Here is a 56,350-nt window from a genome sequence, read left to right as displayed (position 1 = left end):
GGTTCCGGCGCAGAAGCTGTTCTTCGGCCACAGCGACGTCGGCGACCTGACGCCCCTGTTCTCCGGCTATTTCGACACCGAGATCGGCGGCAAGCGCGAAGTCGGCAGCTACCGCCACATCGCCGCCGACATCGGCGTCGCGCCCTCGCACATCCTCTTCCTCTCCGACATCGTCGAGGAACTGGACGCAGCCCGCGAGGCGGGCCTGCGCACCGCGCTGCTCGATCGCCGCGGTGATTACCCGAACTCGCGGGAGGCCGCGACGAACGGCCACCCGCGCGTGGAGAGCTTCGCCGAGATCACGCCGTAACGGCGTCCCGCGCCGGGTAGTCGGTGTAGCCCTTCGGGCCCGGCGTGTAGAGCGTCGAGAAATCCACCTCGGCCAGCGGTGCGTTGGCGCTCAGTCGCTCGACAAGATCCGGGTTGCTGATGAAGGGCCGGCCGAACACGATCACGTCGCCACGGCCCGCGGCGATGGCTTCGGCGGCGGACACCGCGTCGAAGCCGCCGTTGAGGAACAGCGGGCCGCGGAAGTTGCGCCGCGCCGCCGCACCGACGGCCTGCTCTTCCGGCAGCGACTGGTCGCCGTGGCGGATCTCGAGGAAGCCGATGCCGCGCGCATCCAGCTCGCGCGCCACGTACTCGACCAGTGCCACCGGCTGGCCGTCGCGGATGTCGTTGTAGGCGACCAGCGGCGAGATGCGCACCGAGACGCGGCCGGCGCCGATCTCGGCCGATACCGCATCGACGATTTCCAGCAGCAGGCGAGCGCGGTTCTCAATGGAGCCGCCGTAGCCGTCAGTGCGGTCGTTGACGCTGTCGCGCAGGAACTGGTCGACCAGGTAGCCGTGCGCGCCGTGGATCTGCACGCCGTCGAAGCCGGCGCGGATCGCGCGCTTGGCCCCCTCCACGAACAGGTCGACGATGCCCGGGAGCTCGGTCACGTCGAGGCGGCGCGGCACTTCGTAGGGCTTCGGCCCCTCGGGCGTGTGGATGGTGTCGCCCTGGATGGCGCGGTCGCTGCTGGACACCGGCTGGCGGCCTCCGTCGAGCAGGGAGTGGGCGGCGCGGCCCGGATGCCAGATCTGGAGTTGGATGCGGCCGCCCTTCGCATGCACGGCGTCGGTCACGCGCTTCCAACCGTCCACGCAGGCCTCGTCGAAGATGCCCGGCTCGCCGGTGAAGGCGCTGGCGTCGGAAGAGACCATCGTCGCCTCGGCAATCAGCAGGCCGGCGCTGGCCCGCTGCGCGTAGTACTCGGCCATCAGGGCATTGGGGATGTGCGTGCGGCCGGCACGGGCGCGGGTCAGCGGCGCCATGGCGATGCGATTCGGCAGGGCAAGGGTGCCGGCGGTGGTCGGGGTGAACAGGGGGCTCATGGAGGTTCCACGGGTTGGGGATGCCGAGGTGCGGGCGGCGAGGCCGGCTCCCAAGCGCTGGCGAGCCGCCGCGGACGGAACGCAGCGTTTCGCCGCCGGCTGCCACCACTTTTCACACGGCCGTGCACCGGGCCGGAAGGCGGCCCCGATAAACTGTGAGGGAACGCACACTCGGATCACGGACGTCCCCGGTGACACGCATCGTCTCCACCCTGCCCTTCCACAAGTCCCTGCGCTGGTCGTCCAGCGTCGAGACCGTTTCGGCGTCGTCAGGGAGCCGCCCTGGTGTTTGGCGCCGGGTCTGGGCGCGGGCGGGCGTCCCCGACCCCTCGGTGATCACGCGGCTCCTCCGCCGCGCTGCGGCAGCCGACGCGGTGCTGATCAATGGCGGCGAACGGGCCGACCTGGTTTACCTGGCCCTCGCGGCCCTGTGCCCGTGGATCACCGCACCGCACCTGATCGTCGACGCGCACTGGCAGCCGGGCCGGACCGCCCTGCACCGCTGGGCGCAACGCCTGCCCCTGTGGCTGGGCCGTCGCCTGCTCGCCGAAGTCCAACCCCATTCGCGCGAAGAGATCCCGCTCTACGTGTCGGTGTTCGGGCTGCCGGAAGCCGTAGTGAAGCCGCTGCCGTGGTCGACCTCGCTCACGGGCTACGACCTGCAGCGGCAGGCTGAACCCGGCGAGGCCATCGTCACCGGCGGACACAGCTACCGCGATTACCGCACCCTGCTCGACGCGATGCGCGGCGAGCCCTGGACCCTGCGCATCGGCCTGCCGCCCTCGCCGGTGACGGCGCAGGTCAAGGCTTGGGCCGCCGACCTGCCGAACGTCGAGGTCGTCAGCGACTGGACCTTCCGGACCTACTGGCAGGCGGTGGCCGACAGCCGGGTGTTCGCCATGGCGATCACGCCCGGGCTGCAGCGCTGCACCGCGGACCAGACGATCTGCAACGCGATGGCCCTCGGCGCCATCGTCGTGGCAACCGATGCGATGTCGTCGCGGATCTACATCGAACACGGGCGCACGGGCTTCCTCGTGCCAGAAGGCGATGCGGCCGCCTGGCGGCGCACCTTGGCCGACGTCCATGCCCTGCCCCCCGAGAAGGCACGCGCGATCCGCTCGGCGGCCCAGCACGAGGCCACGACGCGGTTCAGCGAGGACGCCCGCATCGAGGAAACCCTCCGTCGCGCACGCGTGGCCGCGGCGGAATGGGCCGATCGCGGGCGCGCGCCAGGCCGGCACGACGCCTGGCAGTGGGCGAAGGCCGGCTTCGTTCTGCTGCTGGCCGCCAAAGCCAGCCTGCTGCCGATCCTGCTCTGAGCCCCGCGCCGAGCCTGCCTCAGGGCTCGACGTTGGCCAACCGATAGCGCGTGCTGCGGCGCAGCTCACCACGCCAGCGGTCGAAGACGCGCACCTCGACCTCGTGCTCGCCGGCCGGCAGGTCGGTCCGTAGCGCGCCACGCCACAGGTGCTGCGAGAGAATGGCTTCCGGCGCGCGGTCATAGCCCCGCAGGACATCGCTGCGGTCATCGTCGGCATTGATGGCCCGCAGTTCGGGGTCGGCGCGCTCGACGCGGCGCATCGGCTGCCATTCGCCACCGCCCACGCGGTACTCCACGCGCGTGTCGGCATCGCCCATCCAGACATTCGCGTAGACACCGAAGCCCGGCCACGCGCCACGGCGCAGCACTTTCGGCGCGTGCAACCCGAAGGGCGGATCGCCCGACTCGCCGGCCACGTGCCATCGCAGCGCGTAGCGACCCTCCGGTTGGACGGTGAGCGTGGCGTAGCCGTTGGGCGTGCCGTCGGCCATGCGCGTGTCGGGGATGCCGCGCACATCCTTCACCCCCGTCCAGAACGCGCCGCAGGCCGCGCCCACGTTGTACTCGTGCAAGGGCGTAGCGCCAGCGAACCCCGCCTCGGCGCCATGCCAGCGATGCTGCTGGATGTGCGTGTGGCTGGAGAGCACCAGCGTGTTGGCGCGCCGTTCCAGCAGGTCGAACAGCCGCTGCCGGTCCGCGTCGCGGAAGGAGTCGATGGCGGGATCCGGGTCGTCGTCGAACAGCGGGATGTGCATCGCCAGCACGAGCAGAGCGTCGCCAGGCACCGTCGGCAACCACGCCTCGAGGAAGCGGAACTGCGCCTCGCGCAATCCGCCGATATAGCGCGCGGGCACGCCGCTGCCGGGCTGGTGGATGACGTTGTCGAGCACGACGACCGCGAGGCCGGGCTCTTCCCAAGCGAAGGTGTCGGGGCCGAACACATGGCGGAAGCTTTCGAGCGAGGCCTCGTCGGTCGCCGCGCCATGGTCGCGATCGTGGTTGCCGCTGGCGTGCAGCCACGGAATGCGCGTCGCCGCGGTGGCGCGGGCCATCGCCGGCAGCAGGGCGAGGTTGCCGTGGACGATGTCGCCGAGCGAAACCCCGAGGCGCGCGCGCGGCAGGCGGGCTTCGTCCGCGACGATGTCGCGCTCGAAGTAGTCGACATCGGCCGTGTTCTTCGGCTGCGGATCACCGAACACGCGCATGTCGTAGGGCGGTGCCAGCGGCGCTTCGGCCAGCGCGATGTCCCAGCGGGTCGTCCCAGCAGGGCGCCAGAAATCCGGGAGGCCATCGTCGCGTGTCGGCAAGCGGTGGCCCGGCGGCTTCACCACGAACACCGGCCCCGAAGGACGCTCGAGGCGGAACCCTCCCGAGGCATCGCTGGTGACGATGCGTTCGCCGTCGGAGATCCGCACCCCGGCCAAGGGCGGCTCCCCGGCGTCGATCCGTCCATTCGCATCGCAGTCAAGGTGCACCCGGCCGACCAGGGCCGGCGGCGCACCGCAAGCTGCCGTCGCGGCGATGAGGCAGACGCCGGGGACAAGAAGGCGAAGGCGACGGCGTGTCGTGGAGGTCATCGTCGGTGGCATGGAGTGGCCGCAGCAGCCTATCGGGGCGTAATGCGGCCAACAAGCTTGCAGTGCCGCAGCGACGGGGCGTTCGAGCCGCTGGTCGCGCGCGCGGACGCCGCGCTCTAGTCGGCGAAGCGCGAGGGCCGCAACCGCGTCAACCGCTGACGCGGGCCTTGCCCTGGTGGCGCTTGGCCAGCACGCGCTCGACGTCGCCGAGGCCGAGGCCGCGCGCGCGAAGACCCACGAGCGTGTGGAACACGAGGTCGGCCGCCTCGTCGAGCACGGCCTTGTCGTCCTGCGCGACCAGCGCGAGGGCCGTCTCGACGCCCTCCTCGCCGACCTTCTGAGCGATCTTGCGCACGCCGGATTCGAACAGCGTCGTCGTGTAGCTGCCGGCGGGGCGATCGCGTTCACGCTGCTCGATGGTGGCTTCGAGTTCGGCGAGCACGCTGCCCGGCGCCTCGGGGAAGCAACTGCAGCGCTTCAGGTGGCAGGTGGGCCCATGCGGGATGGCCTGCACCAGCAGGGCGTCGGCATCGCAGTCGGTCTCGATGCTGCGGAACTCGAGCACGTCGCCGGACGTCTCGCCCTTCATCCACAGGCGGTTTTTGCTGCGGCTGAAGAAGGTGACCTTGCCACTGGCGACGGTGGCCTCGACCGCGGCGCGGTCCATGTAGCCGAGCATCAGCACGCGGCGCGTGCGCGCGTCCTGCACGATGGCCGGCAACAGGCCGCCCTGCTTCGCGAAGTCGAGGGCGTCGAGGTCGAAGGGCGCCGGGGCGCCGGGGGTGGGTTCAGTCACGTCGCACCTCGATGCCGGCCTCGGCGAGGCGGGCTCTGAGCTCAGGGATCGGCACGGTACCCGAATGGAAGACCGATGCGGCAAGCGCGGCATCGACGTCGGCCACGCGGAACGCATCAACGAAGTGTTCGATCGCGCCGGCACCGCCCGAAGCGACCAGCGGCACGCGGCAGATCGCGCGCACGGCGGCCAGCTGTTCGAGGTCGTAGCCGGTCTTGGCGCCGTCGCTGCCCATGCAGTTCAGGACGATCTCGCCGGCGCCACGCTGCTGCGCCTCGGCCACCCAATCCAGCGTGCGCCGGCCCAGGGCCTTGGTCTTCGAGGGGTCGCCGGTGTACTGGCGCACACGCCATTCGCCGTCCGCATCCTTCAGCGAGTCGACGCCGACGACCACGCACTGCACGCCGAAGGCGGCGGCCAGTTCGTCGATCAGACCGGGGCGCTCCAGCGCCGGCGAGTTCACCGACACCTTGTCGGCGCCCGCGTTGAGGATGGCCCGCGCATCGTCGACGGAGCGGATGCCGCCGGCCACGCAGAACGGGATGTCGATGATCGTCGCAACCCGCTCCACCCACGTGCGATCGACGCTGCGGCCTTCGGGGCTGGCGGTGATGTCGTAGAACACCAGCTCGTCCGCGCCCTCGTCGCGGTAGCGCAGGGCGAGTTCCTCGATGCCGCCCATGACCACATGGTCGCGGAAGCGCACGCCCTTGACGACCTGGCCGTCGCGGACGTCGAGACAGGGAATGAGCCGTCGCGCGAGCATCAGGCCGTCTCCTGCGGCCGGCCCTCGGCCGCATCCAACGCAGCCAAGGCATCGACCATCGTGAAGCGGCCGTCCAACAAGGCCTTGCCGAGAATGGCACCGCCAGCACCGGCCGCGCGGGCGCCGAGGACATCGTCGGGCGAGGCCACGCCGCCGGAGGCCTGCACCGCGACCTCAGGGAAACGCGTGGCGATCTCCCGGTAGAGGTCGAGGTTGAGGCCCGCGAGCATGCCGTCGCGCGCGATGTCGGTGCACAGCAGGTGGCGCAGGCCGGTGTCGGCATAGCGCTTGAGCAGGTCGAACAGCGCGAGGCCCGAGGCCTCGGTCCAACCATGCACCGGCAAGCGGAAAACGCCGGCATCGTCGGCGCGGGCATCGAGGGCGATGGTGATCCGATCGTTGCCGAAGCGCTCCAGCCAGCCGAGCACCCGGTTCGCCTGCCTGATGGCCAGCGAGCCGATGACGACCCGCGAGGCGCCCGCCCCGAGGATCGTCAGCACGTCAGCATCGTCGCGAACGCCACCGCCGGTCTGAACCTTCAGCGTCGTCTCGCGGCGGATCGCCTCGACGAGCGGGCCGAGCGTCCAACCCCCGGCCTTCGCGGCATCGAGGTCGACGAGATGCAGCCACTCGGCGCCGGCCTCGGCATAGCGCTTCGCGAGGGCGAGCGGGTCGTCCGCATAGCGGGTCTCGGCGTCGTAGTCGCCTTGGCGGAGACGCACGACGCGGCCTTCGCGGATGTCGATGGCGGGATAGAGGATGAAGGACACGATGACGCCTAAAGCGAAAGGAAGTTGCGGAGGAGGCGCGCGCCGGTCGCGGCGCTGCGCTCGGGGTGGCACTGCGCCCCCATGACGTGGCCACGGGCGGCGATGGCGGTGAAGGGCTGGCCGTGCGTGCTGGTGGCCAGCGCGTTCGCGTCGCCGCGATACGCGTAGCTGTGCACGAAGTAGGCATGGCGGCCGTCGAGCCCGGCCATCAGCGGGTGCGCGGCCGTCTCGGCGGAGGCCGCCTGCAGCCCGTTCCACCCCATGTGCGGCACGCGCACGCCGGGCGACTCCGGCAGGCGCTCGACGCGACCCGGCAGCAGGCCGAGGCAATCCACCTCGCCTTCGACCGAGTGCTCGAACAGCAGCTGCATGCCGACGCAGATGCCCATCAGCGGCTGCGTGAGCGTCGGGATGAGGCGATCGAGACCGTTCGCGCGCAGTCGCGCCATTGCCGGGCCCGCAGCGCCGACGCCGGGCAGCAGCACATGGGTCGCCGCGCGGATGCGCTGGGCGTCGCTGGTGACCGGCGCCTCCACGCCGAGCCGCGCGAACGCGGCCTGCACGGAACCGAGGTTGGCGCCGCCGGAATCCAGCAGCACCAGCCGGATGCGCGAGGCATCAAGGGCGGGCAACGCGCCGCTCACAGCACGCCCTTGGTGCTCGGCAAGGCCGTGCCTTCGCGACGGATCGCGAGGCGCAGCGCGCGGGCGACGACCTTGAAACAGGCCTCGACCATGTGGTGCGTGTTCTCGCCACGCACCTGCAGGTGCAGGTTCAGGCCGGCGGTTTCGCAGAGCGAGCGGAAGAAGTGCGGCACCAGTTCGGTGGCGAGGCCGCCCACCTCGGCGCGCTGAAACGCGCCTTCGAAGACGAAGTAGGGCCGGCCGGAGAAATCGACCACCGCGGAAGCGCGGGTCTCGTCCATCGGCAGCGCGAACGCGGCCCGAGCCTCGGCGCCGAAGCCGTCCACCCCGGCCGACGAAGGTTCACCGCCCTGCCCCTCGCCGCCATCGAAGCCGTAGCGGCCGATGCCGCGCTTGTCGCCCAGCGCCTGCTTCAATGCCTGGCCGATGGCCAGCGCGCAGTCCTCGACGGTGTGGTGCTCGTCGATGTGCAGGTCGCCGGCGCAGCGCACGGCCAACCCGAAGCCGCCGTGCTTGCCGAGCTGCTCCAGCATGTGGTCGAAGAAGCCGTGGCCGGTGGCGATGGCCGGCTCGCTCGCGCGGTCGAGGTCGACCTGCACGGTGATCTTCGTCTCCTTCGTCGCGCGCTCGACGGTGGCCGTGCGCGGCGAAGCGGTGAGCGCATGCGCGATGCCCGCCCAGTCGTAGTGGCCGTCCTTCAAGCGGAAACCACGCACACCGAGGTTGGTGGCGAATTGCATGTCCGTTTCGCGGTCACCGACCATCGCGCTGCTGGCGAGGTCGATGTCGCGATCACGCAGGTAGTGCATGACCATCCCGATGCCGGGCTTTCGAGTTGGCAGGTTCTCGCGCGCGAAGCTCTCGTCGATGAGCACTTCGCGGAAAGTGATGCCCTGCGATTCGAGGATCTGCAGCAGCAGGCGCTGCGGCCCCTCGAAGGTCTCGCGCGGGAAGCTCGGCGTGCCGAGGCCGTCCTGGTTGCTGACCATGACGAACTGGAAGCCGGCATCACGGAGCTTCTGCAGGGCGGCGATGCAGCCCTTCGTGAGGCGGAATTTCTGGAACGAATCGATCTGCTCGTCGGCGGGCTCGTCGATCAGCACGCCGTCGCGGTCGATGAACAGGATCTTCTGGGGCATGGCAGGGTCTCAGGCCGTCGCGGCGACGCGCGCAGGGAGGGCAGCAAGGGCGGCGAGCATCGCGTCGTTCTCCTCCGCGGTGCCGATGGTGATGCGCAGGGCATCCTTGAGCTGGGGCGCCGCGCGCTGGTCGCGCACGACGACGCCGGCGGCGAGCAGGGCCTGCATGGCGGCTTCGGCATCTGCGAAGCGCACCAGCAGGTAGTTGGCGTCGGAGGCGTAGACGGCGCGCACGCCGTCGAGCCCGCGCAGCGCTTCGGCCACGCGGCCGCGCTCTGCGACGATGCGGCCGGCGCGGCGCTTCGCCTCGTCGGCGGCCGAGGGCGATACGGCATCGAGTGCCAAGGCGACGGCCGGCGACGCCAGCGGGTACGGCGGGGCAATGGCAGCGAGCACGCGGATCAGCGCCGGATCGCCGATGGTGATGCCGAGCCGCGCGCCGGCGAGCGCATACGCCTTCGACAGCGTGCGCAGCACGACGAGGTTCGGGAAGCGCTCGCGTAGAGCGAGCGCGCCGGGCGCCTCGTTGTACTCGCCATAGGCTTCGTCGACCACGACGAGCGCGCGACCCGAAACGCCACGCAGCAGGCGCTCGAGTTCGGTGTTCGATACCGCGCCACCGGTGGGGTTCGACGGCGAGCAGACGTAGAGGATCTTGACCGGCGCCTTCGCGACCGACAGCTCCAACGCACGGAGTGCCGCATCGATGTCGAAACGGAAGCGATCGCCCTCGTCCACCAGCGGCACATCGACCACCGGCGCCCCCTGCACGCGCGCCGACACGGCGTACATGCCGAACACCGGCGGCGCGACCAGAACGGCCTCGCGTTCCGCGCGGCAGAGCGCGCGCGTCAGCAGGTCGATGCCTTCATCGCTGCCGCGCGTCATCAGCAGGCTGTCCTCGGGCACGCCGTAGAGCACAGCAAGGCGCGCCCGCAACGCCGCCGGCTGCGGCTCGGGGTAGCGGTTGAGGCCCTGCCCCGGATCGGCCGGCGAGGCCCATGGGCTCTCATTGGCATTGAGCCAGACGCGGCCCTTGAGGCCGGTCTTGCGCGCCGAGCCGTAGCCACCGAAATCGCGCAGGTCGGCGCGGACCAGATCGAGCACGTTCATGCCGAGGCCTCCAGCCGCTGCACGACGGCCTGCGCATGCGCTTCGAGCGACTCCGCGCGGGCCATCGTGACGGCACAGGGGCCGATCGCGCGAAGCCCTTCGCGGCTCACCTGCTGCACGCTGATGCTGCGCTGGAAGCTCGCCACCGACACACCACTCCACGCCCGCGCCGCGCCGCCGGTGGGCAGCACGTGGTTGGTGCCGGAGCAGTAGTCACCCAGCGATTCCGGCGCGTAGTCGCCAAGGAAGATCGAGCCGGCGCAGGTGATCTTCGGCAGCCAGGCGCGCGGTTCGCGCAGCTGCACGATCAGGTGCTCGGGACCGTAGGCGTTGCTGATCGCGAAGGCCTCGTCCAGCGTGGGTAAGACGATGAGGCGGGCAAAATCCAGCGCCTTCGTCGCGATCGCTTCGCGCGGCAGTCGTGCGACCTGCGCGCGCACCTCCGCCTCGACAGCCGCGACCTGCGCCGCGCTGTCGGTGACGAAGACCACTTGCGAATCGGGGCCGTGCTCGGCCTGCGCGAGCAGGTCGGCGGCAATGAAAGCCGGGTTGGCGCCGGCATCAGCGATGACCAGCACTTCCGAGGGGCCGGCCGGCATGTCGATGGCGGGGCCGTCGGGCAGCGCGGTGACCTGCGACTTCGCCAGCATCACCCAGGCGTTGCCGGGCCCGAACAGCTTGTCGCAGCGCGGAATGGATTCGGTGCCGAAGGCCATCGCGGCAATGGCCTGCGCGCCGCCGATCTTGAACACGCGGCGGACGCCGCACAGCCGAGCCGCCACCAGCACGGCCGAATCGGCGCTTCCGTCGGGCCGCGGCGGCGTGCACACCACCACTTCGCGGCAGCCGGCGATCTGCGAGGGCACGCCGAGCATCAGTGCGGTCGAAGGCAGCGGTGCCGAGCCGGCCGGCACGTACAGGCCGACGGTGTCGATGGCGCGCAGCACGCGGCCGCAGCGCACGCCCGGGGCGGTATCGATCTCGAACTCCATCGGCGCGCCAGCGCGGTGCCACGCGTCAAGGCGCGACTTCGCTTCGATCATCGCCGCGCGCAGCGCCGGATCGAGGCCCGCTTCGGCGGCGTCGAACTCGGCGGCGCCGACCTCGATCGAATCCAGTTCGACGTTGTCGAAGCGGCGGGTCAGCGCGCGCAGCGCGGTGTCGCCGTCGGCGCGCACCTGCGCGAGGATGCGCTGCACGGCGGCGATGCGCTCCTCGCTCGAATTCGAGGGCGGCCGCGCGAGCGCGGCGGCGCGCTCGTCAGCGGAAAGTCCGGCCCAGTCGAGGGTCTTCATGGTCGTCATCCAATCGTCGTGCTCAGGCCAGCATCTGCTCGACCGGCAGCACCATCAGGGCGCTGGCACCGGCCTTCTTCATGTCCTCGAGGCGCTGCCAGGTCACCGCCGTGCGGCACAGCGCCTGCACCGCGACGCGCGAGCCATCGCCGTCGAGCGTGGTCACCAGCGGCGCGTCCACGTCCGGCAGCAGCTTCAGCAGTTCGCCCAGCGCGGCGCGCTCGGCCTGCAGCATCAGCAGCTTCGCGGCCTTCACCGACAGCACGCCGTCGAGGCGACGCAGCAGCAGGTCGGCCAGCGCCTGGCGCTCGTCGTTGAATGGCTTCGAGGGGCCGGCGATGACCGCCTCGCTCTCGAGGATCACCGCCACTTCCTTCAGCTGGTTGGCCACCAGTGTGCCGCCGGTGGAGACGAGGTCGCAGATGGTCTCGGCCTTGCCCAAGCGCGGGGCGATCTCCACCGAGCCCGACAGCAGCACGGGTTCGGCATCGACGGCGTTGTCCTTCAGCCACTTCGCCAGCAGGGCCGGGTAGCTGGTGGCGCAGCGCAGGCCGGCGAGGCGCTGCGGGCCGGGCCACTCCCAGTCCTGCGGCACCGCCACCGACAGGCGGCAGCGGCCAAAACCGAGGCGGCGCACGACGCTGAAGGCCTCGCCCTCGCCCTTCGCGCGGCGCTCGTAGTCCTGCTCGGCCAGCACGTTCAGGCCAACGATGCCGAGATCGCAGACGCCTTCGGCAATCAGCCCGGGGATGTCGTCGTCGCGGACGAGGAGCAGGTCGATGGGCAGCGATTCGCCATAGCAAAACAGGCGGTCGCGGCTCTCGCGGAAGCTGAGGCCGGCGCGCGCGAGCAGGTCGCGGGCGGGGTCCGAGAGGCGGCCGGATTTCTGGATGGCAATGCGCAGGCGATCGTGCGTCCGCATGGTGCGGGCTCCGTGGGAAAGCGAATCGGTTTGGGGGATCAGGGCGTGTGTTCGTGGCCGGGCACGGCGAAGGCCGCGCCGGGCGACAGATGCCCGAGGCGTTCGGCGGCGAGGCGGTAGCCGCCCGCGCCGAGGGACAAGCAGCGGGCGACGCGGCCCACAGTGGTGACGCTCACGCCGGTGCGGTCGTGGATCTCGCGGTAGGCGCGCCCTTCGGCGAGTTCCGGCACGACCGCCCAGCGGTCGGCCATGGCCTCGAGCTCGGCGGGCGTGCAGAGGTCGATCAGGAAACGGCGGACCTCGTCGGGCGTCTCGAGGGCACGCAGGGCCTCGACCAGCCCGTCGAGGCGCGCACCCGCGCCGAGGCCGGCCGCCGAAGGGGCGGCGACGGAGACGGGGGAACGATCGAGGGCAGGACGGCGCTTCATGGGCACGCACTGTAATAGCGCGTTATTACATTGGTCAATAGCCCGGCAGCGATGCCCCCTCGGTCTTCACCCGGCGATCTCGACCGAAGGCCGGGGATGCGCGAGTCTGGGCACCTGAGCGGAGGCGCACCCGTGATCCACCGACGGCCCTTGGGCAAACCCTGGCAGGACGAACTGCAGCTCGATGACGGGCGGCGGCTGTGGATGCGGCCGATTCTCCCCGCCGATGCCGAGCCCTTGCGCGCGGGATTCGCGCTGCTCACCCCGGAGGAGGTGCGGATGCGCTTCCTGCACCCGCTGACGGAGCTGACGCCGAAGATGGCGCGGCGGCTGACCCACATCGATCCCCGGACGCAGTTCGCCCTGGTACTGGCCGAGCCGGAGGCCCCCGGGCAGGCGCTGGTGGGCGGCGTGGTGCGCGCCGCGATCGACACCGGCACCCGGCGCGCCGACTTCGCCATCCTGGTGATCCGCCATCTGGCCAACCAGGGTCTCGGCACACTGCTGATGAAGCAGATGCTGCGTTGGGCGAAGCTCAAGCGGCTCGATGCCGTGTACGGCGACGTGCTGCAGGAGAACACGCAGATGCTGCACCTCGCGCAGCAGCTCGGCTTCCGCCGCCTGCCCTCGGACGAACCGGGCCTCGTGCGGATCGAAAAGACGCTCTGAACCGCCGGCCCCTCGGGGCGCGGCGGGGCTGGATCAGTCCGCGACCTGGCGGATCTGCCGGAACAGCGCTTCCGCCGAGAGTCGCTTAGCGGCGCCGGTCGGACAGGCATCGACGCAGCGCGGGCCGCCCTTGATGCCGGTGCACATATCGCACTTCACGGCCTTCTTGACGACGTCGCCTTCGACTTCGGGCTTGCGTTCGCCCGGCGCCGCACCGATGCCGAGCAGCAGCCACAGCAAACCACCGCCGGGTTTCGGCGGCGCTTCCGGCGCCATCTGGATGACGCCGTAGGGGCAGTTGCGCTGGCAGTTGCCGCAGCCGATGCAGGCTTCGCTGATGGTGACTTCGCCGGCCGGACCACGACGGATCGCGTCGGGCGGGCAGTCCTTCATGCAGTGCGGGTTCTCGCAGTGGCGGCAGGCCACCGGCAGGTGCACGCGGGCGAAGGTGGCGCCGGCTTCGCGCTTCAGGCGCGAGGTGCCGCCATGCGACTCGGCGCAGGCGGTCTCGCAGTTGTTGCACTGGACGCACAGGCCCTCGTCGATGACGAGCAGGTCGGAGGCATCGCCCACGCCCTGCTTGAGCAGGAAGCGCGAGAGCGCGCTGCCGTCCTCGACGTCCTGCTCCGCGGCGATGTTCTGCTCGGTGCGCGCCTGCATGATCCCTTCCAGCGCCTTGCGAAGCGCCGGCGTCGACTGGATCTGCTTGCGGATGCCTTCGGCTTCGAACACCAGCACTTCGGTCAGCACCGAGGCCGTCACCGTCGCCGTGCGCGCACCGCCGTCGAGCATGGCCATTTCGCCGACGTAGTTGCCGGCGCTGACATACGCGAGAACGCGGTCTTCGCTCTTGATCCGCTTCGACACGGCCACCGAGCCGCGGCGGATCAGGTAGAGGCCGTCGGCGGCATCGCCTTCCTTGAACAGCACCTGCCCGGCGTTGAAGCGCTTCAGCGTGACGCCGCGGTCGATCATCGCGTCGATCACTTCGGTGCCGAGCAGCGGGCCGATGTAGTTGAACACCGCGTTGCGGACGAAGGCCTGGTCGATCTTGTCGCGCAGGCGCTCCGAGGCACTCATCAGCTTGAGCATCGTGCGGCGCGGCGTCTCGATCAGCACGCAGTTCAGGCCGGCCGACACCGTGGCGGTGCGACGGCGCCCGGAAAGCAGGCCCATCTCGCCGAAGAAGCGCCCGGCGCCGAGCACGACGGCACGACGGTTGCCCTCGTCGCCGTCGGTGTCGATCTGCACGTTGCCGCCGATGATCGACCAGAAGCTGTTGCTGTAGTCGTTCTTCTTGAAGACCACCGCGTCCTTCGGCAGCACGTGGACGGTGCTTTCCAGCAGCAGCTCGCGGCGCTGCAGCTTGGTGAGCGTTCCGAGCAAGGGGTGCCGCCCGATCTCGTCGACGACGGTCGAAGCCGCCACGCCGGGGCGCCACGCCTTCAGCCGGTCGCGCAACAGCGGCTCGTCGACCGGCTCGACCACGTCGCCATTGATCGTGTCGACGACCTCGTGGCCCTGGTTCATCGCCTGCTTGATCAGCGGGTAGCCGCCCAGCGCGCCGACGACGAACAGGCCCGGCACGTTCGACTCGTAGGTCTCGGACAGCACCGGGATGGCCGAGGGGTCCTCGTTCGGAAACTGCACGCCGAAGCCTTCGACCAGCTTGCGCGGCGGGATAGCGCCGGCACGGACGATGATGCGATGGCAGGGAATGCTCTGCTCGCCGACCTTGCCGTTGAACACGAAGCTCATCAGGGGCGGCTTCGCCCCCGGCGCGAGCTTCGGATCGGCCGGCGGGGGATCAACGCGCGCGGCGAAGGCCGAATGCCAGATGCGCACCTTGCCGGCGCGCTCCTGCGCCTGGATGGCGTCGCGGTTGGCGTCCTTGCAGACCGTGAACTCCTCCTGCCGGTTCATCAGGTGCACGGTGTTCTTCGCGATCAGGCCCATCGCGTTCTCGATGCCGGCGTCGCCGGCACCGACGACGATCACCGTCTCGCCCTCGTACTCGTCCGGGTCGGACAGCGTGTACTGGACGTTGGGATGCTCTTCGCCCGGCACGCCCATCTTCCGCACGTTGCCCTGCAGGCCGATGCCGAGGATGACGTTGCGCGTGGTGTAGCTGCTGCCGTCCTCGCAGCGCACCGTGAACGGCGCGGCCTTCGGGTCGCGGTCGATGCCGTTGACGCGCTTGCCGTGGAGGATGTGGATGCCCTGCGTGGCGAGTTCGTCGTTCCAGGTGCCGAGCACGGTCTCACGCTTGCCGGCCGCGAAGCTCATGCCGCTGCGCAGCGGCAGGAACCCGGGCTCGGCCATCACGTGCTTGCCCTTCTGGTACTTGAAGATCGTGTCCGACGGGTGCGGTGCGGCCTCCAGCAGCACGTAGCGGTTGCCGCGGGCGGCAGCACGCGAGGCGGCGGAGAGGCCGGCCGGCCCGGCACCGATGATGACGACGTCGTATTCGGCGGGGCGATCGTGAGCGCGCATGGCCATGGCTCAGCCCTCCGTTCCGGCGGGCGTGCGGACGGCGCCGGCCAAGGCATCGAGAGCCGCGCGGAAGCGCTCGGCCCGGTAGGTGTCTTCCCCCGCCAGCGTCTCGCGGGCGCGGGCCAGCAGCGGCCGCAGCGCGGCGGCATCCGCCAGCTGGCCGTCGGCAGCGAGCTGTTCCAGCAGCGGCGCGATGGCCATGTAGGCCTGCTCCGCGCCGGCGTAATCGCTGTACTCGCCGCTGCGGCCAATGGCGATCAGGCGCTGGAGCACCGCGCGCATCTGCGCGGCGTCGAAGGCCTGTGCACGAAGCACCGGAACCAGCGCATCGAGGCGGGCGATCAGGCGGCGCAGCGCGGCTTGGGGATCTCCCTGCCCGGCCGAAACGGCGGCATGCACGCCGCGCACCTCGTTGCGGAAGGCCGCGGCCTGATCGGGGACCACGGCTTCGGTGATGGCCCGCAGCATCAGAAGGTGGCCGTCGTTGACCCGCACGCGCCCCGGCCCGATGCCGAGACGCGGCGACCAGCGGTTCGCGCTCATCGGCTTGTGGCAGGCGTGGCAATCGAAGGCGGAGAGTTCCGGGAACAGGCCGTCGCGTCCGCGCGTCGGATGCGCCAACGTTTCGAGCATCGCCTTCGCGCCGAACAGCTGGCCCAGCGCCCAGACGCGCCCGGCGGAGAAATCGCCCTTGCGCTGGCGCCAGTCGGCATCGATGGCGTAATGCGGCGGCTGCAGGGCGGCGAAGGTGCCCACTTCGAAGCCGAGGCGCGGATGGCCGGCGCCCATGATCCGGTGCGTCACCCAACGGTCGCCGTCACCGACGTGGCAGGACGTGCACAGCCGCGCTTGGCCGACCGGATCAGAGGTCGGGTACAGGCCGTTGGCGAGGTTCTTCGCGTGCGACGCGTCGGACGACGTGTGCGACGCCACCCAGCGCTCCGCCGGGCCGTGGCAACCCTCGCAGCTGATCCCGTCCGAGAGCACGAAGCGCTCACCGCGCTGCTCGGCGGGTGGCGCATAGGCATGGCAGGCGAGGCATTCCGGTGCTTCGTGCGCCGGCGTCGACAGGCCCAGCTTCCGCGCGATCGAGACGCTCGCGGGCGTCAGCAGGGTGGCGTAGGCGCGGGTGTGGCGATCGAGCCGCGCCCAGGTGGTGTACTCGTTGTGCAGCACCACGTCGTCCCAGGCCAGCACCGAGCCGTGGCAGGTGCTGCTGGCGCAAGTGACGGTGCCGAGGCTGGTGCCGGAGGCCCGATCGGGCATCGGCTGGCGCAGCGCGTTCTCGGCGCGGATGGCGTCGTCGGACGGCGTCCATGCCACCGGCGTCGAGCTGGCGCGGGACGCGGCGAAGGCAGGGAGCACCGGCGCCATCGCGAGTAGCAGGATAACCAAAGCATCGCGCGGGATCATTGACGGGCTCCAGCGGCGGGCAAGGTGTTGCGGACCGTCCACACCGTCCCGTCCGGGTTCAGGTACAGACGCTGCATCTCTTCGAGGTTGAACGGCCGCGAGCCGAGCCGGCCGAACACGGCGATCTGCCCGCCGGTCTCGTCGACGGCGCGGTCGCGATCGAGGCCCTTCGAGAGGGCGATCGCCGGGCTGCGGGTGGCGCGGCTGGCGATCAGCGCCGGCTTCGGCTCCGGCGAGAATCCGTAGAAGTTCGGCTGGCTCTCCGGCGAGGTGAGCTGGATCACCCGCAGGCCGTTGCGGCCATCCGCCACGTAGGCGAACAGCGAGGCATTGGTCGAACCGACCACCACGTCGCGTGCATCGTTGATCGCGCCGTCCGCCGTGAAGCGCGTCAGCAGCGTGGGCGCCTCGGGCCGCGTGACATTGACGATGGCGAGCCCTTCGGCCCCGGCCGCGACGTAGGCATAGGTGCGCGCGACGTAGACGCGGCGGGCATCCTGCAGCGCCACCGACGTGGGCAGCAGGCGCGGAGCGCGAGTGTCGGTGAGGTCGACGACATGCAGGCCGCTGCCGGCGGTGACGAACAGGTAGCGGAACTGCACGGCGGTGGCGCGGGCGTCGTCCAGCGCGACGAAGGCCAGGGCCTTCGGCTTCAGCGGATCGTCGAGGTCGACCACCTGCACGCCACGCGGCGTGGTGACGTAGGCGTAGTGGCCGGCGACGACGATGTGGCGGGCGCCAGTGAGCACCCCACCCTCGTTCCACGTGGCCGCGCGCTCGAGGAAGTTGTTGCGCGGCTCGCCGTCGGCGAAGGTGTCGACCTTCACCACGATCAGGCCTTCCTCGGCATCGACCACGAAGGCGTAGTGGTAGATCGGGTGGAAGGGCTGCTCCTGGTTGGTGACCCGCATCAGCTCGCCTTCGTTCTTGAACGGGGCGATCGGCTGGTTGGTGGGCAGCGCCATGCAGGTGGCGTTCTTCGACGGCACGTGGGCGTCGTGGCCCAGCGGCGAGAACGGCGCGCGGATGATCCGCTGCGAGAAGCCCTTGTTCGGCAGCGAGGCCGCGTCATACACGCGGAAGCCGCCCTCGCCTTCCGCCACGTAGACATATTCGCCGCGCATCTGGATGCACTGCGCCGGGCCGTCGCTGTCGATGCCGTAGGCCTCGCGGAGCTGACGGTCGCGCGCTTCGTGCTGCCGGTAGAAGTCCGGATAGGCCATGCGCTGCAGGTAGCTGCCGATCACCGCCTGCGGCTCATCGAGTTCGGTGACGTTGACGCCCTCGACATGGCCCTCTTCGCCCACCAGCGCGTAGCCGCCGATGAAGTTGACGAAGTTGGTGCCCTGCAGCAGAAGCTGGGCCATGATCGCGTTGTTGTCGCCATTGCCCGAGACGTGGCAGTCCTCGCACTGCTTGGTTTCGGTGAGGCGCTCGGTGTGCGGGTAATGCGGCGCGAAGGCCTGCGAGGAGAAGCCGCTGGAGGCCACCGGCGGCTGCTGGATGTAGATGCGCTCGCGGTTGATGTTCTGCGAACTCAGCACGAGGGCCGAACTGGAGCGGATGGGCGCAATGGTGTTGCCTTTCACCGTGCCGTGCAGGCCCAGCTGGAATACGTCATCACGCACCACCTGCACGTTGTAGGTGGCGTAGTTGCGCGTCTCGCCGCCCTCGTAGTGGTTGCGCTCGGTTTTCCAGTTGGCCTGGATGGGCAGGTGGCAGCCGGAGCAACTGGTCGTCCACGACAGATGGCAGGTGTAGCACTCCATCTTGTCGTCGCCGTGGGCCAACTCGGCGTCGGAGGCATTCGCGAAAGCGGCCTCGGCGTTCCATTCGCCGTTGCGGGCCGCCGCCCCCATCTGCGTGAGCTTGGCGCGCGCCGCCTTCTCGTTGTAGTCCGCGTTGGCCGGGTTCACCGAATCGCGCGTGAGGCTCACCTTCCACTCGAGGTCCGGGTACAGCGCCGAACGCTGGTAAAGCGCGCCGTCGCGCCACTCGAATCGCGGCCGGCCGTCCTGCGTGCGCAGCAGGGAGAGGTCCATGCCGCCCGGACGCGCCGCCGGCCCGGACGTGGTGAGCGTCGGGTAGGCCCGCGCCGTGCCGTGGCAGTCGGCGCAGTCGATCTCGATGGCGGCGGCCACTTCGCCATAGATGTGGCCGTTGCCGTGCATGTCCTGCTCGAAGTGGCAGTCCACGCAGTGCATGCCCTTGTCGAGGTGGATCGATGACAGGTGCACGGCCTTGTCGAACTTCTCGGGATCGTCGTTGGCGACCTGCGCCCCTTCGGCGTCGAGCAGGTTGCCCTCGCGGTCGCGCTTGAAGACCGCGCGGAAGACCCAGCCGTGGCCGTGGTAGTCGGCGAACTGGGTGTCCTTCAGGGTCGGGTTGAGCCGCGAGATCTCGGCGAGGTACTCCGGGTCGGACCAACGACCGCGGACCGCCGCTTCTTCCGGATTGCGCAGGTTGATCTCGCGGATCTCCGCCGCCGTCGGGTAGCGCTGCTCTTCCGGCCACAGGGCCGCGGCATCGCTCTCGTAGTCCGTTTGCACGTAGCCGTAGAACGAGTTCACGTAGATGTTCGGCTGGTGCATGTGGCAGACCATGCACTGCGAAGACGGGATCGAACGCGTGAACGCGTGCTGGATCGGGCTGCCGCGCGTGCCGGCGGGGATCGTCGGATCGACGGTCGCGGTCTGGCCACGGTTGCCGTGCACGGCGTAGGGGCCGGAATGGCGCGGATCGCGGTCGTTGGCGTAGACGGTGTGGCAGGCCGTGCAGCCCGAGCTGCGGTAGTCGCCGGGGTTGTCGTTGGTGCCCAGCATCCACAGGTGCGGGTCGTTGAGCCGCGTCTTCGTCAGGTTGATCACCGGCACCGCGATGCGGCTGCCGGTGCCCGGCCCGCGGTTCGATTGGCGCAAATCGGGGCGTCCGGGCTCGTCGAGGCGCTGGATCTGGCCCAGCGAATTCGGCAGGCCGATTTCGGGGAACTGCGAGTTGATCACGCGGCCGCCGCGCTCGAACACGCGGAACACGTCGGCCGGCGGCACCGTCTCCCACGCCGGCAGCGGCGCAAGGTAGGGCAGCACCCCGCGCGCGGCGAGCGCCGGGTCGCTGGCGTCGACCGGGTTCCTCAACAGGGCCGGCGTGCCGTCGCGCGAATAGGCTTCGCCGAGGTTGTAGATCTTGTTCGGCAGGATGCCGTTGTTGTACGCCGCACCGCCCCAGAGCATCGCGGAGGTGGCCATCAGGCTGCGTTCCTGCGCCTGGATGATCGGCAGGTGGCAGGCGCCGCAGGCCTCGCGCGCGATGCGCAGGTCGCCGGGGTTCACGAAACGCACGTAGGCCGGATGCTCCTGCGTCCAGCGCGCCATGCTGTGCTTCGGGTTGCCCGGCCCGTGGCCGAAGGTGCCGACATCGGCAGGCAGCACGTGGGCCGCGTCCTTCAGCGCGGTGTAGGCCTCGCTGTCCGGCGCCTCGCTGCCGCGCCGCACGGCGGGATCGCCGCCGTGGCAGTCCGCGCAGCCCAACACCACGCCGGGGTTGGCATGCATGGTCGGCTGGTCGGTCCTCTCGTGGCAGGTGGTGCAGCCCACCGATTTCGTGTCGGCGAGCGTCTGCGGCTGCCGCGCCGGCGCCGCGGGGAACTCGTGGTAGGTGCGTTCGACCTTCTCGATGCCGGCCGAGCGCACCGTGAGCGACACCGAGCCCAGCGCCAGCGTCACGCTCAGCGAGAACAGCGCGGCGCGCAGCCGGAAAGTCGAGCGATGGACGTTGGCGTCGGTCATGGGCTCAGAAGGTCAGAAGCACGTTGACGATCCCGGAATACAGCGTGCCCTGCTCCGTTCCGTAGAAACGCTGGAGGCCATCGCCGGGCTTCAGCACCGCCAGCGAGCCGTTGACGACGATGTTCTGGATGAACAGCGGCCGCCACTGCACGCCCACCGAGGCGTCCCAACCGATCGACTTCGGCGGCGGCGCCTCGTTGCGAAGCACGCCCAGCACTTCCGTTTCAAGGAAGCGCAGGTGGTTGACGTTGGTGGTGATCCGCAGCTCCGGCGTCAGGTCGATATCGGCGCCCACGCCGGCCAGCGCGAGGCCGGGGTTCACGAAGTTGGACTGCCCCTGCTCCTTCGAGGAGCGCAGCGAGGGCAACAGGCCGTTGCGGCCGCTCAGCGCGACGCCGCCACCACCGATCAGCGGGATGGTCTGGCGGATGAAGTAGCTGGTGTCGGCACCGGCGAATTGCGGGTTCTCGAAGATCGCGTCGAAACCGGTGGCCTTGCCGTCGTAGGGGTCCTTGTCGCCGCTGGCGTACAACACGCTGCCGCGCACGCGCACCCAGCTGAAGTCGCGCGACAGCTCGCTGGCATGGAAGAAGGCACGGATGCTTTGCGAGCGCTGGGCCAGCGGATGGCGCTCGTAATCGCCCAGCGCGGCGTAGGTCGTGGTGGTGAGGTTCAGCCGCGACTTCGGGAACCACGACGTGAGATGACCATCGCCGCTGACGCCGAGGTAGGTGACGTTGTAGCGGTGCGGCCGCAGGTCGCCGAGGAAGGCCGGGCGCACCAGGAAGCCGTTGGTGTCGTAGCGGAAGCGGTCCTCGCGGTTGCGGTTGTGCAGCACCGTCGCCTGCGAGGTGAAGCCCAGCCTCGGCCAGTCCTGCCGGTACACGTTCGCCACGAAGACGTCGTCGTGGCGCAGCGGCTCGGTGATGTCGTTGAGGCCGCTGTTGGTGTCCTTTTCCATCCGGCGGAACCACGCAAGGTTGTACTGCCAGAAGTTGTTGTCGCGATTGCCAAACAGACGCACGCCGAAAGGCTGGTCGATGAAGAGGAAGCCGCGGAAATCGCTGGTGAAGGGCTGGATGCCGATGCGCAGGCTGTCGAAGTCGTAACGGTCCGACACGTTGCGCAGGTGCTTGTCGTAGAACAGCTCCTGCAGCCCGAAGAAGGTGTCCGTGCGCGTTCGGCCGGCCTCCGGATCGATGCGCAGCAGTCCGGATTCTTGCGCCACGACACGGTTGATGTTGATCACCGGGACGATGCGGTACTCGTAGTCCGGCGGCTTGAAGGTGGTGTTGCCCTTGATCGCCGAGGCGCTGAGGATGAAGGTCTGCGCGCCGATCTCGAAGCGGTTGCGACCGTAGATGTCGTTGCCCTGCCCCGGCGTGCCGATCACCTGCGCCACCGGCACCGGGAAGCGGCGCGCCTCGCCGAGCGTGTCGCTGACGAGGTTCAGCGCGAGGAACCAGTCGCTGCCCCATTCGAGGATGGGGAAGTCGCCCTTCAGCACGTTCTGGTGGTACGGGTCGTACCAGGGGAAGCGGTAGCCGAGGCCCTGCATGATCCGCCAGCGGTCCGGCACCGACACCGATTCGCGCGGCAGGTTCGGCAATGGCGCCTCGACCTGGCCGGGCTGGGGCGGCGGAAGCGTCACCAGCGGTGCGACATCGCCGCCGGGACGGACCAGCGGCTCGATGGCCGGCGCCGGCACGCCATCGGCGCCCACCACGCGCGGCGCGCCCGGCGCCCGCATCGGCTCGACGTTCCATTGGCCGTCCGGCAAGCGCTCGCGCCGCAGCCAGGCCGTGCCGCCCTCGGCCGCCATGGCGCCGCCGCGAACGCGCACTTCGATCCACTCGCCCTGGCTCGCCACGACTTCGAGCAGGCGACCGCGGGCCACGTCGAAACGCGGCTCCGCATTGGCACGCGCGGCCGCGACAAGCACGAGGCGCGGCGCCATCACCTGCACGAGGGCGACGTCGGCGCGGGCAGCGACGGGCGGCGCTTCCGAATCGGCGCGTGCCGGCATCGCCACCGACAGCGCCAGCGCGGCGGCGCAGGCGCCGGAGAGGTTCAACGGGTGCAAGCGCGCGCGGAGCCGGCGAGTCATCGGCGGTCCTCCATGCGTTCGCGACGCAGCAGTGCGGGGATCTGCGGCTGCACCGCCGTGACCGGGGCTGCTCCCGTCGTCGGCAGGTCGCCGTCGCCGCCGCAGACGTTCTGCGCATCGCTGCCGTTGAACGGCGACTGCGGGCACTGCACGTAGCGCAAGCCAAGCTGGTCGGCGCGCTTCGCCAGCGGCGCGTGGCCGAGACCGCCGCCGCGCCAGCGCCCCGCTCGGGTGATGCCAAGGAAGGCGATCATGTCGTCCTGGTCGACGCCGTCCCCGGACACGCCCACGGCACCGACCAGCACGCCGTTCCGGTAGATCGGCACGCCGCCGGGGAAGATCTGGATGCCGTTGTCGGCACCGATGGCCGCAGCGGTGCAGCGGTTGATGATCGGGCCGCCCGGCGCCAGCGACGCGGCAAGGCCCGGGAACACCAGATCGAGCTGGAGGCCGACGTTGAACGGGCTCCAGTTCGGCTTCGGGCTGGACAGCGGGCCGCGCGAACGACCGTCGATGCCATCGGGAAACAGCGGCCGCGCGATGTTGCCGATGGCGCGCGCGGTGAAGGCGGTGCCGTCGGCGAAGATCGTCGGGCGTTGGAAAAAGCCGGCGGCCGCGCGCGGATCACCATTGAAATAGAACGCCTGCTGCGCGGCGGAGTTCGCCGCCGCGATGCGCGCCGCGGCGTCGGTGCGAGAGAACAGCGCCGCTGCGCGAGCCTTCTGCAGCGAAACGTCGATGCCGAAGATCGGCGCGTCCGGCGTACGGCCGATGCCGAGCGCCACGCCTTGGGCATCGACCACCGACACCGTAACCTGCGCCGGCGAGCCGAGCGGGATGCGGATCTGCGCGCGCGCGGCGTTCGCGACGGCGAGCGATTCGTCCAGCAGGCTGAGAACGTCGGTGGCACTGAGGCCTGCCGAGGCGATGGGCGGGTAGCGGTTGCTGCCGTCCGGGTTCAGCAGACCATGCGAGCCGCCAGCGAGATTGATGTTCTCGCGCGCCACGCCGGATTCCGGCAGGCCGAAGATGCGCCCGGTGCGTGGGCCGTCGGCGGCGACGTAATAGCCGCCGACATCGACGAAGGCGCCGCCGCTGGGCACGGTGGCCGCGGTGGCCACGAGACGACCGTCGGCATCGGAGAAGCGCAGGCTCACGCCGCCGGCCGTGACGCGCTCCGCACGGATGCATTCGGGCGGCGCGAAGCCGGCCAGCGCCGAGTGCGCGATCACTTCCTCGGGATCGTTGTCGAAGTCGAAGGGGAAGAGATCGAGGCTGTAGGTGGGCGCGCTGCCGGCGATCACGCCGATGCCACCGACGACGCTGCCGCCCTTGTACAGCGGGAAACCGCCCGGGTCGGCCGACAGGCCGAGCGGCGAGCGCCGTGGGCCGATGCCGAGCGCGCTGCCGCCCTGCACGAGGTCGCCGCAGGGCAACTGGCTGAACTGCACGCCGAACAGCGGCCCCGAGGGCACGTTGCGGATGGTCGGCGGGAAGTGGTCCTGCACGATGAAGCTGGCGGTTCGCGTGCTGAAGGCCTGGCCCGACGACGACAGGTAGGCGCCGGTGACCGCTTTCGCGATGGCCGCCGCCGTGCTCGGCACGACCAGGCCTTCGAGCCCACCGCCGCTCGACATGCCGCTGGTGATGCGCACGCTGGGCGCCGCGCCGTTGGTCTGGAACACGGCCAGCACGTTGCCCACCCGGTCGACCAAGGCGATCGTCGCCGGCTGGTTCAAACGCTGCGCGACATCGGCGGCCTGCGCCACCACGCGGCGCACGTCGGCGGACTCGAGACGCTGGTTCGGCAACGGGGTGCCCGGGCAGCGCGCTACCGCCTCGAACGACGCGCCGGCCAGCAGGACGGCGCCAACCATCGTCGCGCTGCGCAGTGCGGCGGCGCGCGGGCGACGTCGCGGTCGGCCCGATACCGTCATTGCGCCTCCGTCGGCACCAGGCGTCCCGCAAGCACGTCCGCCTCCTGCAGCGCGGCGTGGGCCGGGTGGTAGTCGTGGCACAGGCCACAATCGGATCGCACCTGCGTCGGTTCGGCCACGGCGCCCGCATGGCAGTCGCGGCAACCGGCGATTCCCGGCATCAGCACCTCGCTGGCGTCCGTCGAAGTGGCCGCCGCGTGGCAGGCACTGCACTCGGTCTGCACGTGCGCGGCGTGGCTGAAGCGGGCGCCCGGCATCCACGGATGCACCGGCGCCACCGGATCGATCCGGTATTGCGGCAGGTCGGCCCCCGGCGAGCCGGGCGGGCCACTCTCCGCGACGCGGGTGACGGTGTGGCAGACCGCGCAGGCGCGTTTCTCGAACAGGTCGGTGGCCTCGGCGCGGGCCAGCGCCAGGGCATCGCCGGGGCGTCCGACGAATCGCGCATCGGCCGCTTCCGTCGCACCCGGCCGCTGCACGGCGCCCGGGGCGGCCTCGGCGCGGCGCGGGTCGGTGTTGTTCGCGGCGAAGCTGTAGAACTCGCGGATCATCGACAGCGCGTCCTCGGCGGAGCCGTGCGGCACGCTGCGGCGCGCGAGCGACGTCTCCAGCGTGAGCGCGTGGCAGCTCTCGCAGTCGGTTTCGAAACGCACCGGCTCGAAGCCCAGCGCGTCCTCGGTCGCGCGATGGCAGCTGCCGCAAGCGAGCGTCTGCGGGCCCTCCGGCCCATCGATACCGGCCTTCAAATGCACGTCGTGCGGGAACTTGAGCCCGGTCGGCTCGATGGCCGGCTCGGCACCGAGGCGCAGCTTGCGCAGCGCCCCGCCGTCGCCGGCCACGCGCACCGCGAACTCCGGGTGGGCGTCGCCGAAATCGCGAACGTCCAGCAGCCCGAGCTCGGGCTTCCGCGCGGCCAGCTCGGCATGGCAATCGACGCAGGCCGGCCCGGATTGCGCGATGTTCTGCAGGGCCAAACCCTGTGGGCCCTGATGCTCGCGGTGGCAGGCGGCGCAGCGCGGCGCCGGATCGCCAGCGATCGGCGGCGAGGGCCCGCCGTGCGTCGTCACCGTGAGATGGCACGCCGTGCAGTCCTCGTCGCGAACGCGCGCGAAGGGCTCGCTGTGGCAGGCGCGGCAGTCGAGCGACAGCGCCGAATGCGCGGCATCCAAGGGGCCGGCATCCCAGACGCGATCCCAGGCATGCGCGGTGCGATGCGCGTGGATCTCCTCCGCGCTCACCGCCGTCATCCGCGGCGCGTCGGTGGCCGTCGCGCCCGCCTGCCGTTCGGCGGCCGAGTTCGACAACCACCACGGCACCAGCGCCAGCGTGGCGAGGGAGGCCAGCAAAAGGATCCACGACAGCAGGCGACGGCCGCGCAGGGGCCGACGCAGGGCGTCGAGCTCGGCGGCATTCGGGTCGGAGGGCGAGCTCGAGGCCATGGGCTACCAGTAGGTGAAGACCGCGAGGATGTGCGCCAGCAGGGCCCCCAGCAGCGCGAGCGACAGCGGCACGTGCACGACCAGCCAGACTTCCGTCCACGCCCGCAGGCGCAAATAGGCGCGGATGCGCTTCAGCTGCTGCAGGCGACGGAACTGCAGCGCGAACAGATCGCGCACCTCGCGCTCGGACGCGCGCAGGTCCGTGCGCAGGGATTCGACCGCCGCCGTCGTGGCACAGCCCGGCACGCGACGGAACAGCCGGCGCCAGCCCGGCCGGCCTATGGGGGCCTTGGCCGAGGCCTCGACCAACTCGAGGAAGCGCGGCGAGATCGTGGCCGCCAGCGCGCGCGCCTGCCCGTCGATCTCGCCCAGCGCGGCGGCGTGCTGCTCCAGCGTCTTGCCGTCGAGCAAGTCGCTCATCAGGCCCGGATTGCGCAGGTAGACCCCCACGCCCCACACGCCACTCGCGATGACCGCGACCATCAGGCCATAGGCCAACGTGTGCACGTTCCAACCGAACTGGAAGCCGGTGTGCAGGGTCGCGACGACCAGCAGCGACAGGCCGAGGTAGACGTGCGCCGACAGCCAGCCGCGCACGGTCCCGGCGCCGCCGAGGTACTGGCGTTTGCGGATGCCGAACAGCAGCAGCCAGACGATCAGCAGCGCCCCAACGGTGCCGAGGGTGTAGCCGAGCACGGTGCCGCCCCCCGGGCCAAAGCGCGGGGTGTCGACGGCGTACCAGCCGATGCTGGCGGCCATCAGCAGCGCCGACCACTTGAAGTAGCGCAGACGCTCGTGGCTCAGGATGTTGTCATTCGCCATCCGCGCGTCCCCTTGGCGAGCACCGGCGACCACGCCGCGAACCGCGGCGTGGAACGTGATGCATGGCTCGTTTTCCCCTGAGCTCGATTAGGCCGCGACGGCCCCGGAGCGTCAAGACTTTGTGCACGCGCCTCGCGATCCGACCCCGCGGCGGCTCGGGCCGCCCCGTTCCGCGCGCGGCCGAAGGGCTAAACTCCGCGGCCTCATGACGCTTCCCAGCCTTCCCGCCGCGCCGCTCCCCGCCCGCGGCCAGCAGCGCGCCGACTGGCGCCTCCCCGTCAACCCGACCGCTGCCGCGCTCGCGATCGTTGAACGCGCCCATGCGCACGATGGCCTGGTGGTTGCCGTCGCGCGCGACACCTCGTCGGCCCTGCGCCTCGAAGCCGACCTGAAATCGCTGGCCCGCGGGCTGCCTGTCCTGCATTTCCCGGACTGGGAGACCCTCCCCTACGACCTGTTCTCGCCGCACCCGGACATCATTTCCGAACGCGTGGCGGCGCTTTACCGGCTGCCGTCGCTCAAGCGCGGCGTGCTCGTGGTGCCGGTCTCGACCCTCCTCCAGAGGCTCGCACCGCCGGAGTGGGTGGCCGGCAACGTGCTGGACCTCAGGAAGGGCCAGAAGCTCGACCTCGACGCCGAGAAGCGCCGCCTGCAGGCCGCTGGCTACCGGCACGTGCCGCAGGTGAACGATCCTGGCGACTTCAGCGTGCGCGGTGCGCTGCTGGACCTGTTCCCCACCGGCGCCGCCGAGCCCTACCGCATCGAACTGTTCGACGACACCATCGATTCGCTGCGCAGCTTCGACCCGGAAACTCAGCGCTCGATGCACCCCATCGACGCCATCGAACTGCTGCCGGCCCGCGAGTTCCCGCTAGACGAAGCCTCCTGCAAGCGCGCCCGCGAAGCGATGCTCGACCGCTTCGACGTCAACCCGCGGCGCTGCCCGCTGGTGCAGGACCTGAAGGAAGGCGTGGCACCGGCCGGCATCGAGTACTACCTGCCGTTCTTCTTCGAACACACCGCCAGCCTGTTCGACCACGTGCCGGCCAATGCGCTGGTGGTGCTGGATACCGGCTGGGAGCAGGCTGCGGAGCAGCAGCTCGCCCAATGCGCGCAGCGCTGGGAACAGCGCCGCCACGACATCGAGCGCCCAGTGCTGCCGCCGGAGGACCTGTGGCTGCGCCTCGACGAGCTGCGCGCCGGGCTGAACCGGCACGTCCGCATCGAGCAGGTGCCGCCGGAACACCCGCGCTTCGAGAAGGGCCTGACGCTCGATGCGCAGCCGGCGCCCAACCTGGCGCTCGCCGCCAAGGGCGAAGCGCCGGCCGCCGCGCTCCGCGCCTTCCTGTCGAGCTATCCCGGCCGCGTGCTCGTCGCCGCCGATTCGCCGGGACGCCGCGAAGCGCTGATCGACGTGCTGGCGGCCGCCGACCTGAAGCCCCCCACGGTGGCCGATTGGGCGTCCTTCCTCGCCAGCGACCATCGTTACGCCATCGGCGTCGTGCCGCTCGATGCCGGTTTCGCGCTGGCCGAACCCGCCATCGCGGTGCTCACCGAGCGCCAGCTGTTCCCGGAAAAGGCCGAGCAGTCGCGCCGCCGCACGCGACGCGGCGTGCGCGACCCGGACGCCATCATCAAGGACCTGTCCGAGATCGGCGTCGGCTCGCCGATCGTCCACGAGGAGCACGGCGTCGGCCGCTACCGTGGCCTCGAGGTGCTGGAGGCCGGCGGCGTCGCCGGCGAGTACCTCGTCATCGAGTACGCCAAGGGCGACAAGCTCTACGTGCCGGTCTCGCAGCTGGAGCGCGTCTCGCGCTACTCGGGCGCGTCCACCGAACATGCCCCGCTGCACAGCCTCGGCGGCGAAGCTTGGGAGAAGGCGCGCAAGCGCGCCGCCGACAAGGTGCGCGACGTCGCCGCCGAACTGCTGGAGATCCAGGCGCGGCGCCAGGCCCGGGCCGGCCTCGCCCTGCCGGTCGACCGCGCGATGTACGAGCCCTTCGCGGCGACCTTCCCGTTCGAGGAAACGCCCGACCAGCTCAGCGCCATCGAAGCCGTCATCACCGACCTCGCCAAGCCCTCGCCGATGGACCGCGTGGTCTGCGGCGACGTCGGCTTCGGCAAGACCGAAGTGGCGGTGCGCGCGGCCTTCGTCGCCGCCGCCGCCGGCAAGCAGGTCGCGGTGCTGGTGCCGACGACCCTGCTCGCCGAGCAGCACTACCGGAACTTCCGCGACCGTTTCGCCGACTGGCCCATCCGCGTCGAGGTGCTGTCGCGCTTCAAGTCGGCCAAGGACATCAAGGCGGTGCTCGAACAAGTGGCCGAGGGCAAGGTCGACGTGATCGTCGGTACGCACCGCTTGCTGCAGGAGGACGTCAAGTTCAAGGACGTCGGCCTCGTCATCGTCGACGAGGAGCAACGCTTCGGCGTGCGCCAGAAGGAGCGCCTGAAGGCCCTGCGCGCCGAAGTGCACCTGCTCACGCTTACCGCCACGCCGATCCCGCGCACGCTGAACATGGCCATGAGCGGCCTGCGCGACCTGTCGATCATCGCCACGCCGCCGGCGCACCGCCTCGCGGTGAAGACCTTCGTCGCGCCGTGGGAGAACGAAACCGTCGTCGAGGCCTTCCAGCGCGAGCTGGCCCGCGGCGGCCAGGTGTACTTCCTGCACAACGAGGTCGACACCATCGAGAAGATGGCCCGCGACCTGCAGGCGCTGGTCCCCGACGCCCGCATCCGGGTGGCGCACGGCCAGATGGCCGAGCGCGAACTGGAACAGGTAATGCTCGACTTCCACCGCCAGCGCTTCAACGTGCTGGTGTGCACCACGATCATCGAATCGGGCATCGACATCCCAAGCGCCAACACGATCGTGGTGAACAGAGCCGACCGATTCGGGCTGGCGCAGCTTCACCAGGTGCGCGGCCGCGTCGGCCGTTCGCACCATCGCGCGTACTGCTACCTGATCGTGCCGCCGAAGCTCACCGGCGATGCCGAGAAGCGGCTCGAAGCGCTGGCGGCGATCGAGGAACTCGGCGCCGGCTTCATGCTGGCCACGCACGACCTCGAGATCCGCGGCGCCGGCGAGCTGTTGGGCGAGGAGCAATCGGGCCAGATCGCCGAAGTCGGCTTCTCGCTCTACACCGAACTGCTGGAGCGCGCGGTCAAGTCGATCAAGGCCGGCAAGATCCCCGACCTCGATGCCGGCGCCCCGATCGGACCCGAGATGAACCTCAACCTGCCCGCCCTGCTGCCCGACGACTACCTGCCCGACGTGCATGCCCGCCTCACGCAGTACAAACGCATCAGCGCGGCGAAGACCGTCGACCGCCTGAAGGAACTGCAGGTCGAGCTGGTCGACCGCTTCGGCGTGCTGCCCGATGCGGCGAAGCACCTGTTCGCGGTGAGCGAGCTGAAGCTCGATGCCGCGCGGCTGGGCATCCGCAAGCTCGATCTCGGCCCCACCGGCGGACGCCTCGTGTTCGATTCGAAGCCGAACATCGATCCGATGTCGGTGATCCGCATGATCCAGGGCCAGCCCAAGGTCTACGCGATGGACGGCCCGGAGAAGCTGAAGATGAAGCTCGACCTGCCCGACGCACCGAGCCGCCTGCGCGCCGCGCGGGCGCTGTTCACCACCTTGGCGCAGGGCTGAGCGATGGCGTCTGTCGAACCCGGCTTCGCGAAGCCGCACCGACCGCGCGCCGCCGCCCTGCCCGTCCTCGACGACGGCGTGATCCAGCTCGGCCCGTGGCCGGCGGAAACGGCCGACGCCGACGCGGAGGCACTGGCCCGCCTGCACGCCGATCCAGCCGGCATGAGCTACTGGAGCATCGAGCCCTGGACGCCGGGCGATCGTGCGCGGGCCGAGGCCTACCTCGACGACATCGAGGCGGGTGCGCGCGACGGCGACCTGATGCAGTTCGCCGCGCGCCTGCCCGGATCTCCCGCGCTGGTGGGCTGGGTGACGCTGTACCGGATCGAGCGGACGCATCGCCGCGCCGAGATCGGCTACCTCATCGACACCGCGCTCTGGGGCCGCGGCCTCGGCCGTCGCATGGTCGCGCTCGCGCTCGACCACGCCTTCGGGGCCCTGGCATTGCACAAGATCGAGGCGGACGTGGACCCGCGCAACGCGGCGTCCCGCCGGATGCTGGAATCACTCGGCTTCCAGCGCGAAGGGCTGCTGCGCCAGCGCTGGCGCACGGGCGGGGAACTTCAGGATTCAGCGATGTACGGGCTCATCGCCGACGAGTGGCGCGGCTGAAGGCCCTCAGGCCGCCGCACCCGCCGGGGTTTCGAACCACGACAGCATCGTCTCGGCGCCATCGGCATCGGTCGGATGCACGTACTCGTTGCGCTTGTTGCAATAGCGGTAGTCCTTCGACCACTCGGCGGCGTTCAGCACGCAGGCACGCACCGCGTCGACCAGCGCGTGGGCTTCGTCGTCCGTGGTGGTCGGATGGATGGACAGGCGCACCCAACCCGGTTTGTCCGAGAGGTCGCCGCTGTCGATCTTCTCGGTGATCGCCCGCGAACGGTTGGGGTCGACGCTCAGCAGGTAGTGGCCGTAGGTACCCGCGCACGAACAGCCACCGCGCACCTGCACCCCGAAGCGGTCGTTGAGCAGGCGGACGAGCAGGTTGTAGTGCAGGTCTTCGACATAGAACGAGAAGATGCCGAGGCGCTCCTCGAGGTGGTCGGCCAGCAGGTGCACGCCCGGGATCGCGCGAAGCCCCGGCATCAGGATGTCCCGCAACTCGTGCTCGCGCGCGAGGATGTTCGCGACGCCCATCTGCTCCTTGAGCCGAACGGCCATGGCCGCCTTGATGGTCTGCAGGAACGCGGGCGTGCCGCCGTCCTCGCGGGCCTCGACGTCATCGACGAAGGCGTGCTGCTGCCAGGGATTGGTCCAGTTCACCGTGCCGCCACCGGGCTGGTCCGGCACGCGGTTGTGGTACAGCGCGCTGTCGAAGATCAGCACGCCGGGCGTTCCCGGACCGCCGAGGAACTTGTGCGGCGAGAAGAAGATCGCATCGAGCTTGCACTCCGGGTCGGCCGGGTGCATGTCGATGTCGATGTAGGGGGCAGACGCCGCGAAATCCACGAAGCACAGGCCACCGTGGCGATGCATCACCTTCGCCAGGGCGTGGTAAGGCGTCTGGATGCCCGTGACGTTCGAGCAGGCTGTGAAGGCACCGATCTTCAGCGGCCGGTCGGCGTACTCACGCAGCAGGCGATCGAGCTGGTCGGGGCAGACCAGGCCGCGTTCGTCGGCCGGCACCACTTCGACGTCGCAGATGGTCTCCACCCACGAGGTCTGGTTGCTGTGGTGCTCCATGTGCGTCACGAAGACGATGGGGCGCCGCTCCGGCAGCATGACGTAGGCCGCGAGCTGCTCGGGCACGCGCAGCCCGAGGATGCGCTGCCACTTGTTGATCATCGCGGTCATGCCGCTGCCCTGGGTGATGATCACGTCGGACGGGCCGGCGTTGACATGCTGCTTGATGATCGCCTGCGCCGCCTGGTAGGCACGCGTCATCAGCGTTCCCGTCGTGTTGGATTCGCTGTGCGTGTTCGCCACGAAGGGCCCGAACCGCTCGAGCAACGCGCGCTCGATCGGTGCATAGAGCCGCCCGCTCGCGGTCCAGTCCGCGTAGCGGATGGCCTGCTCACCGAACGGCGACCGGAACGTCTGGTCGATGCCGATGATCTGTTCGCGGAAGGGGGTGAAGCGGGATTCGAGCGACGTCGGCACGGTGGACCTCATGGGCGGCCGCGCGATGGCGCGGCTCAGCGGCCGGACAATTTTCGCAGAGAAGCGTACTCGTGCACGAACCAGCCGCTTCCGCCGTCACGCGCAAGGGAGACCGCCGCCCCGGCCACGGCACTGGCCTCGATGGCGCGGAAGCGCGCCAGCGGCCCCAAGAGCAGCGGGTTGTAGAGGGGCGCCAAGCGCTGGGCCAGATGCTCACCGGGCCGGCGCTCGCCACGCTCGCCCAGCAGCAGCCCGGGGCGCAGGATGTCGACGCGCGGGAAGTTCTGTTCGGCCAGGCCACGCTCGGCTTCGGCCTTGACCCGAAGGTAGAAGTTGCCGGATTTCGCGTCCGCCCCGACCGACGACACGAGGATGGCGTGGCGCGCCCCGAGGGCCCGCGAGAGCGCGGCGAACTTCAGGACGAGGTCGCGATCGACCGCCACGAAGGCCGCCTGGTTGCCGGCCTTGCCCATCGTCGTGCCCAGGGCGCAGATCCAGATGTCTGCCTTCAGTCCAGCGAGACTGCGGCGCAGACCGCTATCGGTGCGGCGCTCGGCCGTGCTGGAGTCGTAGACGATATTGCGGAGACGAGGCGACTGGGCCATCAAGGGCGTGCGCGTCGGCGCCACGACCTCGAAAGGCTCGCCCGATGCCAGCAACCGCTTCAGCACCTGCCCGCCAACCAGCCCCGACGCCCCGGTGAGCAGCACCCGGCGGGTCTGCGCGTCGGTTTCCGGCAGCGGCAGACGAGCCTGCATGGCGACGTGGTGGGGGCGTGAAGGACGCCCGAGGCTAGCACGGGCCTCAAGACGGAAATACGATGGCCGCCACGGTTTTGCGCCGCGAAGGCGCAGGGATGACGAAACGGAATCATTTCCGCATAATAACCATTCGCATTTGCAACTCGTCCGGACCATGACCCGCCGCACCCCGCTCTCGCTCGCCCTCGCCCTTGGCCTCGCCCCCCTTCCCGGCCTCGCTGCGCCCGCTCCAGCCCCCGAACCGGCGAACACCAAGCGCACTTTGGCGACCATCGAGGTGGTGGGCCGACTGCCTGCCCCGGAAACGGCGGAGGGGAGCGCCACCACGCTCGACCAGAGCGTGCTGGTCTCGGCCCGCGCGCTCACCGTGAACGAGGCGCTGCGCAAGGTGCCCGGCGTGACCGTCCGCGACGAGGAAGGCTTCGGCCTGCGCCCGAACATCGGCATCCGCGGCAGCAACCCGACGCGCTCGACCAAGGTGCTGATCCTCGAGGACGGCCTGCCGGCGATGTATGCGCCTTATGGCGACAACGCCAGCTACTACCACGCGCCGATACAGCGCTACGACCGCATCGAGGTCCTGAAGGGTGCCGGCCTGCTGCGTTTCGGCCCGCAGACCATCACCGGCGCGATCAACTACATCACGCCCGACCCGCCGGAGGACGCCGCGGGCCACGTGGAGGTGTCGGCCGGCACGCGGGACTACCGCGCGCTGCATGCCAGTGTGGGCGGCCAGGGGCTGCTGGTCGACCTCGGCCACAAGCAGGGCAATGGCGCCCGCGACAACACCGCGCTGGAACAGACCGACCTGTTCGCCAAGTACCAGTGGCAGGTGAGCGAGCAGCACGCCCTCACCTTCCGGGCGAACACGCTCCGTGAAGCCTCCGAGGTCGGCTACTCCGGCCTCACGGAAGCCGAGTACCGCAACTTCGGCGCCGAGTACTACCCGTTCGAGAACGACCTGTTCGACATCGAACACGGCGCGCTCTCGGCCAGCCACGCCTGGACCCCGCGCGAGGGCCTGCAACTGCTGACTTCGGCCTACTACACCGAGTTCGTCCGCGACTGGTGGCGCCAGTCCAGCACGACCACCGACACGCAGTGCGGCACCGCGTTCCGCGATGCCCGCCTGCGCGGCGAGCGCGTGAATCCAGCGCTGTGCAACTCCGCGCAGGGCCGACTTCGCCGCTACTACACCTGGGGCGTCGACACGCGCCTGAGCTGGGACACCAGCCTGTTCGGGACGTCCGGCAGCAGCGAGGCCGGCCTGCGCTGGCACGAGGAGGACCAGATCCGCTTCCAGGTGAACGGCACGGCGCCCGCCGCGCGCACCGGCACCCTCGTCGAGAACAACCTGCGCACCGCCGAAGCACTGGCCGCCTTCGCCACCACCACCTTCGATCTCGGCACCGTGCAATTGACCCCGAGCGTGCGTCGCGAAGACATCGCGTTCGCTCGCCAGAACCGCCTGCCCGGCGGCCTCGGTGGGGCAGAAGACATCGCCGAAACCACCTGGGGTCTGGGCGCGAACTGGATCGTCAGCGACGCCGTCGTGCTGTTCGCCTCGGCGCATGAAGGCTTCGCCCCGCCGCGCGTCGAAGACTTGATCGCGGGCAACGGCACCAGCGTCGCCGTGGGCGCCGAGGACAGCCTGAACCTCGAACTCGGCCTGCGCACGCGCTGGCAGGGCATCGACGTCGAGGCCACCGTGTTCCGAACCGACTTCGCCAACCAGGTCGTGGTGGGCTCGATCGCCGGCGGCAGCACGCCGCTGGCGCAGGGCGAAACCGAGTACGCGGGCTTCGAATTCGCGGCCGGCATGAATCGCGGCGCGCTGCAGCGCCGTAGCGGCGAGTTCTACGCCAACCTGGCCATCACCTGGCTGCCCACGGCCGAACAGAGCACGGTGCTACGCCGCGTCGACACCGGCGCCGCCGCCAACGGCAGCGTCGCCGGCAACCGCCTGCCCTACGCCCCGGACCTCACCACCACCTTCCGCGTCGGCTACGTGCGTGGCGCTTGGGACGGCTCGATGGAAGTCCAGCAGATCGGCCGCCAGTGGGCCGACTTCGCCAACACGCGCCACCCGGCCGTGAACGGCGACGGACAGTTCGGCCAGCTCGACGGCTACGCCACCTGGAACGCCACCCTGAACTACGAGCCGGACGGAAGCGCCTGGAGCGGCTACGTCGCGGTGAAGAATCTCACCGACCGCGAGTACATCGTCGACCGCACGCGCGGCCTGCTGTTCGGCAACCCGCGGCAGATCGTCGCCGGCCTGCGCTACGGCTGGTAAGCCCCGGCGTATGCTCGGGGCTCCCCTTGCCGGAGCCCCGCCATGCGTCCGCCATCCGCCCGCCGCCGCGAACTGATCGCCGCGCTGCTCGTCGGTGTTCCCGCTCTCGTGGCGGCGCCATCGCTGCTTGCGCAGTCCGGCCTCGAGCGCGCCCTGCAACGCATTGGCGGTTCGCGCGGCAGCGCGGGGGCCCTGACATCGTCGGACGCTGCCGGCGGCATCAAGGAAGCACTCGCCCAGGGCGTCGACCGCTCGGTGCGGCAACTGGGCCGGCCGGACGGTTTCTTCCGCGACCAAGCGGTGAAGATCCTCGTGCCGGATCGCCTGAAGCAGCTCGCCGACCTCGCGCGCAAAGCCGGCCAAGGCGCGCGCGTCGATGCCTTCGAGGAATCGATGAACCGTGCCGCCGAGAAAGCCGTGCCTGCAGCGGCCGGCATCCTCGCCGACGCCGTGCGCGCCATGACGGTGCAGGACGCCATCGGCATCGTTCGCGGTGGCGGCACCTCAGCCACCGATTACTTCAAGCGCACGAGCGGCGGAGCCCTGTTCGCGTCGTTCCGCCCGATCGTGGCGCGACAGACCGCCAGCGTCGGCGTCACCGAGAAGTACAAGGCCTTCAGCGAACGCGCCGGTGGCGGCGCCCTGGGCGCGCTGCTCGGCGGCGGCGGTCGCGACGGTCGTTCGGCCCTAGACCTCGACGACTACGTGACGAACCGGTCCATCGACGGCCTGTTCCACGTCATCGGCGGGCAGGAGCAGGCGATCCGTTCGAACCCGGCCTCGCGCAACACCGACCTGCTGCGACGCGTGTTCGGCTGAATCGCGCTGCTCAGCCGACGCGCGAGGACTCGCGCCACTCGACGCTTGCGAGGATCACCAGCACGAGTGCTTCGACCATCACATAGGCAGCGGCGATGAACGTCACGGTGTCGCGGAATGCCCAGACCGCGATCAGTGAGGCGAGCGCATAAGCGAGGTTCGCGAATGCGAGCTTTCGAAGTCGGGGCACGGGCGGTGACTGCCGCCACAGCGCCAACGCACCGACAGCGGCCATGCCGACGGCGACGCCACCCAGCACCCACCAGACGACCGACGGCACGCCACTCTGGACGACGCCGCTCGCCAGCAACCCCAACGTGATCGCGGCGGTGAGCGCCGCGCCCGCCGCATCGATCGCGAGCAGCCGCCGCAGACGCGACGACGGCTCGCGCTCACTCACTCGACGACCACCGGGATGCCGAGGCTCTTGGCGATGCGGCCCTTCCACTCGGCCGGTCCCGTCGTGTGCACGGATTCACCGCGCGAATCCACGGCCACGGTGACCGGCATGTCCTTCACCTCGAACTCGTAGATCGCCTCCATGCCGAGGTCGGCGAAGCCCACGACCTTGGCCGCCTTGATCGCCTTCGACACGAGGTAGGCCGCGCCGCCCACAGCCATCAAGTAAGCGCTCTGGTGGTTTTTGATCGCTTCGATGGCCACGGGGCCGCGCTCGGCCTTGCCGACCATCCCGAACAGTCCGGTCGCTTCGAGCACCTGGCCGGTGAACTTGTCCATGCGCGTGGCGGTGGTGGGGCCGGCCGGGCCGACGACTTCATCGCGCACCGGATCGACCGGGCCGACGTAGTAGATGAACTTGCCGCGCAGGTCGACCGGCAGCGCCTCGCCCTTGTTGAGCATGTCGACCATGCGCTTGTGCGCCGCGTCGCGACCGGTGAGCAGCTTGCCGTTGAGCAGCAGCACGTCGCCGGGCGTCCAGCTCGCGATCTCCTCCTTGGTGATCGCATCGAGGTTGACGCGCTTGCCCTTCGAGGCGTCGTAGGTCAGCTCCGGCCAGTCCTCGAGCGAGGGCGGCTCCAGCATCACCGGGCCGCTGCCATCCAGCGTGAAGTGCGCGTGTCGCGTGGCCGCGCAGTTCGGAATCATCGCCACCGGCAGGTTGGCCGCGTGCGTCGGGTAGTCCTTGATCTTGACGTCCAGCACAGTGGTCAGGCCACCAAGGCCCTGCGCGCCGATGCCCAGCCGGTTCACCTTCTCGTAGAGCTCGATGCGCAGCTCTTCCGCGCGATTGCTCGGGCCGCGCGCGATCAGGTCCTGAATGTCGATTTCTTCCATCAAGGATTCTTTCGCGAGCAGCATGGCCTTCTCGGCGGTGCCGCCGATGCCGATGCCCAGCATGCCCGGCGGGCACCAGCCCGCACCCATGGTCGGCACGGTCTTCAGCACCCAATCGACGATCGAATCCGACGGATTGAGCATCGCGAACTTCGACTTCGCCTCCGAACCGCCGCCCTTCGCGGCGACGATCACGTCGACCTTGTCGCCCGGCACGACCTTCATGTTCACGACGCCAGGCGTGTTGTCCTTGGTGTTGATGCGCTTGCCCGCCGGGTCGGCCAAAACGGAAGCGCGCAGCTTGTTGTCCGGGTGGTGGTAGGCGCGGCGCACGCCCTCGTGGCACATGTCCTCGACGCTCATCGTGGCGTCCCAGCGCACGTCCATGCCGATTTCAAGGAAGACGGTGACGATGCCGGTGTCCTGGCAGATCGGGCGGTGGCCTTCGGCGCACATGCGCGAGTTGATGAGGATCTGCGCCATCGCGTCCTTGGCCGCGGGGCTTTCCTCCTTCTCGTAGGCGGCCGCCAAAGCCTTGATGTAGTCGACCGGGTGGTAGTAGCTGATGTACTGCAGCGCGTCGGCGATCGACTGGATGAAGTCGTCCTGCTTGATGACGGTCATGGCGTGGCGGCGCGGTGCCGCGGACTGGGGACAGACCGCCAGTTTAAGTCAGCCGGGGAAACGCACCCAGAGCTCGGCTTCGGCCAGCGAACTGAAGACCCGCACGTCCAGCCCCTGCTCCTGCGCGTCGAGCTGGGTGGCCTCGTACGCACCGACGCGGTCCACGGAGCGCGCGACGTAGGCCCAACGGCGCCCGGCGAAGATCTCGAGCTCGAGCTGGCGGATGAAGGCCGCACGCTGCTCGCCGGTGAGCGGATCGTCGTCCATCAGGTCGATGGCCAGCACCTTGGCGAGGCCCCGTTCGGCGGCGAGCCCCTGCACGGCACGCCAGCAGCCCGCCATATGGGCGGGGGTGTGCCGACACCCACGGAACTCCACCACGAGTACATCGACGTCGATGCGCCAACGCAGGTCCGCGGGCTCGAGGCCCGCGATGGCCTGCATCGGCGTCACGCCAGTCACGCAAGCCACTCCGTCAGGGCTTCGCGCTCGCAAAGCAGCTTGAAGCTCGGGCGTGCGCGCATGCGATCGATGAAGCCGCGCAGAGCGGGCCACTCGGTGGCCGGCTTCGGCATGTTGCGCGACCAGCGGCACAGCATGGCGAGGAAGAAATCGGGCGCGGAAACCCGATCGCCCAGCAGGTAGGGGCCGTTGGCGGCGAGATGGGCCTCCACGCGGTCGAAGAAGGCCCCGATGCGCTGGCCCGCCGCGGCTTTCGCAGCGTCGCTGGCCGCTTCGCCCGCAGGCTCGTGCGGGTAGAACCACGTCCGGAAAGGCGGCTGCAGGCCATTGGCCATCAGCAGCAGCCACTGGTAGGCGGCGTTGCGCGCTGCGGTACCGGGCGGCGGCATGAGGCCGGCGTCCGGATACCGGTCGGCAAGCATCAGCAGCAACGCACCCGACTCGTTGTAGGCGGCGCCATCGAGGACGAGGGTCGGCACGACGCCAGCAGGATTGAGCTTGAGGTACTCGGCACCGCGCTGCTCGCCAGCGGCGAGGTCGACGCGACGCAGTTCGGGTGGGCGTCCGATGTCCAGCAGCATCCAGTGCACGCAAAGACTGGCGCTGCCGGGCGCGAAGTAAAGCAAGTCCATCGTGATCTCCAAGGGCGTGCGTACAGTGTGCGCCCTCGAGGGTGAAAAAACCCCGGGATGGTCCCGGGGTTCTTCGGCAGATTCCGAGCAGGCGGCTCAGGCCACCTGCACCTCATCGGCCTGCATGCCCTTCTGGCCGGCGACGACCTTGAAGCTCACGCGCTGACCTTCCTTGAGGGTCTTGAAGCCGTTACCCATGATGGAACGGAAGTGGACAAACACGTCCTGGCCGTTCTCCGGCGTGATGAAGCCGAAGCCCTTGGCATCGTTGAACCACTTCACGGTCCCGAACTGACGATCCGACATTGCTATGCGTCCTCGAACATTGGCTGGTTATGAACGGCGCAGGCATCGCGCCAAGACTGCTTGCCCGGGGAATCGTTGCGTCGATGCAGCGGATCGGTCGGATCAGCACACCTGGTCACGATGAACGGTGACCCAAGCGCAGCAGCGGCCTTACAGTAACCCGTGCCTGAACGAAAAGTAAGGCCCCGTGAAGCCGTGACCCAGTTCGCGAAAACGGGCCTCCGGGGCTGAACCCAGGACATCGGCTGTTGCGATGCAGCAGGAAAACGCGCGGATTTCCGCAAACAGCCATCGGGGAAAACCCGCAGGGCGGCCCGCCCCACCCGCTCCCGCATGACGGCAATCCACGTCGGCGCGTCCCCGGATGCGACAATGGCGGCTTCCCGTCGATGCTCTCCGGCATGTCCAGCGCCTTCATCTCCGAAACCATCCTCGACGTCCGCCACTGGACCGACGCCTACTTCAGCTTCACCTGCACGCGCGACGACGGCTTCCGCTTCGAGAACGGACAGTTCGTGATGATCGGCCTCGAGGTCGACGGCAAGCCGCTGATGCGCGCCTACTCGATCGCCAGCCCGAACTGGGACGAGCACCTGGAGTTCTTCTCCATCAAGGTGCAGAACGGGCCGCTCACGTCCCGCCTGCAGCACATCAAGCCCGGCGACACCCTGCTGCTGTCGCGCAAGCCCACCGGCACCCTGCTGATCAGCGATGTGCATCCGGGCGGTAACCTCTATCTGCTGGCCACCGGCACCGGCCTCGCGCCCTTCCTGTCGGTGATCCGTGACCCGGCCACCTACGAGCGCTTCGACAAGGTCATCGTCACCCACGGCGTGCGCAACGCCGACGACCTCGCCTACCGCGACTACATCGAGCGCGAGCTGCCGCAGCACGAGTACCTCGGCGAACAGATCCGAGAGAAGCTGCTGTACTACCCCGCCGTCAGCCGCGAAGGGTTCAAGCACCACGGCCGCATCACCGACCTGATGGCCAACGGCACCATGCAACGCGACCTCGGCCTGCCGGAAATCAACCCCGCGACCGACCGGGCGATGATCTGCGGCAGCCCGCAGATGCTCGCGGACTTCCGGAAGCTGCTCGACGAGCGCGGTCTCGTGGCCTCGCCGAAGATCGGCCAGCCGGGCCACTACGTGTTCGAGCGCGCCTTCGTCGAGAAATGAGCCCCTGATGCCCCAGTCCTCCCCACGGGACACCTTTGCCTTTCCGTTGGCCGCCGCGCTGTGGGCGGTCGCGGGGTCCTTCGCCGCGAGCCTGGTCAACACCGGTATCACGCTCGGCCGCTACATGGGCGACAGCGCGATGCCCGACGTGCTGCGCGACCTGCTCCCGGGCCTCGTCGGCCAGAGCCTGCTCGGCGCGGCGCTGATGGCCGTCCTCGTCTTCGTTGTCGCGACGCGTCGGCAGCGACGGGCGCCTGAGCGCATTGGCCACGGGCATGGCGCCGCTGCGGCCACCGGCCTGCTGGCAGCCTTCGGCGCCTGGGTCGCGGTGAGCCTCGTCTCCGCCCTGGCCTACAGCTTTATCCCCGCCCTGCAGTCCCCGATCGGCTTCGCCGTCGTCGGCGTCGCCATGTCCCTGCTGCACGTCGCTGTCGCCGCGCTCGGTGCCTCCGTGGGCGCCGCACTGGTGCTGAAGCCGGGCACGACCCCCATGCCGGCCACGCCTTCGCGCCACGCCTGGGCTGGCGCCGCGATCTTCGGCACCGTCCTCGCGTTCGGCATTGACCTGGTGAGCGGCGCGTTACCGGGCCTGCTGCACGACACCCTCGGTTCCGGCATGTTCGCGACCGCCCAATGGTCGCCGCTGTTGGCGCTGCTGGTCGGCGCCAACGTCGCTCTGGGCTACGCGTGGCGACGACGTCGGGCGGAAACCACGCTGGCCTGGTCGGGGGATGCCTGGGCCGCGCTGGCCGTCCTGCCGATCACCCTCGTCTTGGGTGCGGGGATCGGCGTGCTCGGGGTGGCGCTCGCCTACCTGATGGGCGATGGCGGCCTGCCTGCCCTGATGCTCGCGGGGACCGTGGTGCTGCTCCTCGCGGGTATCGCATTCGGCGCCCTCGGTGCACTCGCGGGGCTGCTGCGCACGCGCCGGGAGGCCCGTCCTCGCTGAAGCACGGCGCCACCACGCGGCGGCGACAGCATGGGCCTCAATGTGGGGCTCTCTCCGTTGATCCCGCCGAGCCGTGCCCCGATGCGTTCCGCCCTGCTCCTCCTTTCCGCGCTCGCCGCGGCGCTGATGCCCGCCAAATCGCGTGCGGAAGAACCCGCCTACACCGTGGTCGAGTCGATGGATGCCGGCGTCGAAGTGCGCGAGTACGCGCCGATGCTGGTCGCCGAAGTGGTGGTGGCCACCGAGGACTTCGGCCGCGCCGGAAGCCTCGGATTCCAGCCGCTGGCCGACTACATCTTCGGCAACAACACGCGGCGCGAGCGCATCGGCATGACCGCGCCGGTCACGCAGGAGCGCGAAGGCGAACGCATCGGCATGACCGCGCCGGTCACGCAATCGGACTCGCCGCAGGGCTGGGTGGTGGGCTTCGTGATGCCGGCCCGCTACACCGCCGAGACCCTGCCGCTGCCGCGCGATCCGCGCATCCGTATCGTCGACGTGCCGTCGCGGAACGTGGCGGCCATCCGCTTCAGCGGGCGATGGAACCCGATCCGCTACGCCGAGAACCTGCGCCTGCTCGAACGCGAGCTGGCCGAGGCCGGCTGGATCGCCGCCGCGGAACCCCAGTCCGCGCAGTACGACGCGCCCTGGGTGCCGGGCCCGATGCGCCGCAACGAAATCCTGGTGCCGGTGCAGCGGAGGGAGTAAAGCACCGCCGCGGGGCTTGGGCTCAGCCCAGCGCCTTCTCGATGTCCTTGCGCAGGCTCTCGGGCTTGTCGGTGGGCGCGAAGCGCTTCAGCACCTGCCCGTCGCGGCCGACGAGGAACTTGGTGAAGTTCCACTTGATGCCCTCGGTGCCGAGGAAGCCCGATTTCTCGCTCTTCAGCCAGTTGAACAACGGGTGTGCCTTCGGGCCATTGACGTCGATCTTCTTGAACATCGGGAAGCTCACGTCGTAGGTCAGCGAGCAGAAGTTCTTGATCTCCGCCTCGTTGCCCGGCTCCTGGTGGCCGAACTGGTCGCACGGAAAGCCCAGCACCACGAGACCCTTGTCGCCGTAGTCCTTCCAGAGCTGCTCGAGCCCGGTGTACTGCGGGGTGAAGCCGCACTTGCTGGCGGTGTTCACCACCAGCACGGCCTTGCCCTTGAACTCGTCGAGCGAGCGTTCCTTGCCGTCGATGTCGATGGCCTTGAAGTCGAAGGCGGTGGTCATGGGCGCGGGCTCCGGGATGGGGAGGTGAAGACTAGCGTGCCTCGCCTCGGCGGCGCGAGAAGACGGCCATCCACCCCGCCTTTCCGCACCGGCGCGCAAAAGGAAACGGCCCGGGGTCACCGGGCCGTCGCCGTTGCCACGATCTCGCCGCTCGCGCGGCGCGGGATCAGAAGCTCGCCTTGAACTCCACGCCCCACGTGCGCGGCTCGTTGATGAAGCCGGTGCGGTTGTTGAAGTCGATGCCGCCGACCGCCTCGATCTCGTTGAGGATGTTGCGACCGAACGCAGCCACTTCGTACTGGCCGAGGCCCCAGCTGTAACCCACGCGCACGCCGCCGGTGAGCAGCGGGGCGCCGGTGAACACCGTCGACTCGTACAGGAAGAAGTTCACTTCGCTGCGGTAGGCCCAGTCGGTGTAGACGTAGAGCTCCGAGTCGTCCGACAGCGGGATGCCGTAGCGGGCGGTCAGGTTGGTCGTCCACTCCGGCGCCTGCGGCAGCGGGTTGCCGTTGATGCGGGCCAGCGTGGCGCCGCCCACGACCACCGTCGGGTCGGTGACGAGGCAGCCCAGCGGGTTGCCGCAGATCGCCGTCGTCAGGTTCGCGTCCTTGATCTCGGTGCGGTTGTAGCCGGTGCCGAAGGTGACCAGCAGCTGGTCGGTCAGGTAGGCCTCGAGGTCGGCTTCAAAGCCGCGCAGCGACGACTCGTCGGCATTGAGCAGGCTGTTGAAGTTGGCGGTGCCGCCCACGGCGGTGAGCTGCTGGTTGTCGACGGTCGCGTTGAACGCGGCGAGGTTCAGGCGGGCGCGGTTGTCGAACAGCGCCACCTTCATGCCGACTTCGTACGACAGCACTTCTTCCGAATCGGCGACGGTGACCAGCTGGTTGGCCGGCAGCGCCGCGTTCGCGAAGGCGAGGCGGCCCTGGATCGACGGCGCGCGGAAGCCCTTCGCCACGCGGGCGTAGAGGTTCACGTCATCAGCCACCGTCCACGTACCGGCGAGGTCCCAGCTCACGTTCTCGTCCGACGGCTTCACGGTGATCGGCGCGATCGCCGGCGCACCGAAGGCGCCGAAGACGCGGCGGGCGGTGAAGTCCTTCTCGTCCTCGGTGTAGCGCAGGCCGGCGCGCAGCACGAAGGTCTCGCTCACGGCCCAGTCCACCGAGCCGAAGGCCGCCCACGCGGTATTGTCCTGGCGCTGCGTGGCGAGGGCGTTGATGGTGCCGCCGCCCAGCGTGTCGTAGCTGATGCTCTCGATGTCGGCCTGGTCCTTGAACCAGTACAGGCCGGCCTGCCAGTCGATGGCGTTGTCGCCGTTCGAGGCCAGGCGCAGTTCCTGCGTGGCCTGCTTGACCTCGGCCGCGTCGCCCGACTCCGCCGGGAACGCAATCAGGCCGGGGCCGCCGCCGCTCGGCAGGAACACCGCGCCGAAGCCACCGTCGATGTCGCCGCGCGAGGCGAGCTCGCCGTGGTTCAGGCTGGTGATCGAGAACAGCGTCGCCGAACCGAGGTTCCAGCTCATGCGCAGCGAAGCGCCGTCGGTGTCCAGCTCCTGCTGGTTCAGCGCGTCGATCGACACCTTCTCCGGGTCGAAACCCGGCACCAGGCGGCCGTCGGCGCCGAGGATGTTGGCGCGGAACAGGCGGGCCGTGCCCTTGAGGTCACGCATCTGCACGCTGAGGAGGGCTTCGAAGTCCTCGCTGGCCTGCAGCAGCACCTGGCCGCGGAAGGCCATGTCTTCGTAACCCTCGACCGCATTGTCGCGACGCGTGCCGGCGAAGGTGTTGTCCACCCAGTCACCGCGGCGCTGGTACAGCGCCGAAGCGCGGCCGGCGAGCGTCTCGGTGAGGCCGCCGCCGATGGCGGCTTCGGCGTTCATCGTGTCGTACTCACCGTACGAGAGACGGCCGTAGCCGGAGGTCTCGAAGTCCGGGCGCACCGAGTCGAACTTCACGAGGCCGGCCGGCGTGTTGCGGCCGAACAGCGTGCCCTGCGGGCCGCGCAGCACTTCGATGCGGTCGACGTCGAACACCGGGAAGCCCTTCAGCGTGACGTTCTCGAGCACGACGTCGTCGTACACCAGCGACACCGGCTGCGAGGCGTTCAGGTCGAAGTCGGTGTTGCCGAGGCCGCGCAGGTAGAAGCGCGGGAACACGCGGCCGAACGAGGATTCGACGTTGAGGCTGGGCGAGCGGGCCGCGAGGAAGCGGATGTCGTCGCCACCGGAGCGGATCGCGTCCAGCTTCTCGCCGTCGACCGCGCTGACCGCGATGGGCACCTGCTGGGCGTTCTCGGCGCGACGGGTGGCGGTCACCGTGATGGTGTCCAGCGTCGTGGCGTCGGTGTTGGCGTCCGCGGGGGCGGCATCTTGCGCCGACGCGAGGGCCGGCAGGGTCAGGGCGATGGCGAGGGCCAGCGCGTGACGGTTCAAACGGGTGGTCTGGGTGCGGCGCATCTCGGTTCCTTGGAGACGAAAGGGAGTGGGATTCGGGGCCGTCCTGGCCGGGAAACGCAAAACCCCGCGCCGAGCGCGGGGTAACGGAAGTTTAACTCGGCTGTGCTGGAGCCGCGGCTCGAATGCCGCGGCCCCGCAGGGCTCAGTGGTCGTGCCCGCCGGCGCCGTGCACGTGGCCGTGCAGCACTTCCTCGACCGAGGCCTCGCGGACTTCGACGATCTCGATGTCGAAATGCAGCGGCATGCCGGCGAGCGGGTGGTTGGCGTCGATGGTGACGGTGTCGGCATCGACCGACTTCACCACCACCGTGATCGGGCCCATCGGGCCGTTGGCCTCGAACTGCATGCCCGGCTGGATCTCGACGTCCTGTGGGAAGGCGGCGCGCGGCACGGCCTGCATCATCTCGGGGTTGCTCTCGCCGTAGCCTTCGGCGGCCGGAACGACGACCTGGAAGCTGTCGCCAGCGACGCGGCCGGCCATGGCCTTCTCGAGGCCCGGCACGATCTGGCCAACGCCGTGGAGGTAGGGCAGCGGCTCACGGCCGCGGGAGCTGTCGATGACCTGGCCTTCGGGGCTGGTCAGCGTGTAGTGGAAGGAAGCGACGGTGCGCTCAGCGATCTGCATCGGGGATTCTCCTTCAGAAATGAAAAACCCCGGGCGCAAGCCCGGGGTTCGTCACGCAAACGCGTGGGTGCGGCTCAGAGCGCCTGGACGGCGTCGGCCTGCAGGCCCTTCGGGCCCTTCACGACGGTGAAGCTGACCTTCTGGCCTTCTTTCAGCGTCTTGAAGCCCGAGCCCTGGATCGAGCGGAAGTGCACGAACAGGTCTTCGCCGCCTTCGCGCGAGATGAAGCCGAAGCCCTTGGCGTCGTTGAACCACTTGACGGTGCCGGTCTGACGATCGGACATGAGTTGTCTCCTAGGAACAGATTCGATGTTTTGAGGTTTTCACCGGTTTTGGGACCGGCGGCTGTCTGCTGGGAGGCAACACAAGGGCGATGTAGCGGATCATCGATCTACCGCATCGGGACACAATTCACCGTGACCCGGCAAGCTCAGCGAGGCCGACCTTAAACCTTTTCTTGACGAAAGCCAACTTTTTTGTCTGGGAGGGGAACTTCGCGGTTCAGGCGGAGTCCCACCCCGGCTAGACTGGAGCCTCGATGCCTTTCGCTTGCCCGCCCCTGCTGCGCTTCGCCCTGCATGCGCTTCTCGCGATGGCGGTCCTGCTGCAGGCCAGCGTGGCCGTCGCGATGCATGCCTCACCGGTGGTGGGGTCGAATGGCGACACGCCAGCCCCCGTGGCGACCGAAGCCGCAACCACGCTGCCGCCCTGCCACGCGCTGGCGGCCGCGGTGGCGGACGCCGACCCGGCCACAGCGGCCGATTGCTGCAGTGATTCGGCGCTCGGTGAATCCTGCCGCTGGGCGTGCGCCCAAGCGCTCGGCGTGACGCCTTTGCTCGTGCTCACGAGCGAGCATCTGCTGGCTGCCGGTCCCAGCGCGACGCCGATCCTGCCCGCCCTCCGCTGGACCGCGCAGTCCCCGCTTCGCCCGCCCATCGGCTGAACCCGTTCGCGCCGCACCGTCGCGCCCGCTGCGCGACGGACCTGCAACGCAGGCGTCCCCGCCTGCCGCACGGAGTTCCCATGCCACGCATTCTTTCCGTGGGCCTGATGGCCCTCGCCGGCGTCGTCCTCGCCTCGCCCTCTCTCGCCCGCCCGATTTCCTACGCCGGTGGGCACATGCTGATGGTCGAGCACGAGCCGGACGTCGACCGCTTCAGCTACACCTACTCGCCCAGCTTCCGATGGTCGGCGTCCGTCGGCGGCGTCCGCGCCGACGGCCTCGAGCGCACCAACGAGCTCGAACTGGGCTATGTCCGTGCCTCGCGTCTGCTGCATCGTTGGAACCTGCCCGCCGCGCAGGCCAACGCCTTCGTCTGGGGCGGAGTTGGCCAAGGCCGCACCGCGCTCGGCGACGGGCTGGCGCGGCACGTCGGCCTGCAGCTCGACTACGAGACACGGCGGATCTACACCTCGCTGGTCACCGAACTGCACGAAGGCGACGGCTGGTCGCACCGATTCGACACCGCCGCGATCGGCTGGGCACCCTACGAGCACGACATCGACCGGGTCGCGACCTGGGTGGTGCTGAAGGGCATGCGCACCACGAACGCCATCGACGACGACATCAAGCCCGTCGCGGTGCTGCGCTTCTTCACCACCCGCTGGTGGCTGGAAGTGGGCGCCGACGCCGATGGCCGACCGCTCGCCAACGTGATGGTCAATCTCTGAACCCCGCCCTTCGATACCCACAAATTCCAAAGGACTTTCCCATGATCCGCTCCTTCCTCTCCCTCGCCGCCGCGGCGCTCGTGCTCGCTGCCACGTTCGCGGCTCCGACGCTCGACGCCCGCAGCCTCCGCATCGAAGTCAACGGCCTCGTCTGTGCGTTCTGCGCCGACGGCATCACCCGTGCGTTCAAGAAGGACGCCGCCACCGCCGAGGTGTTCATCAGCCTCGAGAACAAGCTGGTCGCCGTGGGCCTCAAGGACGGGCAGGACATCGCCGATGCCACGGCGACGAAGCTGCTCACCGACGCGGGCTACACCGTGGTGGGCATCCAGCGCACCGACGCCACGGTCGCCGCCATCAAGGCCGAGGTCAGCGGTGAATGAGTTGAAGCAGGGCCTGTGGGGCGCCTTCGGTGCCCTGCTGGCCAGCTCGGGCACGCTGGTCTGCTGCGTGCTGCCGGCGGTGATGGTGAGCCTCGGCGCGGGGGCCACCCTCGCCGGGCTGGTCACCGCCGTTCCGCAGCTCATCTGGCTCTCGGAGCGCAAAGGCCTGGTGTTAGGCGTGGCGGCGCTCGCGCTCGCCATCGCCGGCATGCTGCTTTGGCGGGCGCGTTCGGCGCCTTGCCCGGCCGATCCGGCGCTGGCCCGTGCCTGCACGAGGCTGCGCCGCTGGTCGAACGGGCTCTACGTGTTTTCGGTGCTCGCCACGATCACCGGCGCGCTGTTCGCCTTCGTGCTGCCGGCGCTGACTTGAGCAGAGCGGCGGCCCTCGGGCCGCCGCCTCACCACTCCGTGCGGTTCGGCAACAGCCCGCGCAGTTCGGCGTCGGTGAGGTTGCGCCACTGGCCCGGCTTCAGGTGGCCCATCTGGATATTGACGATTCGGCTGCGGAACAGACGCTTCACGCGGTAGCCGAAGTGCGTGCACATCAGGCGGATCTGCCTGTTCAGGCCCTGCGTCAGCACGATGCGGAAACCGACCGGGCCGATCTTCGAGACCTTGCAGGGCAGCGTGGTCTGGCCGTGCATGGCGATGCCGCCGCGGGCCATGCCACGCAGGAATTCCAAGGTGACGTCCTTGTTGACGCCGACCAGGTACTCCTTCTCCTTGCTGTTCTCGGCGCGCAGGATCTCGTTGACGATGTCGCCGTTGCTGGTCAGCAGGATCAGGCCTTCGCTGTCCTTGTCGAGGCGGCCGATCGGGAAGATGCGCTGCTCGTGGCCGATGGCCTCGACGATGTTGCCGGCCACATCGGCCTCGGTCGTGCAGGTGACGCCGACGGGCTTGTGGTACGCGATGTAGACGTGGCGGCGTTTGTTCGCGGCACCGGCGGCGCGCTGCGCGACGTTCTGGCCATCGACGGCGACTTTGTCGCCCTCGCCCAGTTCGGCGCCGACGCGGGCGCGGATGCCGTTGATGGTGACGCGGCCTTCGCCGATGAGGCGGTCGGCTTCGCGGCGCGAGCAGTAGCCCGCCTCGGAGAGGTATTTGTTCAGGCGCATCGCTGCGTGCCGAAAGGGAAAGGGCGCGCAGGATACCCCCCGGCCGGGCCGGGCACCTGAACCCGGCCCCTCACTTCAGGCCTACGCGCGGCGCGGGGATTTCGGCGATCCTCGGCGGCTCGCCAACCCACGGGACCCCGCATGAGCCTGCTGCGTCGCCTCGCCCTGCCCCGCGCCACCCGCGCGACCACCGCCCTGCTCGCCCTCGCGGCCGCAGCCGCCAGCGCCGTCGCCGCCGCGGCGGGCCGACCGATCACCCACGAAGACCTCTGGGGCTTCGCCCGCCTGTCGCCGCCGGCGCTGTCGCATGACGGCCGCTACGCCGCGGTGGTCGCCACCCAGCCCGCCTACGACCCGGCGCAGCAAAGCGCCGACCTCTGGTTGCTGCCCACCGACGGCAAAGGCCAGCCACGCCAGCTCACCTTCAGCAAGGCGGCGGAAGCCAGCCCGGTGTTCAGCCCGGACGGCTCGCAGCTGGCCTACACCGTGCAGCGCGAAGGCGACACCGCGCCGCAGGTCTACGTGATCGACCTGGCCCAGGGTGGCGAGCCGCGCCGCGTGACGTCGATCTCGACCGGTGCACGCACGCCGCAGTTCTCGCCGGACGGCTCGCGGATCCTGTTCATCAGCACGGTGTTCCCCGGCACGATGAACGATGCCGACAACGTGCGCATCGCCGCCGAGCGCAAGGCGCGCAAGGACAACGTCCGCATCTACACCGGCTTCCCGATCCGCAACTGGGACCGCTGGCTCGACGACCGCCAACAGCGGATCTTCGTGGTGCCGACAAGCGGTGGCGAGGCCAAGGACCTGCTCGCCGCTTCGGCGCTGGTGAAGGAGCCGGGTTTCGGTGGCCGCTTCACCGAGACCGGCGAGGAGATCGACGCCACCTGGACGCCGGACGGGCAGAGCGTGGTGTTCGCGGCCACGGTGAACCGCCACCGCGCCGCCTTCGCCAACACGCATACCGACCTTTACCGCGTACCCGCCACCGGGGGTGAAGCGGAACGACTCACCGGCAACGGCACGTTGGAGGCGCAGGACAGCCATGGCCGTCCGCAGTTCAGCGCCGATGGAAAAACGCTGGTGGCGCAGCTCACGCCGCGCGGCGCGAAGGTCTACCAGCCCACGCACCTCGCCACGTTCTCGTGGCCGGCGGCCAAGGCCGGCCCGACGATCACCCTCCCCGGCGACCTCGCCGTATCGAGCTTCGGCATCGATGCCGACAGCCGCACGGTGTGGATGACCGCCGAAGAGGCGGGCCACGAGAAGCTGTTCACCGCCCGCATCGGCGACACGCAAGCCCGCCGCGCGTTCGAAATGGACCGTGGCGTGTACACCGGCCTGCAGGTGGCCGACGCCGCTCGCGGCGTGCTGGTGGCGAACTTCGACAGCGCGGTGAATCCGCCGGAAGTCGTGCGCATCAACTCGCGCGGCGGCCATCGCGCGATTTCGGCGTTCAACAGCGCGCAAGCCGCGACGCTCGACCTCGCGCCCGCCGAGACCTTCTGGTTCGAGAGCGAGCGCGGCGCACGCATCCACAACCTGCTGGTGAAGCCGGCCGGCTTCGACCCGGCCAAGAAGTACCCGCTGTTCGTGCTGATCCACGGCGGCCCGCACATCATGTGGCGCGATAGCTTCTTCACCCGCTGGAACTACCACCTGATCGCCGGCACCGAGCGCGTGGTGCTGCTGACGAACTACACCGGCTCGACCGGCTTCGGCACCGCGTTCGCGCAGGGCATCCAGGGCGACCCGTTCGAGGGCCCGGCCAATGAGATCAACCAGGCCGCCGACGTCGCCATCGAGCGCTTCGGCTTCATCGATGGCAGCCGCCAGTGCGCCGGCGGCGCCAGCTACGGCGGGCATCTCTCGAACTGGCTGCAGGGCACGACCACGCGCTACCGCTGCCTCGTCAGCCACGCCGGCCTCGTCAATTCGGAAGCCCAGTGGGGCACCTCCGACGTGATCTTCGGCCGCGAGCAGAACGCCGGCGGCCCGGTGTGGGAGCGCGGTGGCGTGTGGGTGTCGCAGAACCCGATGCTCAAGGCCGCCAGCTTCCAGACCCCGGTGCTGGTGACCATCGGCGAACAGGACTTCCGCGTGCCGCTCAACAACACGCTGGAATACTGGTCGCTGCTGCAGCGCCGCGGCATCGAGAGCCGATTGGTGGTGTTCCCGGACGAGAACCACTGGATCCTGAAGGGCGAGAACAGCCGCACCTTCTACCGCGAACTGGACCAGTGGCTGGATCGCTGGGAATCCGCGCCAGCGAATTGAGCGTGTCGGTTCAGGCTCGACGAAGAGGCCCGGCAATGCCGGGCCTTTTTCATTCCCCGCCGTCAGGGCGTGGGTGCCGGCGTGGCCTCCGCCGGCTTCGCGAAGGTCTCACCGAAGAAATTGCCGGGATGCCACGAGGGCCGGGAGTCGTCGTTGGCGACCTCGTTGATCACCCGCGCGTTGAGCCGCGCCAGCATGGCCAGCGAGGGCCAGTCGATGGCCTGCGAGAGGTCGTCGCCCGGCTGGTGGTAGCGCTCCTTGCGGAAGGCCTCGACGCGCGCCGCCTGGTCCTGCGTCGGATCGGTCGAGCGCATGCCCTCGTCGATATAGAGCGCTGGGATGCCGGCGCGCACGAAGGCGTACTGGTCGCTGCGGACGAAGATCACTTCCTCCGGCTTCGAGTCGGGCGTCACCGCCACGCCTTCCGCCGCGGCCGCACGCTCCACCACCGCACCCAGCGTCGAGTTCTCCGCACCGAAGGCCGTGATGTCGGCCAGCGGTGCCAGCGCCACCGGCATGTCGATGTTGATGTTGGCGACGATGGCCTCGCGCGGCACGGTCGGGTGCTGCACGAAGTAATCCGCCCCCTGCAGGCCGGATTCCTCCGCCGTGACGGCGAGGAAGATCACGCTGCGCCGCGGCTTCACCGGCCCGGACGCGAGCAGCCGCGCGGCCTCGAGCATCACCGCGATGCCCGAGGCGTTGTCGAAGGCGCCGTTGTAGATGGCGTCGCCACCAATCGGCGCGCCCTTGCCCACGTGGTCGAGGTGCGCCGAGATCACGACGTATTCGTTCTTCAAGGCCGGGTCCGTGCCTTCGAGCACGCCGACGACGTTCGCGCTCTGGCGCTGGCGGATCATCGAGTGGCGCTCCTGCTCGACGGTGAGCGGCAGCTCGAAGGCCTGCGGGGTGCCGGCTTCCGCCGCCGCATAGGTGTCGTCGAGCGTCTTTGGCGCGCCGGCAAATAGCGCCGCGGCGCTGTCCGGGCTGATCGAGGCCCGGATCGCCAACTGCGGCCACGCGCCATTCGGCACGCCCTCGTCGTTCGCCCAGGCCATCCGCGAGCGCCAGCTCTGCTGCACGAGGCGTTCCCACGGCGTGCGCTGCTGGTCGTCGCGGGTCTGGATCTGCAGGATGCCGACCGCGCCGCGATCGACCAGCGCCTGCGTCTTGGTGAGCCCGGCCGAGTAATGCGCGCGCACTTCCGGCGGGAACTTCGAGGGCGCACCGCTGAACACCACGACCACCTTGCCCTTCACGTCGATGCCGGCGAGGTCGTCATGCCCGTGGTCCGGGGCCGAGACGCCGAAGCCGGCGAAGACCATCGGGGCTTCGGCCAGCACCTTGGCCTGGTCGAGGCTGGCGACCGGCAGGAAGTCCTTGCCCGGCGCCATCGTGACGGCGGGACCGGTCGCCGGGCGCAGCACCAGCCGCGAGGCCGGCAGCAGCGAGAGCGATTCCACCAGCGCGACCGGCTGCATCCACGACCCCTCGGCGGCACCGGGGCGCAGGCCGATCTGTGCGAACTCGCTGGCCACGTAGCCGGCGGCGATGTCGTAACCGCGCGTTCCGGAGAGACGGCCTTCCAGCAGGTCGTCGGCGAGGAACTCGACATGGGCGCGGATGGCCGGCGCGGAGGCCTCGGGCAGCGGGTCGGCCGCCTGTGCGGCGGCCTCCTCGCGCGGCGTGCAGGCACTCAGCAGAAGGGCCGTCGCCAGGCCAACAGCCAGTGGCGACAAGACAGGAAGACGGCTCGGGGACATCGGCACTCCACGGCGGGATCGGGAATCCCCGAGCCTACCGGAAGGCGCAAGCCGCAGACGCGGGCGACTCAGGCCGGCTGGGCGAGCAGCGCGTCGATGCGCGCGTCCTTCTCTTCCCACAGGGCGTTGAGCCAGTGCTGGAAGCGGATGCGGTAGTCGCGGTCGTTCTCGTAATCGCCGCCGATGAGATCCTGCGGCACCTCACGCAGGCGCAGATCGACGCGGATCTCGCGCACCTTGCCGGCGAACAGGTCGACGATGCTCGGACGCCCCTGCGGATAAACGATGGTGACGTCGACGATGCCGTCGAGCAGTTCGCCCATCGAGTTCAGCACCTGCGCCACGCCGCCGGATTTCGGCTTCAACAGGTGCCGGTAGCTGCTCTGCGCCAGCTTCTTCGCGTTGGCGCGCGTGCCCTCGACGAAGTTCATCACCGACACCGGGATCTCGCGGAACTTGGCGCAGGCCGCGCGCGCGGTTTCGAGGTCGCGGCGCGCGAGCTCGGGGTTCTTCTGGATCTGCGACTTGCTGGCGCGCTTCATGAAGGGGAAATCCAGCGCCCACCACGCGAGGCCGAGCACAGGCACCCACTTCAGCGAATCCTTCAGGAAGAAGCGCTGGAACGGGATGCGGCGGTTCAACACCTTCTGCAGCACCGGAATATCGACCCAGCTCTGGTGGTTGCTGAGCACGAGGTATCGGCGCGCGCGGCTGAAGGCGGCGTCGCCGGTGATGACCCAGCGCGTCGGGGTGAAGGTGGCGATGGCCCAGCCATTGACGGCGATCCAGCTCTCGCCGAAGGCCGGCATCCAGCGCGACACCGCGGCACGCGCGCGCTTGAAGGGCAGCATGCCCTTGGCGACGGCCAGCGCGAGGATCGGCGTGGCATGGAGGACGGTGTTGATGGCGACCAGCACGCCAGCGGCGGCGGCACGAAGCCAAGTGATCGGGGCGAAGCGCATGGGCGGAGGGTTTCGGGACACCTGTGCAGTTTAGGCCGGGCCGGGTGAACCGGCGTGAGCGCGACGCCCTCGGGAGGTCGATTCAGGAACTGCAGCTCAGTGCGGAGCAGCCGGGGCGGTCCTTGGCCCAGTCCGGGCGGCGGGCCGCGAAGCGCTCGGCGCCGGGCTGCGCGTCGTAGGGCCGCTGCAGCACCTCGAGCAGGGCGTGCAGCTCGGCGGTATCGCCCTGCTCGGCCGCGTCGATGGCCTGCTGCAGTAGCCAGTTGCGCGGCACGACCCAGGGATTCGCGGCATCCATCCGGGCGCGCCGGGCTTCAGCGGGTTGCGGATCGGTCGCGAGACGCGCGGCGTAGCGGGCCAGCCAGTCGCCAAGCGTCGCAGCTTCGCGTTCGGCCTTGGCTCGGTCGTAAAGCGCCGGCGCGAGCGCTGCCACCGGATCGACGACGGCGGCGGCTTCGAGGGCAGCGAGCGTCCGGAAGAAGATCGTGAAATCGACCTCCGCCGCCTGCAGCGCGCCGAACAGGCCCGACACCAGCGCCGCGTCGTCGTCGCGCCACTCGGCCAAGCCCAGCTTGTCGGCCCACATCTGCGCCTGCGCCGACTGGAAGGCTTCGACGTAGGCGTTCATGCCCGCCGTCAGCGGCTCGGCGTCGGGGAACAGCGGCGCCAGCGCCGAGGCCAGGGCCGAGAGGTTCCAGTGCGCGACCTGCGGCTGCGCGGCATAGCGGCAGCGCCGGCCCGGGAGGTCGGTGGTGTTGGGCGTCCAGTGCGGGTCGGCGTCGTCGAGGAAGCCGAACGGCCCATAGTCGATGGTGAGGCCGAGCACGCTCAGGTTGTCGGTGTTCATCACGCCGTGCACGAAGCCCACGCGCATCCAGTGGGCCATCAGCACGCCGGTGCGCCGCGCCACCTCGGCGAACCAGTCGGCGCGCGCGTTCGGCCCGATGAGCTGGGGGAAGTGGCTCGCAATGGTGTGATCGACGAGGCGTTCGAGCAGATCGCGCTCGCCGCGCGAGGCCGGCAATTCGTAGTGGCCAAAGCGCAGGAAGCTCGGGGCCACGCGGCAGACGATGGCGCCGGGCTCCGGCTTCGGGTCGCCGGCATAGAGGATGTCGCGCACCACGGCGTCGCCGGTCGCCACCAGGCTGAGCACGCGCGTGGTCGGCACGCCCAGCGCGTGCATCGCTTCGGAAGCGACGTACTCGCGCAGGCTGGAACGCAACACCGCGCGCCCATCGGCACGGCGCGAATAAGGCGTCGGCCCGGCGCCCTTCAGCTGGATTTCCCAGCGCCTCCCACCGCGCCCGGCCGCCTCGCCCAGCAGCAAGGCACGGCCATCGCCGAGCTGGCCGGCCCAATGCCCGAACTGGTGTCCACCGTAGTTGGTAGCGACCGTTGTCGCGCCCGATGGAACGGCGTTACCGGCCATGAGGTCGAGGAACGACGGCGAGCCCAGCGTCGCCGCGTCGAGCCCGAGCTCCTCGGCCATCGTCGGCGGGAACGCGAGCAGCCGGGGGGCCGAGACGGGCGTGGGCACCGTCGCCGACCAGGCCATGCCGCGCACGTCGCGGGTCCCGGGGCGCGGCTCGGCCTCGCCGGGCAGCTCGCTCACCATTCGGGCGGTTTCAATGCGCATCACGACTCCGAAGTTTTCATCAGTTTACGAATGAAGGGCGTCCCCGGTGCCGCAAGGCGCGCAACGCTGCAGGCCGCGGCCGTAGACTCGTGCCTTCGCTTGCTCGAGCCACGCCGCCTTGGATGCCACGCCGCCCCGTCCACTTCCGATCCGCCACGGGCGGTCGGCATGGCTGTGGGCGACGGTACCGCTCTGGCTGGCGGCCTTCGCGGCCGCCCGCCTGCTCGAGTACGCGCCGTTCGCCAGCCTCTGGTTTCCGCCAACAGCGGTGACCTTCGCGGCGCTGGTGCTGTTCGGCATCCGCGGCATCCCGCCGGTGTTCATCGCTGCGCTCCTCGGCCA

At 69.8% G+C, this 56,350-nt stretch carries 48 protein-coding genes and 1 pseudogene (1 of these 49 cut by a window edge); 16 read left to right on the top strand and 33 right to left on the bottom strand.

Annotated features, from left to right (window positions below):
- Nucleotides 1-310, top strand: the end of a protein-coding gene (mtnC, locus tag O9255_RS05940; protein WP_297865931.1) for an acireductone synthase. 398 nt of this gene lie to the left of the window's left edge; only the last 310 of its 708 coding nucleotides appear in the window; its start codon lies beyond the left edge, outside the window; its stop codon occupies nucleotides 308-310.
- Here mtnC and O9255_RS05935 read toward each other — a convergent pair.
- On the bottom strand, nucleotides 300-1,379 hold the full coding sequence (locus O9255_RS05935) for an alkene reductase (RefSeq protein WP_297865930.1): 1,080 nt from the start codon (nucleotides 1,377-1,379) through the stop codon (nucleotides 300-302). The two genes, mtnC and O9255_RS05935, sit on opposite strands and share 11 nt — an antisense overlap.
- Nucleotides 1,380-1,570: 191 nt before the next feature.
- On the opposite strand from O9255_RS05935, the gene O9255_RS05930 reads away from it, so the two are divergent.
- Nucleotides 1,571-2,701, top strand: coding sequence for a glycosyltransferase (locus O9255_RS05930; RefSeq protein WP_297865929.1), 1,131 nt, complete (start codon nucleotides 1,571-1,573; stop codon nucleotides 2,699-2,701).
- Nucleotides 2,702-2,720: 19 nt separating this feature from the next.
- On the opposite strand, the gene O9255_RS05925 is transcribed toward O9255_RS05930, so the two are convergent.
- From O9255_RS05925 to O9255_RS05880, 10 genes are all read right to left on the bottom strand, one after another.
- A complete protein-coding gene (locus O9255_RS05925) occupies nucleotides 2,721-4,280 on the bottom strand; it encodes a calcineurin-like phosphoesterase family protein (protein WP_297865928.1) in 1,560 nt (519 codons plus the stop codon).
- A gap of 148 nt (nucleotides 4,281-4,428) precedes the next feature.
- Entirely contained in the window at nucleotides 4,429-5,076 is a 648-nt protein-coding gene (gene hisIE / locus O9255_RS05920; RefSeq protein ID WP_297865927.1) for a bifunctional phosphoribosyl-AMP cyclohydrolase/phosphoribosyl-ATP diphosphatase HisIE, read from the bottom strand.
- Nucleotides 5,069-5,842, bottom strand: a complete 774-nt coding sequence (hisF, locus tag O9255_RS05915; protein ID WP_297865926.1) for an imidazole glycerol phosphate synthase subunit HisF — start codon at nucleotides 5,840-5,842, stop codon at nucleotides 5,069-5,071. Before hisF ends, hisIE begins: the two co-directional genes overlap by 8 nt.
- On the bottom strand, nucleotides 5,842-6,612 hold the full coding sequence (hisA, locus tag O9255_RS05910) for a 1-(5-phosphoribosyl)-5-[(5-phosphoribosylamino)methylideneamino]imidazole-4-carboxamide isomerase (protein ID WP_297865925.1): 771 nt from the start codon (nucleotides 6,610-6,612) through the stop codon (nucleotides 5,842-5,844). The genes hisF and hisA overlap by 1 nt, the downstream gene beginning before the upstream one ends.
- An 8-nt stretch (nucleotides 6,613-6,620) precedes the next feature.
- Complete coding sequence (gene hisH / locus O9255_RS05905) at nucleotides 6,621-7,244, bottom strand: imidazole glycerol phosphate synthase subunit HisH (RefSeq protein WP_345781361.1); 624 nt, start codon at nucleotides 7,242-7,244, stop codon at nucleotides 6,621-6,623.
- 8 nt (nucleotides 7,245-7,252) lie between these two features.
- A complete protein-coding gene (gene hisB, locus O9255_RS05900; RefSeq protein WP_297865924.1) occupies nucleotides 7,253-8,395 on the bottom strand; it encodes a bifunctional histidinol-phosphatase/imidazoleglycerol-phosphate dehydratase HisB in 1,143 nt (380 codons plus the stop codon).
- 9 nt (nucleotides 8,396-8,404) lie between these two features.
- Nucleotides 8,405-9,508: a histidinol-phosphate transaminase gene (gene hisC, locus O9255_RS05895; protein ID WP_297865923.1), complete on the bottom strand. Its 1,104-nt coding sequence runs from the start codon at nucleotides 9,506-9,508 to the stop codon at nucleotides 8,405-8,407.
- On the bottom strand, nucleotides 9,505-10,803 hold the full coding sequence (hisD, locus tag O9255_RS05890; protein WP_297865922.1) for a histidinol dehydrogenase: 1,299 nt from the start codon (nucleotides 10,801-10,803) through the stop codon (nucleotides 9,505-9,507). The genes hisC and hisD overlap by 4 nt, the downstream gene beginning before the upstream one ends.
- A gap of 22 nt (nucleotides 10,804-10,825) precedes the next feature.
- Nucleotides 10,826-11,725 (bottom strand): ATP phosphoribosyltransferase, encoded by a 900-nt coding sequence (hisG, locus tag O9255_RS05885; RefSeq protein ID WP_297865921.1) that lies wholly within the window; start codon nucleotides 11,723-11,725, stop codon nucleotides 10,826-10,828.
- Between the two features lie 38 nt (nucleotides 11,726-11,763).
- Entirely contained in the window at nucleotides 11,764-12,153 is a 390-nt protein-coding gene (locus O9255_RS05880) for a YerC/YecD family TrpR-related protein (RefSeq protein WP_297865920.1), read from the bottom strand.
- Between the two features lie 132 nt (nucleotides 12,154-12,285).
- On the opposite strand from O9255_RS05880, the gene O9255_RS05875 reads away from it, so the two are divergent.
- Nucleotides 12,286-12,822 carry a GNAT family N-acetyltransferase gene (locus O9255_RS05875; RefSeq protein ID WP_297865919.1) on the top strand — a complete coding sequence of 179 codons (537 nt, stop codon included), beginning with the start codon at nucleotides 12,286-12,288 and terminating at the stop codon, nucleotides 12,820-12,822.
- 33 nt (nucleotides 12,823-12,855) lie between these two features.
- Here the strand turns inward: O9255_RS05875 and O9255_RS05870 are convergent, their stop codons facing one another.
- Genes O9255_RS05870 through O9255_RS05840 form a run of 7 tightly spaced genes read right to left on the bottom strand, consistent with a single transcriptional unit; the run spans nucleotide 12,856 to nucleotide 26,818 of the window.
- Nucleotides 12,856-15,321, bottom strand: a complete 2,466-nt coding sequence (locus O9255_RS05870) for a cyclic nucleotide-binding domain-containing protein (RefSeq protein WP_297865918.1) — start codon at nucleotides 15,319-15,321, stop codon at nucleotides 12,856-12,858.
- A 3-nt stretch (nucleotides 15,322-15,324) separates the two neighbouring features.
- Nucleotides 15,325-16,728, bottom strand: coding sequence for a multiheme c-type cytochrome (locus O9255_RS05865; RefSeq protein WP_297865917.1), 1,404 nt, complete (start codon nucleotides 16,726-16,728; stop codon nucleotides 15,325-15,327).
- A complete protein-coding gene (locus O9255_RS05860; protein ID WP_297865916.1) occupies nucleotides 16,725-20,513 on the bottom strand; it encodes a hypothetical protein in 3,789 nt (1,262 codons plus the stop codon). Before O9255_RS05860 ends, O9255_RS05865 begins: the two co-directional genes overlap by 4 nt.
- A gap of 4 nt (nucleotides 20,514-20,517) precedes the next feature.
- Nucleotides 20,518-22,620 carry a hypothetical protein gene (locus tag O9255_RS05855; protein ID WP_297865915.1) on the bottom strand — a complete coding sequence of 701 codons (2,103 nt, stop codon included), beginning with the start codon at nucleotides 22,618-22,620 and terminating at the stop codon, nucleotides 20,518-20,520.
- Entirely contained in the window at nucleotides 22,617-24,557 is a 1,941-nt protein-coding gene (locus O9255_RS05850) for a heme-binding protein (protein WP_297865914.1), read from the bottom strand. Before O9255_RS05850 ends, O9255_RS05855 begins: the two co-directional genes overlap by 4 nt.
- The gene (locus tag O9255_RS05845) at nucleotides 24,554-25,996 is read right to left on the bottom strand and encodes a cytochrome c3 family protein (RefSeq protein ID WP_297865913.1); all 1,443 of its coding nucleotides are present in this window, start codon (nucleotides 25,994-25,996) and stop codon (nucleotides 24,554-24,556) included. Before O9255_RS05845 ends, O9255_RS05850 begins: the two co-directional genes overlap by 4 nt.
- Nucleotides 25,997-25,999: 3 nt before the next feature.
- Complete coding sequence (locus tag O9255_RS05840; protein ID WP_297865912.1) at nucleotides 26,000-26,818, bottom strand: hypothetical protein; 819 nt, start codon at nucleotides 26,816-26,818, stop codon at nucleotides 26,000-26,002.
- Nucleotides 26,819-27,023: 205 nt separating this feature from the next.
- Here O9255_RS05840 and mfd point away from each other — a divergent pair, with 205 nt between their 5' ends.
- Together mfd and O9255_RS05830 are read left to right on the top strand one after the other, a co-directional pair.
- Complete coding sequence (gene mfd, locus O9255_RS05835) at nucleotides 27,024-30,473, top strand: transcription-repair coupling factor (protein ID WP_297865911.1); 3,450 nt, start codon at nucleotides 27,024-27,026, stop codon at nucleotides 30,471-30,473.
- A gap of 3 nt (nucleotides 30,474-30,476) precedes the next feature.
- Nucleotides 30,477-31,085 (top strand): GNAT family protein, encoded by a 609-nt coding sequence (locus tag O9255_RS05830; RefSeq protein ID WP_297865910.1) that lies wholly within the window; start codon nucleotides 30,477-30,479, stop codon nucleotides 31,083-31,085.
- 6 nt (nucleotides 31,086-31,091) lie between these two features.
- Here the strand turns inward: O9255_RS05830 and O9255_RS05825 are convergent, their stop codons facing one another.
- On the bottom strand, nucleotides 31,092-32,576 hold the full coding sequence (locus O9255_RS05825) for an aminotransferase class V-fold PLP-dependent enzyme (protein WP_297865909.1): 1,485 nt from the start codon (nucleotides 32,574-32,576) through the stop codon (nucleotides 31,092-31,094).
- 35 nt (nucleotides 32,577-32,611) lie between these two features.
- Nucleotides 32,612-33,334: an NAD(P)H-binding protein gene (locus tag O9255_RS05820; RefSeq protein ID WP_297865908.1), complete on the bottom strand. Its 723-nt coding sequence runs from the start codon at nucleotides 33,332-33,334 to the stop codon at nucleotides 32,612-32,614.
- A 157-nt stretch (nucleotides 33,335-33,491) separates the two neighbouring features.
- Between O9255_RS05820 and O9255_RS05815 the strand changes: the two genes are divergently transcribed.
- Entirely contained in the window at nucleotides 33,492-35,633 is a 2,142-nt protein-coding gene (locus O9255_RS05815; RefSeq protein WP_297865907.1) for a TonB-dependent receptor, read from the top strand.
- Nucleotides 35,634-35,675: 42 nt separating this feature from the next.
- Nucleotides 35,676-36,452 carry a DUF4197 domain-containing protein gene (locus O9255_RS05810; RefSeq protein WP_297865906.1) on the top strand — a complete coding sequence of 259 codons (777 nt, stop codon included), beginning with the start codon at nucleotides 35,676-35,678 and terminating at the stop codon, nucleotides 36,450-36,452.
- Nucleotides 36,453-36,462: 10 nt separating this feature from the next.
- Here the strand turns inward: O9255_RS05810 and O9255_RS05805 are convergent, their stop codons facing one another.
- From O9255_RS05805 to O9255_RS05785, 5 genes are all read right to left on the bottom strand, one after another.
- The gene (locus O9255_RS05805; protein WP_297865905.1) at nucleotides 36,463-36,852 is read right to left on the bottom strand and encodes a hypothetical protein; all 390 of its coding nucleotides are present in this window, start codon (nucleotides 36,850-36,852) and stop codon (nucleotides 36,463-36,465) included.
- Complete coding sequence (locus tag O9255_RS05800; RefSeq protein WP_297865904.1) at nucleotides 36,849-38,372, bottom strand: fumarate hydratase; 1,524 nt, start codon at nucleotides 38,370-38,372, stop codon at nucleotides 36,849-36,851. Before O9255_RS05800 ends, O9255_RS05805 begins: the two co-directional genes overlap by 4 nt.
- A gap of 48 nt (nucleotides 38,373-38,420) precedes the next feature.
- The gene (locus O9255_RS05795) at nucleotides 38,421-38,834 is read right to left on the bottom strand and encodes a hypothetical protein (protein ID WP_297865903.1); all 414 of its coding nucleotides are present in this window, start codon (nucleotides 38,832-38,834) and stop codon (nucleotides 38,421-38,423) included.
- Nucleotides 38,831-39,466 carry a glutathione S-transferase family protein gene (locus O9255_RS05790; protein WP_297865902.1) on the bottom strand — a complete coding sequence of 212 codons (636 nt, stop codon included), beginning with the start codon at nucleotides 39,464-39,466 and terminating at the stop codon, nucleotides 38,831-38,833. Before O9255_RS05790 ends, O9255_RS05795 begins: the two co-directional genes overlap by 4 nt.
- A gap of 96 nt (nucleotides 39,467-39,562) precedes the next feature.
- Complete coding sequence (locus tag O9255_RS05785) at nucleotides 39,563-39,772, bottom strand: cold-shock protein (RefSeq protein WP_297865901.1); 210 nt, start codon at nucleotides 39,770-39,772, stop codon at nucleotides 39,563-39,565.
- A gap of 401 nt (nucleotides 39,773-40,173) precedes the next feature.
- On the opposite strand from O9255_RS05785, the gene O9255_RS05780 reads away from it, so the two are divergent.
- From O9255_RS05780 to O9255_RS05770, 3 genes are all read left to right on the top strand, one after another.
- A complete protein-coding gene (locus O9255_RS05780; protein ID WP_297865900.1) occupies nucleotides 40,174-40,953 on the top strand; it encodes a ferredoxin--NADP reductase in 780 nt (259 codons plus the stop codon).
- A 7-nt stretch (nucleotides 40,954-40,960) separates the two neighbouring features.
- Complete coding sequence (locus O9255_RS05775; RefSeq protein ID WP_297865899.1) at nucleotides 40,961-41,902, top strand: hypothetical protein; 942 nt, start codon at nucleotides 40,961-40,963, stop codon at nucleotides 41,900-41,902.
- 81 nt (nucleotides 41,903-41,983) lie between these two features.
- Nucleotides 41,984-42,610: a heme-binding protein gene (locus O9255_RS05770; RefSeq protein WP_297865898.1), complete on the top strand. Its 627-nt coding sequence runs from the start codon at nucleotides 41,984-41,986 to the stop codon at nucleotides 42,608-42,610.
- A 22-nt stretch (nucleotides 42,611-42,632) separates the two neighbouring features.
- Here O9255_RS05770 and O9255_RS05765 read toward each other — a convergent pair whose 3' ends face one another.
- The 4 genes from O9255_RS05765 to O9255_RS05750 all read right to left on the bottom strand — a co-directional run bounded on the left by O9255_RS05765 (nucleotide 42,633) and on the right by O9255_RS05750 (nucleotide 46,479).
- Nucleotides 42,633-43,115, bottom strand: a complete 483-nt coding sequence (locus O9255_RS05765) for a glutathione peroxidase (protein WP_297865897.1) — start codon at nucleotides 43,113-43,115, stop codon at nucleotides 42,633-42,635.
- Nucleotides 43,116-43,281: 166 nt separating this feature from the next.
- Nucleotides 43,282-45,570, bottom strand: coding sequence for a TonB-dependent receptor (locus tag O9255_RS05760; protein WP_297865896.1), 2,289 nt, complete (start codon nucleotides 45,568-45,570; stop codon nucleotides 43,282-43,284).
- A 142-nt stretch (nucleotides 45,571-45,712) separates the two neighbouring features.
- On the bottom strand, nucleotides 45,713-46,195 hold the full coding sequence (locus O9255_RS05755) for a peptidylprolyl isomerase (RefSeq protein ID WP_297865895.1): 483 nt from the start codon (nucleotides 46,193-46,195) through the stop codon (nucleotides 45,713-45,715).
- 74 nt (nucleotides 46,196-46,269) lie between these two features.
- Nucleotides 46,270-46,479, bottom strand: a complete 210-nt coding sequence (locus O9255_RS05750; protein WP_297865894.1) for a cold-shock protein — start codon at nucleotides 46,477-46,479, stop codon at nucleotides 46,270-46,272.
- Between the two features lie 254 nt (nucleotides 46,480-46,733).
- Here O9255_RS05750 and O9255_RS05745 point away from each other — a divergent pair, with 254 nt between their 5' ends.
- From O9255_RS05745 to O9255_RS05730, 4 genes are all read left to right on the top strand, one after another.
- Entirely contained in the window at nucleotides 46,734-47,138 is a 405-nt protein-coding gene (locus O9255_RS05745) for a hypothetical protein (RefSeq protein WP_297865893.1), read from the top strand.
- Nucleotides 47,139-47,218: 80 nt separating this feature from the next.
- On the top strand, nucleotides 47,219-47,866 hold the full coding sequence (locus tag O9255_RS05740) for a hypothetical protein (protein WP_297865892.1): 648 nt from the start codon (nucleotides 47,219-47,221) through the stop codon (nucleotides 47,864-47,866).
- Between the two features lie 41 nt (nucleotides 47,867-47,907).
- On the top strand, nucleotides 47,908-48,249 hold the full coding sequence (locus O9255_RS05735; protein ID WP_297865891.1) for a hypothetical protein: 342 nt from the start codon (nucleotides 47,908-47,910) through the stop codon (nucleotides 48,247-48,249).
- A complete protein-coding gene (locus tag O9255_RS05730; protein WP_297865890.1) occupies nucleotides 48,242-48,619 on the top strand; it encodes a hypothetical protein in 378 nt (125 codons plus the stop codon). Before O9255_RS05735 ends, O9255_RS05730 begins: the two co-directional genes overlap by 8 nt.
- Nucleotides 48,620-48,647: 28 nt before the next feature.
- Here the strand turns inward: O9255_RS05730 and O9255_RS05725 are convergent, their stop codons facing one another.
- A complete protein-coding gene (locus O9255_RS05725; RefSeq protein WP_297865889.1) occupies nucleotides 48,648-49,367 on the bottom strand; it encodes a pseudouridine synthase in 720 nt (239 codons plus the stop codon).
- 141 nt (nucleotides 49,368-49,508) lie between these two features.
- Here O9255_RS05725 and O9255_RS05720 point away from each other — a divergent pair, with 141 nt between their 5' ends.
- Nucleotides 49,509-51,647 (top strand): S9 family peptidase, encoded by a 2,139-nt coding sequence (locus O9255_RS05720; RefSeq protein WP_297865888.1) that lies wholly within the window; start codon nucleotides 49,509-49,511, stop codon nucleotides 51,645-51,647.
- Between the two features lie 62 nt (nucleotides 51,648-51,709).
- Here O9255_RS05720 and O9255_RS05715 read toward each other — a convergent pair whose 3' ends face one another.
- From O9255_RS05715 to O9255_RS05705, 3 genes are all read right to left on the bottom strand, one after another.
- Nucleotides 51,710-53,410, bottom strand: coding sequence for a M28 family metallopeptidase (locus O9255_RS05715; protein WP_297865887.1), 1,701 nt, complete (start codon nucleotides 53,408-53,410; stop codon nucleotides 51,710-51,712).
- Between the two features lie 68 nt (nucleotides 53,411-53,478).
- Nucleotides 53,479-54,372 carry an acyltransferase gene (locus O9255_RS05710; RefSeq protein WP_297865886.1) on the bottom strand — a complete coding sequence of 298 codons (894 nt, stop codon included), beginning with the start codon at nucleotides 54,370-54,372 and terminating at the stop codon, nucleotides 53,479-53,481.
- Nucleotides 54,373-54,454: 82 nt separating this feature from the next.
- Nucleotides 54,455-56,008, bottom strand: coding sequence for a protein adenylyltransferase SelO (locus tag O9255_RS05705; RefSeq protein ID WP_297865885.1), 1,554 nt, complete (start codon nucleotides 56,006-56,008; stop codon nucleotides 54,455-54,457).
- A gap of 118 nt (nucleotides 56,009-56,126) precedes the next feature.
- Here O9255_RS05705 and O9255_RS05700 point away from each other — a divergent pair.
- Nucleotides 56,127-56,350 (top strand): annotated as a pseudogene (locus O9255_RS05700) (hypothetical protein); the annotation flags it as partial.

It is taken from the genome of Silanimonas sp., assembly GCF_027530345.1.
Taxonomy (GTDB): Bacteria; Pseudomonadota; Gammaproteobacteria; order Xanthomonadales; family Xanthomonadaceae; genus Silanimonas.
Note: the sequence above shows the minus strand (reverse complement) of the source record. Positions and strands in the feature narration are given on the sequence as shown.

What these genes read in the sequence shown, in the direction of transcription:
- O9255_RS05790 (WP_297865902.1), bottom strand. Translation starts at nt 39,466, where the DNA reads ATGGACTTGCTTTACTTCGCGCCCGGCAGCGCCAGTCTTTGCGTGCAC.
- hisG (WP_297865921.1), bottom strand. Translation starts at nt 11,725, where the DNA reads ATGCGGACGCACGATCGCCTGCGCATTGCCATCCAGAAATCCGGCCGC.
- O9255_RS05815 (WP_297865907.1), top strand. Translation starts at nt 33,492, where the DNA reads ATGACCCGCCGCACCCCGCTCTCGCTCGCCCTCGCCCTTGGCCTCGCC.
- O9255_RS05850 (WP_297865914.1), bottom strand. Translation starts at nt 24,557, where the DNA reads ATGACGGTATCGGGCCGACCGCGACGTCGCCCGCGCGCCGCCGCACTG.
- O9255_RS05880 (WP_297865920.1), bottom strand. Translation starts at nt 12,153, where the DNA reads ATGAAGCGCCGTCCTGCCCTCGATCGTTCCCCCGTCTCCGTCGCCGCC.
- O9255_RS05720 (WP_297865888.1), top strand. Translation starts at nt 49,509, where the DNA reads ATGAGCCTGCTGCGTCGCCTCGCCCTGCCCCGCGCCACCCGCGCGACC.
- hisC (WP_297865923.1), bottom strand. Translation starts at nt 9,508, where the DNA reads ATGAACGTGCTCGATCTGGTCCGCGCCGACCTGCGCGATTTCGGTGGC.
- O9255_RS05705 (WP_297865885.1), bottom strand. Translation starts at nt 56,008, where the DNA reads ATGCGCATTGAAACCGCCCGAATGGTGAGCGAGCTGCCCGGCGAGGCC.
- hisB (WP_297865924.1), bottom strand. Translation starts at nt 8,395, where the DNA reads ATGCCCCAGAAGATCCTGTTCATCGACCGCGACGGCGTGCTGATCGAC.
- O9255_RS05800 (WP_297865904.1), bottom strand. Translation starts at nt 38,372, where the DNA reads ATGACCGTCATCAAGCAGGACGACTTCATCCAGTCGATCGCCGACGCG.
- O9255_RS05775 (WP_297865899.1), top strand. Translation starts at nt 40,961, where the DNA reads ATGCCCCAGTCCTCCCCACGGGACACCTTTGCCTTTCCGTTGGCCGCC.
- O9255_RS05715 (WP_297865887.1), bottom strand. Translation starts at nt 53,410, where the DNA reads ATGTCCCCGAGCCGTCTTCCTGTCTTGTCGCCACTGGCTGTTGGCCTG.
- O9255_RS05745 (WP_297865893.1), top strand. Translation starts at nt 46,734, where the DNA reads ATGCCTTTCGCTTGCCCGCCCCTGCTGCGCTTCGCCCTGCATGCGCTT.
- O9255_RS05725 (WP_297865889.1), bottom strand. Translation starts at nt 49,367, where the DNA reads ATGCGCCTGAACAAATACCTCTCCGAGGCGGGCTACTGCTCGCGCCGC.
- O9255_RS05830 (WP_297865910.1), top strand. Translation starts at nt 30,477, where the DNA reads ATGGCGTCTGTCGAACCCGGCTTCGCGAAGCCGCACCGACCGCGCGCC.
- O9255_RS05750 (WP_297865894.1), bottom strand. Translation starts at nt 46,479, where the DNA reads ATGTCCGATCGTCAGACCGGCACCGTCAAGTGGTTCAACGACGCCAAG.
- O9255_RS05780 (WP_297865900.1), top strand. Translation starts at nt 40,174, where the DNA reads ATGTCCAGCGCCTTCATCTCCGAAACCATCCTCGACGTCCGCCACTGG.
- hisF (WP_297865926.1), bottom strand. Translation starts at nt 5,842, where the DNA reads ATGCTCGCGCGACGGCTCATTCCCTGTCTCGACGTCCGCGACGGCCAG.
- O9255_RS05735 (WP_297865891.1), top strand. Translation starts at nt 47,908, where the DNA reads ATGATCCGCTCCTTCCTCTCCCTCGCCGCCGCGGCGCTCGTGCTCGCT.
- O9255_RS05865 (WP_297865917.1), bottom strand. Translation starts at nt 16,728, where the DNA reads ATGATCCCGCGCGATGCTTTGGTTATCCTGCTACTCGCGATGGCGCCG.
- O9255_RS05935 (WP_297865930.1), bottom strand. Translation starts at nt 1,379, where the DNA reads ATGAGCCCCCTGTTCACCCCGACCACCGCCGGCACCCTTGCCCTGCCG.
- O9255_RS05755 (WP_297865895.1), bottom strand. Translation starts at nt 46,195, where the DNA reads ATGCAGATCGCTGAGCGCACCGTCGCTTCCTTCCACTACACGCTGACC.
- O9255_RS05840 (WP_297865912.1), bottom strand. Translation starts at nt 26,818, where the DNA reads ATGGCGAATGACAACATCCTGAGCCACGAGCGTCTGCGCTACTTCAAG.
- O9255_RS05820 (WP_297865908.1), bottom strand. Translation starts at nt 33,334, where the DNA reads ATGCAGGCTCGTCTGCCGCTGCCGGAAACCGACGCGCAGACCCGCCGG.
- O9255_RS05860 (WP_297865916.1), bottom strand. Translation starts at nt 20,513, where the DNA reads ATGACCGACGCCAACGTCCATCGCTCGACTTTCCGGCTGCGCGCCGCG.
- O9255_RS05870 (WP_297865918.1), bottom strand. Translation starts at nt 15,321, where the DNA reads ATGGCCATGCGCGCTCACGATCGCCCCGCCGAATACGACGTCGTCATC.
- O9255_RS05810 (WP_297865906.1), top strand. Translation starts at nt 35,676, where the DNA reads ATGCGTCCGCCATCCGCCCGCCGCCGCGAACTGATCGCCGCGCTGCTC.
- O9255_RS05770 (WP_297865898.1), top strand. Translation starts at nt 41,984, where the DNA reads ATGCGTTCCGCCCTGCTCCTCCTTTCCGCGCTCGCCGCGGCGCTGATG.
- mfd (WP_297865911.1), top strand. Translation starts at nt 27,024, where the DNA reads ATGACGCTTCCCAGCCTTCCCGCCGCGCCGCTCCCCGCCCGCGGCCAG.
- hisD (WP_297865922.1), bottom strand. Translation starts at nt 10,803, where the DNA reads ATGAAGACCCTCGACTGGGCCGGACTTTCCGCTGACGAGCGCGCCGCC.
- O9255_RS05925 (WP_297865928.1), bottom strand. Translation starts at nt 4,280, where the DNA reads ATGACCTCCACGACACGCCGTCGCCTTCGCCTTCTTGTCCCCGGCGTC.
- O9255_RS05855 (WP_297865915.1), bottom strand. Translation starts at nt 22,620, where the DNA reads ATGACTCGCCGGCTCCGCGCGCGCTTGCACCCGTTGAACCTCTCCGGC.
- O9255_RS05740 (WP_297865892.1), top strand. Translation starts at nt 47,219, where the DNA reads ATGCCACGCATTCTTTCCGTGGGCCTGATGGCCCTCGCCGGCGTCGTC.
- O9255_RS05785 (WP_297865901.1), bottom strand. Translation starts at nt 39,772, where the DNA reads ATGTCGGATCGTCAGTTCGGGACCGTGAAGTGGTTCAACGATGCCAAG.
- O9255_RS05760 (WP_297865896.1), bottom strand. Translation starts at nt 45,570, where the DNA reads ATGCGCCGCACCCAGACCACCCGTTTGAACCGTCACGCGCTGGCCCTC.
- O9255_RS05845 (WP_297865913.1), bottom strand. Translation starts at nt 25,996, where the DNA reads ATGGCCTCGAGCTCGCCCTCCGACCCGAATGCCGCCGAGCTCGACGCC.
- O9255_RS05710 (WP_297865886.1), bottom strand. Translation starts at nt 54,372, where the DNA reads ATGCGCTTCGCCCCGATCACTTGGCTTCGTGCCGCCGCCGCTGGCGTG.
- O9255_RS05765 (WP_297865897.1), bottom strand. Translation starts at nt 43,115, where the DNA reads ATGACCACCGCCTTCGACTTCAAGGCCATCGACATCGACGGCAAGGAA.